The sequence below is a fragment of the Pseudomonas sp. URMO17WK12:I6 genome, assembly GCF_003253625.1.
Lineage (GTDB): Bacteria > Pseudomonadota > Gammaproteobacteria > Pseudomonadales > Pseudomonadaceae > Aquipseudomonas.
The window spans coordinates 1-57,671 of record NZ_QKYZ01000022.1 but is presented as its reverse complement, the minus strand read 5'-3'; the positions used below and the strand labels follow the sequence as shown (position 1 = coordinate 57,671).

Genomic DNA, 57,671 nt, shown 5'->3' with positions numbered 1-57,671 from the left:
CTCTTGTTTCCGGGTATCCACTTCAGTGAATACCCAAGCAGCCAGTTCATACGGATTACTTTCGTTGAAGCCGTAACCCCGAACGGTCACCCAGAAATGCGTGCCGTCCAGACGGCGCATTAAGCGGTCATCATGAAAGTCGGCATGTCGCGAAAGCAGGGGGCCGAAATGTTCCGCCGCGGTTTCGAAGTCTTTCTGTTTGGGGTACAGCATCGCGAACGAGGCCCCAATGATTTGCACATCACTGGCGCGAAACATTGTCCGCGCCAAGGCATTGCAGTTCAGGATCACCCGATTGCGGGCAATGATCACAGCGACCGGTAAATGATGAAGAAGATATTCGGGATTCAGACAATCTTCTTCACGCATAACGACAGTTTCTCTCGCAAATGGATGAATGCAATAACGCCGATTACCTAGGTGATCAGGAAGTCTGGTCGCCCCGGGACAGTCTGCATATGATGGCACCAAGTTTATCACCACAAGCGCTCGCCTTGCCGGTCGACAATGGCTGACTGCAGTAGCGCAACAAGTACCACCACAACAAGAATTCTGCACCTAGTTTGTTCCCAATTATTGGCTGCCCATCTTATTTAATTAGAATAATCCAGGAGAGCACCACAATGAGCGAAACAGGCCATGTTTCACCGGCCACACTGCGTAAGGTCATCGCGGCAGCCGCAGTGGGTAACTTTGTAGAGTGGTTCGATTTCGCGGTTTACGGATTTCTCGCCACCACCATCGCCAAACAATTCTTTTCCAGTGCGGACCCCAGCGCCGCCTTGCTCCAAACCTTCGCCATCTTCGCGGTTGCCTTCGCCTTGCGGCCACTGGGTGGCATCGTATTCGGCACGCTCGGTGATCGCTTGGGACGCAAACGCGTATTGTCGGTCACGGTGCTGATGATGGCTGGTGCCACCACGATGATCGGTCTGCTGCCGACCTACGCGAGCATAGGGCTGATGGCGCCCGTACTGCTGACGCTTACCCGCTGTGTCCAAGGATTTTCCGCTGGTGGCGAGTACGCCGGTGCCTGCGCCTATCTGATGGAACATGCGCCGAATCACAAGCGTGCCTGGTATGGCAGTTTCATTCCCGTCTCGACTTTCTCGGCCTTCGCGTGTGCAGCAATCATGGCTTACCTGCTGGAAGCCAGCCTGTCGGCCGAAGCAATGGGCGCATGGGGCTGGCGGGTGCCGTTTCTGGTGGCTGCACCGCTCGGGTTAGTGGGCCTCTACCTGCGTTGGAAGATGGAGGAAACCCCGGCTTTCCGGCACTCCATGGCCGAAGATAAAACCCATGCCCATGCCCATTCACCGCTTCGCGAAACTTTGCAGCAGCAGAGGGGCTCCATCCTGCGGCTTGGCGCCTTCATTTCGTTGACTGCACTGTCCTTCTATATGTTCACCACATACTTCGCCACCTACCTGCAGGTGGTTGGGCATCTTAGCCGTGAGCAGTCACTGATGGTCTCGACGGTGGCGTTGCTGTTCGCGGCCGGTGTCTGCCCGGCGGCAGGGGCTTTCTCGGATCGATTCGGCCGGCGCAGGACAGTCGCCACGACTTGTTCGTGGGTGATCCTGACGGTTTTTTCGGCCTACTGGCTGGCTAGCGCCGGTCAAGTACCAGCGGCGATATTCGGGGTCTTGTTGCTCGCGGTGGGCGCTGTGCTGTCGGGCGTGGTTACGGCCGCGCTGCTCTCCGAAGTTGCACCCGTTACACCGCATCGGCGATCACCTACAACATTGCCTACACGTTGTTTGGTGGTACCGCGCCGCTGGTTGCAACATGGCTGATTAACCAGACTGGCAGCAGCCTGGCGCCAGCCTTCTACCTGGTGGTGATCGCCTTGCTGGCACTGGCGGGAGGTCTGGGCTTGTCAGAGACCTCGCGAATTTCTCTGCACGATGGGCCAGGCGTGGAACCGGCGCGTGGTTTAAAAGATATTCGCCATCCGGGTTGATGCTTGAGCGACGATGCGCGGGACTGGCTCACGCATCTATTGAAAAGGGAGACGCGGCATGAATGCGCGCGAAGTACATGACGACAGTATCGTGATCGATGGTCTGGTCATCGCCAAATGGAACCGTGAGCTGTTTGAGGACATGCGCAAAGGCGGCTTGACTACCGCTAATTGTACGGTTTCGGTGTGGGAAGGCTTCCAAAAGACGATGGATACCATTGCCGCCAGCCAGAAACTGATCCGCGAGAACAGTGATCTGGTGATGCAGGTGCGTACCACCGCGGATATACGCAAGGCCAAGGAGCTCGGCAAGACCGGTATTCTTCTTGGCTTTCAGAACGCCCACGCGTTCGAGGACCAGATCGTCTATGTGGAGATCTTCAAGCAGTTGGGCGTGGGGATCGTACAGTTGTGCTACAACACTCAGAATCTGGTGGGGACGGGTAGCTACGAGCGTGATGGCGGGCTGTCGGGTTTCGGCCGGGAGATCGTTGCTGAGATGAACCGCGTTGGCATCATGTGCGATTTGTCCCACGTCGGTTCGCGTACCAGTGAGGAGGTCATCCTGGCTTCGAGCAAACCGGTGACCTATTCGCACTGCTTGCCCATGGGACTCAAGGAGCATCCGCGCAACAAGACCGACGCGGAATTGAAGTTCATCGCCGACCACGGCGGCTTCGTTGGCGTGACCATGTTTACCCCGTTCTTGGCCAAGGGCGTGGACGCGACCATTGATGATTTCGCTGAGGCCATCGAATACATCATGAACATCGTCGGTGAAGATGCCATTGGTATTGGCACTGATTTCACTCAAGGGCATGGCCAGGACTTCTTTGAGTATCTGACCCACGACAAGGGCTACGCACGGCGTCTGACACGCTTTGGCAAGATCATCAATCCGCTGGGCATCCGTACCGTCGGCGAGTTTCCTAACCTCACCGAAACCCTGCTCAGACGCGGTCATCCCGAGCGGGTGGTGCGCAAGATCATGGGGGCAAACTGGGTGCGGGTGTTCGAGGAGGTGTGGGGTGAATGATTCCGGCCGGGGAGTGCCATTCACAGTGGTCGAGTCAACAAGCGAAGCAGGACGGGCGAGGGGAACGCGTATCGGCATCATGCTTTGCCTGCTGTCGATGTTCATCTTCGCGGCCCAGGACGGGATCACCAAGATTCTGGTCAAGGACTTGCCGGTGGCGCAACTGGTGATGGTGCGCTATTGGGTGTTTCTCGTGTTCGCGGTGTGTTTTGTGAGGATGAAGGGTGGGATGGCCAATGCTCGGAAAACCGCCCATCCCTGGATGCAGATGGCTCGCTCGCTGTTGGGGGTGTTCGAAATTTTCGTGTTCGGCATGGCGCTGCGCTATTTGGGGTTGGCCGAAACCCATGCGATCTACGCCATCTTTCCTCTGCTGACCATGGCCATGGCTGCCCTGGCGCTGCGTGAGCAGCTCAGCCTACGCAAGTGCATGGCGGCGGTGATTGGTTTTGTCGGCACACTAATCATTATCAAACCCGGCATGGGCGTGTTCAGCCCCGCGTCGTTGATTCCCCTAGTGGCAGCCCTGATGTTCGCCTGCTTCAACGTACTCACGCGCAAGATCAGTAGCACCGACAGCTTCGGCACCAATATGTTGTACATGGGTTTTTGGGGTGCGGTCGCTGCGACTGCGATCGGCCTGCCGCAATGGGTGACGCCCACGCCGCTTGAGCTGGTGTTGATGCTGGTGTTGTCATTGACCGGCGTAATGGCGCAGTTGTTGTTGCTGCAGGCCTTGAAATACACGGCGGCGGTAACCCTGCAGCCGTTCAACTATTCCCTGTTGGTGTTCGCTTCGGTGCTGGGCGTGGTGTGGTTCGGCGAGGCGCTGGAGACCACCCTGGTGGTGGGTGCGCTGCTGGTGGTGTTGGGGGGGCTGTATTCGTTGAGACGCTAAATCAGCCGAGGCCGACGTGTTTTCACGCCGGCCTTGAGTCCAGGTGTCATGCCCAGATGTCGCCGATGGACCAAACGCCTGGACGCGCCATAAAGCGCCGCCAGGCTGATGATTTAGAAGGACGCCAGTGGTTCGCCAAAGATGCCCTCTTCAGGTACGACACCCAGGCCAACTCCTTGTGGGCGATTGATGTGACCACCTTCTACGCGTATTCCATTTTTCTGGTCGTAGTGACCGCCGATCATCGGGGCTGCGATCCAGACGCCCTCCAGCAGTTCAGGCGCGACGGTTGCGCCGATGTGGGTGCAGGCGGCCGCAATGAGATCTCCACCCCATGCGTCATCACAGGTATGGGGTAAATTCCGTGCTGCACAGATGTCACGGAACGCGCGCATCGGATGCAAGCCACCCAGCGCGGTGACCTTCATTCCGAAACCATCGACTAGACCGGTTCCCGCCACAGTGATTGCAGTATTGATGCTGGTGCAGCTCTCGTCCATGTACATCGCATGGCTAATCTGCGAACGAATTTTCTGGAAGTCTTCGACGGTGTTACAAGGTTGCTCAAGGATGAAAGGGATGTTTGCGCATTCGCGGCAGAGTCTTAAGGTGTCGCGTGTATTCAGGCCGCGATTGGCATCTACGGCAAGCTTGATACGCGAACTGCCTACTGCTTCCCACACCTTTTGAACGGCCGCGATATCTTCCTCGATTGGCCTGCCACCTACCTTTATCTGCAGGCGGGGATAACCTTGGTCGCGCTTATCGACTGCAAGGCGGGCTGACTCGTCGGGATCGCTGATCCCAACAACAGAATAGGAGGGGAGACGATCTGCCAGGGCACCGCCCAGAAGATCCGAAACGCTAAGTCCCAGATGCTTCCCCAGGAGGTCATGCATGGCGATATCGATCGCTGCTTTGGCGTAATTATGACCTTTGAGTAATCCATCCATGCGCCGGTGCAGAGGGACAGGTAGCACTTCAGTGCCGACGAGTCCCTTGGCCATTTCAATCAGGGCCGCCACAGCACCTCTCGAATGTGACTCGGAGAAGGTCGGACCAACGGGGCATGTCTCTCCCCACCCAAACAGTCCATTATCCCCTACGAGTTTGACCAACGTGGTCGTCAATGAATAGACGACCTGGTTGGCCATGGTATACGGCCCATCAAGGACAGGTAACTCATGGGTATAAATATGAACACTGGCAATTTTCATTGATTTACCTCCGGAATGATTAAGACCAACTTGCCCATGTGTGCCTTGCTCAAGAAATCTTCCTGTGCCTGATGAATTTCATTTAGCGGATACGTTTTAGCTACAACAGGACGTATTTCTCCCGACTCGATATAGGCAATGATATTGGTAAAAACCTCGTCGTCTTGAAAAGTGCAGCCATAAAGAGTGAGATCTTTTAGGTAAAGGGTTCGAAGATCAATCTCTGCCATTGGGCCGGCAATTGCGCCGGCAATGGCATATCGCCCTCCTAGGCGCAGAACGCGTAAGAGATCCGGCCAGTCCTCACCCCCGACCACGTCTACAACAGCATCCACAGAATTTTCGCCCAGCACCGAGAGCAGATCGGCATTGCGATCAATAATACGGTCGGCGCCTAAAGCCTTTACCTCTGATGCTTTGGCGGCAGAGCATTGCGCGATAACCACGGCGCCACGCCGCTTGGCGAGCTGAACGGCGGCAGATCCTACGCCTCCCGAAGCGCCCGTTATCAAGACTACTTCTTTACCCAGCTTCAGTCGGTGCAACATATTTTCTGCAGTTGAATATGCGCAAGGTATCGATGCGAGTTCCGCATCAGTCCAGTCGCACTCCACCTTGAGCGTCTCTTTAGAGGGGGCAACGGCAAACTGAGCAAACCCGCCGTCACATTCGCTGCCAAATGTCCAACACTCATATGGCCTATAGTCGACATAGGTACGCAGGAGATTGCTGACGATCACGCGCTCGCCAATGCGTAAAGCTGAAACGCCTTGCCCAACTGCAACAATGTACCCACAGCAGTCGGCACCTTGAATTCGTGGGAATTTCAGCGCTGTACCCGACCAGGAAGAATCATCGCCGTTTACACTGTCGAACCCTGTTGCGCCACCGGACGCTGTATCGCTGCTGATCGATTTAGAGTACCAACCAATCCTGGTGTTGATATCCGTATTGTTAACAGCGGAGGCGCGTACCTGAATCAATACTTCTCCGGCACTGGGTTGTGGGACGGATACATCCGTCCGGTATTCCAGTTGCTCCAACCCGCCGAGTCCGTTAAGTAATACTGCATGCATCTTTGTGGGTAATGGATATGACATATTTCCCCCTGATGTGGTGGTTGAATTAGAGTTATTTGAAAACACCTTTACTATCTGGAACGGCCTCCTTCGCGTTTTCTATTGATTAGCCGCTTTATGGAGCCACTGGATCATGACTTGGAATACGCCTGCGGGGGTAGGAGCTGTGAGTCCGTCTCGATCGACTACTATGGTGTCCAGTGTCTCTAAAAGACCTACCTTTACAAAATGCCTGGCGCCAGTCCAGAGACCGCCCAGTGCGATAGGTAAACTGGCAAGCGTGTGCAACAGACTGATTAGCCAATGTTGAACCGTTCTCGGTGTTCGTAAGCCACGGCATACCACCATTAAATCCAAGTCTGAGATTCGAATCTCCGTCAATGGAGTGTCCGGTCGGATGGGTATTCCCAAGTCGCTAATGACTTCCGAAAAGTTTTCCAGTAATAAAAACCCTATGCTTGACACTTTTTGAGTATTCAAGCGGGAATCTATGAGCTGGGAGCCGACGTTCTGGGAATGCACACTTAAATTCCTCTTGTTTTTTGTCGAGCGGCACTTCTGCTGACTAATGCGGATTGGACTTGCATTACAGTTGTCAGGATGTTCCTTTACACGGCGAAAAGCGGTGGTTGTTAGTTATCAAAACGCCTCTGAAGGGTAAACTGTTTCAGTCAAACGCTTGTCCATTAGCTCGCAGTACCAGTCTATGAATTGACAAACGCCATTCTCTACCAACGGTGAGTAGGGACCGGGTTGATAGGCTGGTGAGGTCACGCCAACTTGGGCGCCTTCTACCAGACGTCGATCCTGATCGTTGGTCGCCATCCACACTTTCGTGAGGCGTTCGACATCGTAATCGACCCCCTCTTGAGCGTCCTTGGGCACCAACCACTTGGTAGTTACTACCGTTTCTCCAGGGCCACATGGCAAAACCCGGAAGCTCAGAGCGTGATCGCCAAGAAAGTGGTTCCAAGTCGATGGATAGTTGAAGTACAGCAGCGCGCCGATATTCTCTACTCCGCTGCGATCCAAACGTCGATTGACGGCAGGTTTACCGTCCATGGTGTAACTACTGGCGCCATGGTCGAGCGGAATACGCGTCATACGAAACTGTCCCGCCGGATCCATAGCGAGCCGACTAGCCAAGCCGCCCGCTTCGCAAGTGTTCCAATAGGCCGTCAGCTCAGGGGGTTCCTCGCCGCCGATCCCTTGTACCGATGCAAGCTCGGTATAAGACTGGAGTAGTTCCGGGTGCGTACCGTCGCAGTGGTAACACTCTCGGTTATTCTCAAACACCAGCTTCCAATTGCCTTTCTCCACCAGGTTGGCTTCGAACGCAACTTTGCAATCCTCCAGGTAGTGAGGGCCAATAAACGGAGATACCGCGCTTCGGAATTTTTCGAAATCAGGTGCAAGCTTTGCCACACAGACGTAAATGTAGCTATGCACTACCTCGCAATGAGCGGGCAACAGGTCGTGGTCCGCTGTATTGAAGGCGGGGCCCATGTTGCCAGCGTACAGTAGCTTTCCGTCTAACTCGAATGTCCATTTATGGTATGGGCACACAAGCTTTGCCACCTTTCCCTTATCCTCGGTACAGACCTTTGATCCACGATGGCGGCACGCGTTATGGAACGCACGAATGTTGCCGTCTTTGCCTCGCACCACGACGACCGGGAAATCGCCGATTTGCAGTGTCAAATACTGCCCCGGCTTTTCTAGTTCGAAGGTGTGACCCGCGAAGATCCACTCCTTATGCCAAATCTGTTCTAAATCTTGGCGATAAACTTCCGGGTCGGCATAGATAGCGCCCGGTAACCCATGCTGGGGTTTACGTTGTTTGATAAGGTCTAATAGGGCAGTGTATTTCTGCATTTTTATGTGCACTCTCAAATCTAAAATCGGGCTTTTTTTGCATCGACCGTAGCCGTTCGGAGAGAACTGATTACAGATGTTCCATTGGCTCGCAAGGGCTATTACGCTCCAGCCAATTCAGATAATCTTTTGCTGGAGAGCCTCCCACTACAGATCGCTGGGGCTTGTAATCAGTCTAGAGCGAGGCCCGTAGCGGGAAGAATCGATTTTTTAAAGGGGCTATTGATGATCTACAGTAATGATTAAGCAGAATGAACCTGATCAAACGCTGATCAAGATGCCATCCCTCCGTGCCGTCAAAGCCTTCGTGGCGGCGGCCAGGTATCAAAACTTTACGCGCGCTGCTGAGGCTCTTTGCGTTACCCAAGGTGCTATCAGCCGCCAAATACGTGAGCTAGAGGATCATCTCGGAACGGAGCTTTTCGACCGGGCAGGCCGGGCGGTAAAGCTCACGGATGCGGGTTCTAATTTCTATGACGTGGTTCAGCTTTCATTTACCAGCATCGCTCAAGCTGCTGAGCGAATGCGCAGTAATACCACTTCTAAGCATGTGGTAACCCTGTGCTGCTCGCCTGCGTTCACCAATTTTTGGCTTGGTCCCCGATTACCTTCTTTCTTCGAATCCTACCCAGAGATCGATCTAAACCTAGTCGTTACCCAAAATTTTCTATCCATGGAGAGCGGTGTTCATCCAGATTTCATCATTTGCAAAATGATGAAAAGCCACGACGGTTATCACAGTCAGCCACTGGTATGCGACGTCATTTATCCTGTCTGCACGCCTCAGTATCTGGAGCAGCATCCAGAGCTGCAATCCATTCAAGATCTTCGAGATGGAGCATTGCTGAACCTCAGTCCCTTTGGCCGTTCGCAGGTAGCTGAACATGTGGATTGGAGCGTTTGGTTTGCTCATCACGATATCGATCTCAAAGCTCGACCCAGTCATGCTCCGCATTTCTTTAATGCTAATGACTACAACGTTCTCATTCAGCTCGCATTGGCCCACCAAGGTGTTGCTTTAGGGTGGCATTACCTTGTCGCTCCCCTGATCGAAAAAGGACTCCTGATCCGACCAGTCAGAGAAAAGCTGGTGCATAGAGAAACCCTTCATTATTTGAATTTCAATGAGGACAAAGCCCGTGATCCCAGCTGCTGCAAGCTGCGCGACTGGCTTGAAGAACAGTTCGGAAGCGGACTGCGGCAGGATCCCGACGACTCAAATGCATGAGGTCAGCTCATCAATTGACCGGCGTATAAGTCGCTATGTCCCAATCTCGCTTGTCATTATTCTTTCACCATGAAAAGTGAATACGAAATGAATGTTTCAAGGTGATTGCATGAAGTTTATTTTCTGATTGTTCAGTTGTTATTTCAGAGGCGGGTTCTCGTACCTATTGTTGTCGTGAACTCTCGTGGAATAGAAACGATAAATCTGCCATTTGTTGAGCGCTTAACTAGCGGAAGGTAGACGCTCGCATTTGATTTGGAAAATGTCGCCGACAACTCGGCTGTGTGAAAAAGTATCCGAATAAGTTTATACCCAGCTATTTGGTTGCAGGTGCGGCGATAATTTGCTTGGGTATGCGAATCATTAGTTCCAGCTGAGAGTGATCTGGCTGGACTTTCCAGAAAAGAACAAGTGAGGTTTGAATCAATGTCCGCATTCGCTTTTTCCGGTGTTAATCTGGCAATCACGACTCCATTTGATGCGCAGGGGGAAATTGATTACCTGCGTTTTGAGAGTTTGATTGAGCGTTACATTTCCGCTGGTGTACATGGGTTTGTCCTGAGCTCCGGCACGGGCATGCATGTTTACTTGAGCAAAGAGGAGTCCAAGCAACTCGTGGCCTTTGGCTCAAAAGTTATCAGTGGCCGCGCTCGAGTAATTGTGCAAACTTCTGCCTTGCTTGCAGATGAAGTAGTGGAGCGTACCCGTCATGCAGCCGAATGCGGGGCAAATGGCGTCATGGTGCTGCCTCCGTTTTTCGAAGGTCCAACTGATGACCAAGGGATCATCGACTTCTATTCCACTGTGTCTGAAGCCGGGCTGCCAATCATCGGCTACAACGTACCTCAGGCTGTCGGCGTAGAGGTCACGCCTTCTCTGTTCCGCCAATTGAGCGAAATTCCAAACTTTATATCGGTCAAAGACAGCAGTGGTGATCTTGCGGCGCAGGCATCGCTGATCCGTACGGGGTTGCCGACGATGAATGGCGCCGATCCGCTGGTGCCATACGCTCTCTTTGCTGGCGCTGCTGGCCTGATTTGGGGTGGGGCGAACATGGCTCCTCGCTCTTGCGTCGCAATGGTGAATGCCGCTCTGAAACAGGATTGGGTTGGTGCTCGGGAGATTTGGCGTTCGATTGAGCCGGTCATGTCGTTGATCTGGCAGGGCGACTATGTTCAGTCCGTTTATGCCGGTGCCGAAATCACTGGGTACGGCGCTGGAAATCCTCGTCGACCATTGGCGCGATTGTCCGCAGATAAAATTGGCGCGCTTAAAGCTGCCCTCGAACCACTGATCTCTCTCGAGTCCCAACTCGCCTGACGACGTGGAGTAGCAGTCATGTACGTAGCCACTAAGCTCCCTAAAAACAGCAGCCGTTCAGCTTGGGTTGAGATGCTTCCTCCACGGGCACCGATCACATCGCTTTATGGCGCCGTGACTGCTGATATTGCAATCATTGGCGCTGGCTTCGCTGGCCTGTCTGCAGCGCGACGGCTATCTCAGCTCGATCCGACATTGCGAGTTGCCGTCTTGGAGGCCGGTGTTGTCGGAGAGGGTGCCACGGGTCGTAACTCAGGATTCATTATTGATTTGCCTCATGAAGTCAGCTCGGAAGATTTCGGTGGGACATCAACAGAACGTGCTCGACGGGATATTAAGCTCTATCGCACTGCGATCAGCTTGGCTACGGATATGGCTGAAGAACACGGCTGGGGACGTGAAATCATCGATCCTTGTGGCCGCTATAGCGTAGCGATTAGCCAGAAGGGTGACGCTCACATCGTTACTTATGCACGCCAGCTTCAGGGTTTAGGTGAGGCCCACCAAATCCTTGATGCCAAGGGCATCTATGACGTGACCGGCAGCCGTATCTACACCTCCGGGCTTTACATGCCCGGGACGGTGATGGTGCAACCTGCAGCCTATATTCGTGCTGTTGCAGATAGCCTGAAAAGCCCAGTGACGTTGTACGAGAACTCCCCAGTTCAGTCTTTCGAAAAGCAGTCGGGTAATTGGTTGCTGAAGACTGATAAAGGCTCGGTCACGGCCAACCGCGTCATCCTTGCTAACAATGGCCATGCCCAGAGCTTTGGCTTGTTTCGCGGACAGATGCTGCATGTTTTCACCTATGCATCGATGACTGAACCTTTCGATTCGAATCGCCTAGGAGGAAAACGCGACTGGGCAGCGACACCGGCCTTACCTATGGGAACTACAGTCCGTCGTGTAAGTGGCGCTGAGGGTGACCGGATTTTGATTCGCTCACGTTATTCATATCACGCGGGATTGGAGATCAACGATGGTCATGTACAAAGCGCCGGTCGCGTTCATGACCGTAAGTTCGCAGATCGTTTTCCTGAACTTGTTGGACTGAAAATGCAGTATCGATGGGGTGGTCCTATGGCGTTGACCTGGAACAGCGTGCCGATATTCGGGGAAATTGAACAAGGTCTGTTTGCGGCTTGCGCTTGCAACGGCTTAGGTGCTTCGAAGTCGACAGCTGCCGGTATCGCTGCCGCAGAAGCGGCCTTGGGGATGAAATCTGAGTTGGTTGAGATTTTCTCAAGCTATGACTCACCCAAAAAGCTGCCACCTCAACCGTTTCTTAGCATTGGTGCGAAGGCTGACTTAAGGCTCCGTGAATGGCGTGCAGGGCGAGAATGAATCCCTTGAACGTTGGGTGAGCTAACGGCACTGCCATTAATTCGCGGCTCTGGGAAAAGGGGACATCGAAATGTTAGTTTCCCCAGTGAACTATCCTGCTCAAGACTATTGGGATCGTGGTAAAAATCGTTATGAAAAAATTTCATGCTGCGATTGACCACACTGCCCTGGCAGGATCATCAATAGTGCGCGCAGAGCGGCAGCCGAGTGCGCCGCCATCCACTATATGTGCGCCCATCGGCAGGTCAAATTTAATCCGGGTTATGCCCTGCGACGCCAATTTATCTGGTCGCAGATCTTTCCTGCCGGAAATCTGTCGCTCGCGCCGCCATCGATCACAGTAGTCAGCTCTTCACGCTGTTGTTGGCCGCTCATGCGTTTTGGGGGCAGAGGTGAGCCGCACCCATGACTATCACTCAAACGTCGACCGTCTCCGCCAAATGCGCCATCAGCCACTGGCGAAAGCGTTCGACGCTTTGTCTATGTGGGGGCCGACCTTGAGGTTCCAGCAAGCAGAACTGAGCGTCTGTACACAGGGTGGTTTGCGTCGGTCGAACGAGGTCGCCAGTTTGCAAGTGGTTGCTGAGTAGGCCCGACCAAGCCAAAGCGATACCCTGGCCAGCCAGCGCCGACTGAATCAACATTGAATAGCTGTTGATATTGATGCGCCGCCGAGGTTCAGGAGCTTGGTAGCCAAGACGTTGAAACCATTCCTTCCAGCCAATCCAGTCTCGTTGCGGGTCTTCAAACCATAACCAGGTACACGCCCCGAGCTGTTCCAACGTATGAATCTCTGGATGCTGCGCTAGAAAGGCAGGGCTGCAGACCGGGAAAATTTCTTCGTTGAACAACGGAGTGACTTTCATGTTTTTTGGTGGGGTGCTGCAGTAGTAAAGCGCCAGATCACAGTCCAGCCGGGAAAAATCACTGACTTGATCCGTCGCGATGATGCGCAGATCTATCTCCTCATTCTGGCGTTGGAACTCCGAGACGAGCGGCAGTAGCCACAACGATGCCATCGCCGTGCTGGTAACGACGGTTACCTGCCGGGCGCCTTGCCAATGGAGCATTCCCGCTGTGGCATGGGCGATTTGCTGCAGCGTATCGCGGACGCTCTCGTAATACTGGCTGCCCGAGGCGGTGAGGTTGATTTCACGGGTCGTCCGGGTGAAAAGTGCCGTGCTCAAATAGTCTTCGAGCAAACGAATCTGACGGCTGATCGCGCCTTGAGTGACGTTTAGTTCGCGGGCTGCCAAGGTGAAGCTCAAATGGCGGGCCGCAGCTTCAAACGCCACCAGGCTATTGAGTGGCGGCAAGGGTTGCAGTTTCATCAGGTAGAGTCGCTGTATTTATGATTTTGCACCGTGCACAGATATTGTGCAGAAACCAAGGTGTAGTGACTACCTGTTAATGATGTAAGACTAGAGATCAATGACCAAGTCAGAAGTGGGCTTGCTGCAGCAAAGCAAGCGCAGGCCCTTGTCGATCTCACGTTGCCTGATCCCGCCGTTGTGGTTCATTTCCACCGTACCCTTAAGCAGGGCTGTTTTGCAGGTGCCGCAAACACCCTGGCTGCAGGAGGACGGCACGATTGCGCCAGCTTTTTTGGCAGCACTCAGCACGGTCTGATTGCCCGGCATGCTGAACGTCCTCCCCGAGCGTGACAGGGTTACCGTAAACACTTGTTGCTGCTCGGACAGAGAGGGTTGCTCGATCAAGGGATCTTCATTCAGTACCGCAATGTCGAAGCTTTCCTGATGGTAGTGGTCGAAGTCGAACGCCGCTTCCCTGAGCAGTGATTTGACTGCCTCCATGTATCCCTGGGGCCCACAGGTAAAGATTTCCCGTTCCTGGAAGTCCGGCACTTGCTGGCTTAATAAAGGCAAGTCGAGTCGACCTATAGGCTGTCGCCATTCGGCGGTTTCTCCAAATCCTTCGCAAATATGTATGACCCGCAACCCTGTCATACCGGCCTGCATACGTTTCAACTCTTCGTGGAAGATGATGTCAGCGGGGGTGCGGGCGCTGTGCACAAAGACGATGTCGAGGTTACCGGCCATGTCAGCGGCGGTGCGGGTCATCGACATCAAGGGTGTCACGCCGGAGCCCGCCGACAGGTACAACAACTTGGCCGCAGGGTGACCAACTGGTGTAAAACTGCCTGCCGGGCCGGAAGCCCGCAGGTTATCGCCCGGCTTGAGATTGTCGTGCAACCAGTTCGATACCGCTCCGCCAGGCACACGCTTGACAGTTATGGAGAAAGCAAACGGGCGGGTAGGGGAGGACGAAAGGGTGTAACACCGAGCGATGGTTTGCCCCCCGATCATGGGAGAAATGGTGATGAATTGACCCGGTTCGAAACTCAGCGCGCTGAAGTCTGCACACCGAAAGATAAAGGTCCTTACATCATGGGTTTCCTGCCGTACGGCGCAACACTGCAGCGTCTTCTGTTCGCCGCTGTTCCATTGCGAGCCGCACGCACCCCAAGTCATTGGGTCGGTGAAACGCTGGACTGCATCGATGTTTTCGGCTAGCGGTAAGTTTTCGAAAGTTGTCATGTTCATTCCTCAGACGCCATGGGCGGCAAGACGCGCGGCGTACCAGCGAGAGAACTGGTCAACATAGGTTTCGGTGAAGGTAGAGAACGGCCCAGGCGTGTAGGCGGGATCCTGGGTCCCACTATGGGTAATGCCGACGAGGCTAGCGTCCTGTAGGTTTGTCGCTGCCCAAACTTCGATCAGCTTATCTACTTGGTAGTCGATGCCCTCGACGGCCTCCGCATGTACCAGCCACTTGGTCCGCACCAGGGTTTTATCTGGAGCCAGCGGGATGATGTAGGAAACGACGGCGTGGTCGCTCATGATGTGAGTCCACGAGTTGTGTGTCCACAAGTGCATGTCGCCCAAATCGCGGCGGGTAAGGTTGCCAAACAGGCGGGTGCATGCGATACGGGTATCGAGAGTCTGTGATTCGCCGTTGCCTGCAATGACCAATCGCTGGGAGCGGAATTGAGTTGCCGTTTCTTCGCCCAAGTATTCGATGGCGTCGCAGATATAGCCTTCGCTCTCCCAGTTCTGCTTGGTGTTTGCATTGCGCTGGTGATATTCCTCCAGTGCCTGAAGTGAATCCTCACCGAGCCCATCTGTGCAAAATCCGAAATCTTCGGGCAAGAAGGACGCCGTCAGTTCAGGATGGGTAGCGGCGCAGTGGTAGCACTCGCGATTATTCTCTATCACCAACTTCCAGTTTCCGTCCTCGATGATCTCCGATTCGTAAGCAATCTTCGAATGGGTGATGTTATATTGAGCGAAGCGCGGCGTCATGGTCTGATCAAGGTACAAAATGTCTTCTGGCGGCTCGTCGCCCAGACAAACGAAGACATGGGTACCGATGACTCGAGTATGAACAGGGATCAGGCTTTTGCATTTATGATCAAAACTCTGGCCCATGTGTGCCGCATGTTTCAGGCTTCCATCAAGATCGTAGCTCCATTGATGGTAAGGACAAACCAGCATGCCCACGGTCGATTTACCTGCCTGCCTCAAACGAGCCCCGCGGTGACGGCAGACATTTCGAAAAGCCTGTACCTGCTCGTCATCATCACGCACTAGCATGATGGACGATTTTCCGATATCGATGGTAGAGACATCCCCTGGTTCGGGTATGTCGCCCGAGACACCGACCAAAATCCAATGTTTGTTAAAAAAGATATCCACGTCGGTTTCAAAAATATCTTGGCGACCAAACAAGCCGCCAGGCATACCATGCCCAAGCGTGCGGTCGGCTAGCAGTTCTCGATGGGTTTTCACGGTATTTAGAGTCATTATCGATCTCGCTTAAACGTACTGTCGTAAGTGACGGCAGATACAGTATCGAAAGACAGTTTTACTCCGTCAACGCGCTTTATTCTCACGTTCGCATAACTCTGGGTTATGCGTAGCTGCGCGTTATAAATTGATAATTATCAATAGTTTGAGTGTCGGTCTTCGCGTAGCCAGTCAACCAGCGTTAGCGTTATTGAACCAGGCTCTCGACCGGTTGGAACGACTACGTAGTAAGCGTCTTTTGGTTTGACGGTGTACGGCGTTATTCTGACTAATTCACCGCTGTTGAGTAAGTGCGTAACCAGTCGGCCCCATCCGAGTGCAATGCCATATCCTTGACGAGCGGCCTGGACCGCATCGCTATAAGAGCTGCAACGAAGTGAGTAATTAAGTTTGGGGCGCGTATCTCCGAGTTCCCGACACCAACTGTTCCAGGTCATCCAACCTTCAAGGGTTGAATCTGAGTCAATCAGCGCCACGTCCAGAAAATCATCGATCGATGTAGGTGCCTGGTGTACCGCCAGCCAGGAGGGTGAACACACTGGGAATACCTCCTCATCGAACAAGAAGATAGAACTTCCGTCGTCCCATTTCCCATTGCCGAAACGGATCGCCAGGTCGACGTCATCACGATACAAACTCGGGGACAGCAGTTGCGTAACTAATCGCAACTTAAGCTTGGGTTGAAGGGTGCGAAGTGGGGTCAATCTGGGGAGCACTCTCAGATGAGAAAACGCCTCCGTGCATGCAATAGCTATTTCCCGTTCACCGATTCCCTCGGAAATTTTATCGAACACACTTGCCATTCTATGAATGGATTCCGTGACGACCGAATGAAGAATATAGCCCTCCTGAGTTAATTTAATTGCACGATGAAGTCGATGAAAAAGCCTGGTCTCCAAAGTGTCTTCCAACAACTTGATTTGTTTGCTGACGGCTGCCTGCGTTACGCCCAGCTCTTGAGCGGCCAAGGTAAAGCTGGCAAGCCGCGCCACCGCTTCGAATTCCAGTAAAGCAGTCATGGACGGTATCAGCCGCCGATAGCCTTTGACTTTTTTATCGATATTTCCGGGTTGCATAGGTGCATTCCAAAGCTAATGCATGGTGAGTCAAGCTACTGAGCAGTCCGCTATTGATTCGAATGGAACAGGACGCGATAGGTCATGCCCAAGGAGTGCCCGATACAGTTCGCCATTGCCCAATACGCCTAGAACCGTATCCGCCTCATCCTGCACGATCAGTGGATGGCCGGTTTCATAGCGAATCCTAAGCGCGTCGCGCATACTGGTATCCGGCGGCACCGAAGTGACCTGTCGACGCAGCGGCCCGACTCCCTTGGCTGGATTCCATCGTTGGACTTCCGCGACTGAGGTTCCGCGTCGGATGCTGGTTAAACGACGGGATCGATTCACCGTCATCCAGAGGTTTTGAATCGTATCCAGGCAATATTCTTCCCGGAAAAAAACGCACTCATCCAGCGTGCTCATTAGGCTTTTCGCACTTAGAAGATTCAACGGGTTCGTATGGGCGACGAAATTACGAACGTAGTCATCAGCCGGGTTCAGTACGATTTCTTCGGGCTTGCTGTACTGAATGATCTTCCCGTCTTTCATGATGGCAATGCGTGTGCCCAGCTTCAGCGCTTCGTCCAGGTCATGGCTGACGAACACAATGGTCTTGTGCAATTTGCGCTGCAGATCGAGTAATTCGTCCTGCAGGCCCTGGCGAATTAACGGATCGAGCGCGGAAAAGGGCTCGTCCATCAGCAGAATATCGGCATCCATCGCCAGTGCACGAGCCAGCCCTACGCGCTGCTGCATACCTCCTGACAACTCGTCCGGCTTCTTGTTGCGCCATTGGGTCAGGCCCACCAGCTCAAGTTTGTCATCGACCAGCTTGCGTCGTTCCTTCTCCGGCCGGGCCTGCATTTCCAAGCCGAAGCTTATGTTTTCGCGAACCGTCAGCCAGGGCATCAGGGCGAACTTCTGGAACACCATGGCAATGCGTTCGGTGCGCATCATCTTCAGTTCTGCGGGGGAGCAGGAGGCAATATCGATCTGCCGGCCTTCGTGCTCGACGAACAGCTTGCCGCGGCTGACGGTGTTCAGGCCGTTGATGCATCGCAACAGGCTTGATTTTCCGGAGCCAGACAGGCCCATAAGCACGCAGATCTCCCCTTTGTTGATCTCCAGGTTTGCCTTCTCCACGCCGACGATCAAGCCGGTTTTCTGAAGAATGTCCGGCCGCGAAAAACCTTGGTCGAGCAGGTCCAGCGCGGGCTTTGGGCGGTTGGAAAAAATAACGTCGACGTTTTCAAAACGAATGGTGCTCATGCGTCACCTCTCTTCATGGTTTCACGTTGCTTGCAGATACGGTCGAGGGTGATAGCCAAGAGTACGATTGCCAGGCCCGCTTCAAAGCCCATGGCGATATCAGCCGTGTTCAGTGCGTTGACCACCGGTTTGCCAAGGCCATCGGCGCCCACCAGTGCCGCGATGACCACCATTGACAGCGACAGCATGATGCACTGGGTGATGCCGGCGGCGATGCTGGGCATCGCATGCGGCAGTTCGATGCGCGCCAACAGCTGGCGGCGTGAGCAGCCGAAGGCCTTGCCGGCGTCCATTAACTCCTCCGGAACATCGCAGATACCCAGATAGGTGAGGCGGATCGGTGCGGCAATGGCGAAGACCACCGTGGATATCAATCCTGGAACGACGCCCAGGCCGAACAGCGTCAGGGTCGGGATCAGATAAACGAAGGTGGGCACGGTTTGCATCAGATCGAGTACTGGCCGTAGGGTGGCGTAAAACCAGGGCCGATGCGCGGCGACGATGCCCAGCGGTACGCCGACGATCACGCATACGAGCGTGGCGAATGTCACTTGGGCAAGGGTTTCCATGGTCTCCTGCCAATAGCCGAGATTGAATATCAGCAGAAACGAGAAGGCGACGAAGAGCGTCAGGCTCACCTTGCGCTGGATGTAATAAGCGAGAAGGGCGAATACGGCTATCAAAACCAAGGGGTTGAACCAAAGGAGAGCGCTGGTAAAAACAGTGATGATTCCAGACAGCGACAGCGATATGGAATCAAATACGCTTGCACCGTGCTGAGTTAACCAGTCGACATACCGGGCGATATGTTCACCCAGTGGAAGCTTCTCTTGTGTAATCCACATATTACTCATCCGGCTGATGGAAGAAATTACTCACGTACACAACCGCTCGGGCACGGCTCAGCACAGCTGATCCAAACGCACGGTGTGTTTGAACGCTTTGTTGTCGCTGTGTGAAGGCAAACTATCTAATGGGGTTTCGGTTTTTTTTCTAGCCGGAGCACCTATTACCTCGCTTCAAACGGTTGATATATGTGCGCCATAGGTCAGGCGGCACAAAGTGACTGCGCGATAAATTCGCGCTGGCAGTTATCAAAGTTTGGGCAGTGAATGAGTAACAGATGTGAGGTGAGACAAAGTCGGTCGCCCCGGCATTCTTTGGCCAGATGTCGAACTTCTTTCTGGGGCGTGCACTGCAAGATTCATATGGCGGCTCGTTGTTGTTTTGGTTTGGAGTCCTTGCCTGGAGGAGATATTTATCCAGCTGCGTGTCGCTGACAAACCATTTTATGTCAACGTTTCATGACTTTTTATCATTAATGAAATTGGACGCTAGGACTCCGCAATCTTGGAAAGTCAATTGAATGTACCAAGGTGTACATTGGGCGGTCATCCGAGTACATTCACGGTACGCATTATTGAATAAGGTAAGCAAGATGCCTCAGGTAGGAAAGGCACGTGGTAAGGCGCAGGATGCAGGCTGGCGTGGGTCGCCGGAGGGTTGGCTGGAAGCTGCCTATGATGCCCTGAAGGAGTCCGGCATCGATGCCGTTCGGGTCATGCCGCTGGCCAAGCGCCTTGGCTTGTCACGAACCAGCTTCTACTGGTTTTTTGAAGACCGTGAACAGCTGCTGGCCGCTTTGTTGACACGCTGGCGGGAGACCAATACGGGAGGATTGATCCGGCAAAGTGAAAGCTATGCTGAAAGCATCTCCGAGGCGATCCTGAATGTCTTCGAGTGCTGGCTGAACCCGCAACTGTTCGACTCGCAATTCGAGTTTGCCGTGCGCAGCTGGGCGCTTCAGGCAAATGAAGTTGCTCAAGAAGTCGCTGTCGTCGACGAGCAACGAATGAACGCTCTGGCAAGCATGTTCAAGCGCTTTGGCTATGACAGTCAGGCTGCTGATGCGCGGGCCCGCACGATCTATCTGACCCAGATCGGCTACATCACTATGAACACGACTGAGTTGATCACCGTGCGCTTCCAACGCATTCCTCATTACGTGAGTATTTTTACTGGCAAAGTCCCCAAGCAGCGCGAGCTGGATCGTTTCTATGGGAAATTCGGTTATGCCGAAAAAGAGCCCGGAGTTTTCGTGCCCTTGACAGACACCTTCGAGGAGATGCCTGCAGATGTTTAATGAGAAGCTGGGCATTATTGGAGGAACGGGCTGGTTGGGCGGGGCGATCGCCAAAGCAGTGCTGGTGAAAGCGCTGGTACCAGCTGGCAGTCTTGTCATCTCTAATCGTTCGGGCAGCCACCCATTGGCGCAACACGGCGTTGGCCTGGTCGCTGATAACCAGGATCTGGTGGATTGCAGCGATGTGGTCATCATCGCGGTTCGACCCGAGCATTTCGCCAGCCTGAACATCAATGCGACGGGCAAGACAGTCATCTCTCTGATGGCCGGGATTACAGCGCACGTGATTGCTGCACAGACCTCGGCTTCGGCGGTCGTGCGGGCGATGCCCAACGCAGCGGTAGAAATCGAGCAGTCCTTCACGCCTTGGTATTGTTTTGGTGACGTCGAGGGAGCGATAAAGATTTTCGTGCAACGCTTGTTTGAATGCGTCGGCAGTGCGGCTGAGGTTCAGCAAGAGGACTTCATTGATTACCTCTCGGCGCTCTCGGGCACAGGCCCGGCTTTTCCTGCTTTGCTGATGACGGCGCTGGCCAATCAGGCGATGGTCGCTGGCATACCGGCTGAAATAGCGCAGCTTGCCGCGAAGAACGTTGTTGTAAACAGCAGCCAGTTGTTGGCCAGCCACGATGCTCAACAGATGATCGATGCCTTGGTTGCCTACCGGGGAGTGACGGCTGCCACTTTGCAAACGATGACGCAGGGTCATTTCGAAGAACAAATTGGTAGGGCGTTGCTAGCCGGCGCTGCCGTTGCCCGCAGAGGGCTAAAAGCCTGATAAACCGAAGCCCCTTTACAGGGGCTCCGATAAGTGTCGTTTACTCTGCCTTGAAGCAGTAAACGGCAAGCTTGTTCCCATCCAGATCACGAGCGTAAGCGGCATAGGCATTTTCAGCCCAGCCACGAGAGCCTGGCAGACCTTCGCAAACGCCACCGTTCGCCAATGCGGCAGTATGGAAGGCATGGACTGCAGAGCGGTTCGGTGCTTCGAAACTGACGGTGACACCGTTGCCGATAGAAGCCGGATTTCCATTGGCCGGGTTGAGTACGAAGAACGAAGGTTTATCGACGCCCCAAATGGAGCCGGCTTCATCGAGATCGGCCACGCGCTTCAGGCCGATTTCTTTTAGGGTGGCGTCATAAAACGCACGTGCTTTGGTCAGGTTATTGGTGCCGACGGTTACGTGGGTAAAAACGGACATCTTGGTTTCCTTTCTGTGGGTGGTAATTGGACTGCCGAGCGGATCTGAGGCCCGCCGATTTCAGAAATGAATTACGGTACGAATGCTTTGCCCGGTGTGCATCAGCTCGAATGCTTCGTTGATGTTGTCCAGGGACATGTTGTGGGTGATGAAGGTTTCCAGCGGGATCTCTCCGCGACTGGCTTTCTCCACATAACTGGGAAGCTCCGTGCGGCCCTTCACGCCGCCGAAGGCACTGCCACGCCATACGCGACCGGTTACGAGCTGGAAGGGGCGGGTGCGGATTTCCTGGCCTGCGCCGGCAACGCCTATGATGATCGACTCGCCCCAACCTTTGTGGCAGCACTCCAGTGCCGCTCGCATCAGTTGCACATTGCCAACGCATTCGAACGAATAGTCCACGCCGCCATCGGTCAGTTCAACGATGACGTCCTGGATGGGCTTGTCATAGTCCTTGGGATTGATGAAATCCGTCGCGCCCAACGACAGTGCGACGTCGCGCTTGGCCGGGTTGATATCGATGGCAATGATGCGCTCGGCGCTGGCCATTTTTGCGCCGATGATTGCGGCCAGGCCAATACCGCCCAACCCAAAGATTGCGACGCTGGCGCCAGGTTCTACCTTGGCGGTGTTGAGTACGGCGCCGATCCCAGTGGTCACTCCACAGCCGAGTAGGCAAACCTGATCCAGCGGAGCCTCTTTTGGAATCTTCGCCAGGGAGATTTCAGGCAATACGGTGTACTCGGAAAACGTCGAGCAGCCCATGTAGTGGAACAGCGGCTTGCCTTCGTAGGAAAAACGCGAGGTGCCGTCGGGCATCAGGCCTTTGCCCTGGGTTGCGCGGACCGCCTGGCAGAGGTTGGTCTTACCGGAGAGGCAGAATTTGCACTGCCGGCATTCTGCGGTATAGAGCGGAATCACGTGGTCGCCGACTTGCAGCGAGGTGACGCCTTCGCCGATGGCTTCGACGATGCCACCGCCTTCATGCCCCAGCACGGTGGGGAAAATGCCTTCGGGATCGCTTCCCGAAAGGGTGAAGGCGTCGGTGTGACAAACGCCCGTGGCAACAATGCGAACCCGCACTTCGCCAGCCTTGGGGGGGGCGACGTCAATGGTGACCAACTGCAGCGGTTCATTGGGAGCGAACGCGACAGCAGCCCTGGACTTCAAGGTCTGTGCTGACATGGAAGAGTCTCGTGTTAAGTGTGAAAATTGCCCCTGATGTTTGAAGTCAGGGGCATGACTTCAGATGTCTTTCAGCAGCCGCAACGCATCGTAGATGGCCGCGTGGGTATTACGCGCCGAGACCGCATCGCCGATGCGGAACAGTTGGAAACGGCCTTCGGGGTTGGTCACGATGTTCTGAGTTTTTCCGGCGATCAGATTGTGCTGTTCGACCGCACCGTTATTGCTCGAATGGGGACGCAGATCAAAGTACAAATCGTCCAGGGGCAAGGTGCCGTGGTTGATCACGACCTGATCGACCACTCGCTGCTTGTGCACCTGTCCATAATCGCTGCCAAAGTTGGCAATCAACTGACCGTCGCGCTTCTCTACGGAGTCGACCCGATACGTCACAGTGAAGGTCACCGCCAGGTCTTGCAGGCTGCGCATATAAGGCACCAGGTTCATCGCCATCACCTCCGGCGAGAACGACCGGTCAGGTGTGACGATTTCCAGTTTTGCGCCGCTGTTGGCAATGACTTCGGCAGCCTGTAGCGCCGCGTGGTCGCCCGCGTCATCGAAGATCAACACATTCTTGCCGGGCTTGACGTCGCCAGAAATGATGTCCCAGGTCGATACCACCAACTCATTGCCCTGCTTGAGCACCTCGGTATGCGGCAAGCCGCCGGTGGCGACAATCACCACATCCGGATCTTCAGCCAGCACTGTCTCGGCCTCGGCCCAGGTGTTGAAGTGGAACTTCACACCGAGGCGCTCGCATTGCACCATGCGCCAATCGATGATGCTGATCATTTCGCGGCGACGCTCGCTAAGAGCGGTCAACCGGATCTGCCCGCCAGGTTGGTCAGCCGCTTCGAACACGGTGACGTCATGGCCGCGTTCACCGGCGACGCGCGCCGCCTCCAGGCCCGCCGGGCCGGTTCCGATTACTACAACCTTGCGCTTGGCTGGGGCTTTGGGGATTTCGTGGGGCATGGTGGTTTCACGCCCGGTTGCAGCATTGTGGATGCAATACGCGGCGCCGCCCTGATAAATGCGGTCCAGGCAGTAGTTGGCGCCTACACAGGGGCGGATTTCCTCTTCGCGCTTTTCGATGATCTTGCGCACGATGTGCGGATCGGTCATATGCGCACGAGTCATACCGACCATGTCGATTTTGCCTGACGCAATGGCATGGCGGGCGGTGGCAACGTCGGGGATCTTGGCCGCATGGAAGGTGGGGAAGCCGGTGGCCGCACGGATCTCGCCGGCAAAATCCAGGTGCGGGGAGTTACGCATGCCTTGGATAGGAATCACATCGGTCAGACCGGCATCGGTGTCGATGTGCCCGCGCACCACGTTAAGAAAATCAACCAGGCCGCTGTCTTTGAGCATGTGCGAAATAGCGATGCCTTCCTGCGCCCCGAATCCACCGGGCAGGTCCTCATCGCCCGTGTAGCGCACACCCAACAAAAAGTCTTCACCGCATTGCTTGCGGATGCCTCGCAGGATATCGAACGTAAACCGTAACCGGTTTTCCAGGGATCCGCCGTAAGGACCCTCGAGATCGTTGGTTAATGGTGACCAGAACTGATCCATCAAATGTCCGTAGGCTTGAAGCTCCAGACCGTCGAGGCCCGCAGCTTTCATGCGCTCGGCGGCATCCACGTAATCCTTGATGATCCGGTCGATATCCCACTCTTCCATCTTCTTGGGGAAGGCCCGGTGCGATGCTTCGCGGCGGTGAGACGGCGATACCACTGGCAGCCAGTCGGCTTTATCCCAGCGGGTGCGCCGACCTAGATGGGTCAGCTGAATCATCACTGCCGCGCCGTGTTCGTGGCACTCGTCAGTCAGATCTTTCATCCATCCGACGACTTCGTCCTTGTAAGCCAGGATGTTGTTGAACACCGGCGGGCTGTCGCGCGACACCGCGGCGGAGCCGGCGGTCATCGTCAGTGCCACGCCTGCCTTGGCGCGCTCGACGTGATACGCCCGATAAAGCTCCTTAGGCATGCCGTCGACCGGGTAAGCCGGTTCATGGGAGGTGGTCATGATCCGGTTTTTGAGGGTCAGGTTTTTGATCTTATAGGGTTGCAGCAGAGGATCGCTGGACATGGTGTTGCGCTCCGGGAACAGAACATCAGGCTTGGTTTGACATAACAGTATGTCGAATGTTCAGGCGTGTCAACGTGGCGAGACACAGGTGTACATTTTTCTTGCGTGGTGGAATAACCAGGATTAACATCCGCTCGAAACAGGAGCGATCGGCTTGTTCGAGCCGGTCATTCCATACATCGATCCATGAGTGCGAGGGGACTATGAAAGTGCTCGTTGCGGTAAAGCGCGCCATCGACCCGAACGTAAAAGTTCGGGTCAAAGCTGACGGTTCAGACGTTGAGCTTAATGGCGTAAAAATGGCCTTGAACCCTTTCTGCGAGATCGCAGTGGAGGAGGCGATTCGCCTTAAGGAAAAGGGGCTGGCGTCCGAGGTTGTGGTGGTTTCGGTAGGTTCCTCTGCCGCGCAGGAACAATTGCGCACGGCATTGGCGCTCGGCGCGGATCGAGCCCTTCTGGTAGAAACAAGCGCGATACTCGAGCCGCTGAACGTGGCCAAATACCTGAGTAAAGTGATCGATAACGAAAAGCCGCAACTGATTCTTTTTGGTAAACAGGCTATCGATCAGGAGAACAACCAGGTTGGGCAAATGGTGGCGCAGTTGATCGGAAGCGGTCAGGCCACCTATGCATCATCCATCAGTTACATCGATGATCAATGGGTGGTCGAGCGTGAGGTCGATGGTGGAAGTCAGACCCTGGCGCTCTCAGTGCCTGCGGTTGTCACTTGCGACCTGCGCCTGAATGAACCGCGCTATGCCTCGCTGCCGAATATCATGAAAGCCAAGAAAAAACCTCTTGAAGTCATCGCTGCCGACACCTTGGGTGCCCGCGTGAAGGAGCACGTTCGATTGTTAGGGGTTGCCCCCCCTCCAGTGCGCAAAGCGGGAATCAAGGTCGGTTCGGTGTCCGAGCTGGTGGATAAACTGAAAAACGTTGCTGGGGTGATTTGATGCGCACATTGGTTATCGCCGAGCACTTCGCGGGTCAACTGACGGCAGGTACATGGAGTGCAATTACCGCCGCCATCGAACTTGGTGCTGAAACGGATTTGCTTGTGACGGGAGGGCCAGATGCGCCAGCAGTGGCGGATCAGGCCGCGCTGACCCTCGGGCTTCATCGAATATTGCTCGCTCAGGGGACAATGTTCGAGAAGGCGTTGGCTGAGAATGTCCAGCCGTTGATCACTTCGCTGGTAGCCGACCGGTATACGCATGTAGTGGCTGATGCTAGCAGCATGGGCCGCAATGTGTTGCCACGCGTAGCGGCCAGCCTGGATGTCGGCATGCTGTCGGACGTGATCAGGGTTGTGTCGACGGACACCTTCCAGCGACCCATTTATGCAGGCAATGCAATCGCCACGGTTCAGTCGCTTGATCCGATTAAATTGCTCACTGTCCGTGCCTCGGCTTTTGCCCAGGCGGCATCGCAGCATGATCGCTGCGAAGTCATGGCTGTAGATGGTGGGCAAAGCGCAAGCAATATTCGCTTTGTGAGCGAACAGCTGACGGTTAGCGAAAGGCCAGATCTGTCGAGCGCTCGCGTCGTGGTTTCCGGTGGCCGCGGGATGCAGAGCAAAGAGAATTTTGCGTTGATCGAGCGTGTGGCAGACAAGCTCGGTGGAGCCGTGGGCGCATCGCGAGCAGCGGTGGACGCAGGTTTTGCCCCCAACGATCTGCAGGTCGGGCAAACGGGAAAAATCGTAGCGCCGGATCTTTATATCGCCGCAGGTATCAGCGGTGCCATTCAACACCTGGCGGGCATGAGCGGATCAAAGGTAATCGTCGCGATCAACCAGGACGCAGAGGCGCCGATCGCACAAGTTGCAGATTACATGCTGGTTGCAGACTTATTTGAGGCATTGCCGGAGCTCGAAAGGGTGTTATGAGTTAGCTCGTAATTCCATTAAAGCTCGACGCATATACCATTAAACGTTCTCTGCCATAGTGCAAGGGAGGGGGAGAGCTACTTAAATAAGTTAAATAATTTCGCATAACTAAAACTCATGTGGATATAACATTAAATATCTTGTGATGGCGATGTCATTTTGCTTTCATGAAAAAAATTGATTCTTCTGCTGCCCTGCCAATAACTATTAATACAGTACGCGGAGATACACCAGATGACGTTATCCAGTAAAATTTGTATCAACTGGCTTGCAGGCTTGGCGATGGCTTCCAGCAGCCTGTTTGCTCAAGCCGAGGAACCCGCGGCTATCCGTATCGGTTGGGTGAATTGGTCGGATACTGAAATCGCTGTAAAGTTGGCAGACACGGCGCTGCGAGACCATTTGAAGCAACCGGTTAAATTGATTCTGGCCGATATTGGTATCCAGTTCCAAGCGCTGGCTAACGGTAATATTGATCTGATCCCGATGGTCTGGCTGCCGAGCACTCACAAGTCATTCTATGACAAATACAAAGACAAGCTCGAAGACCTCGGCGTGCTGTATGAAGGTCGGATCGGTATGGCGGTGCCAACTTCCATTCCGACGAGTGAGATCGCCAGTGTCGAGGATCTTAACAAGCCAGAAGTTAGAGAAAAACTCGGCGGCAAGATTCTGACTTCCGAAGTGGGTAACGGGCAATACAAGCTTACAGAAAAAGCTATTCAAGAATACAAGCTTGATGGCTACAAGATGGTCGCTTCTTCGGAATCCGGAATGTTGAGCGAGTTGGATCGTAACCTTAAGCGTGGCAAATGGTCTTTGATCAACGCCTGGAGCCCACATTGGATGTTCGCCAAATGGCCGCTGCGCTATTTGGATGATCCAAAGCAGATTTTCGGTGGTGCTGAGCAAATCCACGCGGTTGCTCGCAAAGGTTTCAGTGCGGAGCATCCTGATGTTGCTCAATTCTTCGCCAACTTCAAAATTCCTAAAGCTGACCTTGAAAAATTGATGGCTACTGCGCGTGATAGCTCGGCTGACAAGGTCGTCGCAGAATACTACGCAGCCAACAAGCCTCGCTTTGAGGCGATGTTTGGCAGTCAAACGGCATCCGCGACAACAGGTCAGGAATGACCGCCGCATTCCGATAGACATTAGCAGTTTGGCGCCTTTGACGCAGAGTGAAGGGTGCCGGCTGCATCGTTAAACCTTAAGGCGGTACCTTTGAACACAGCAGCCTATCGCAGCTTTACGATCGATGAAGCTGTCGGCTGGGTGAAGCGACTCTGCGAATCAAAGGGATGTTCCCAAGCGGTTGCCGACTCATTGGCGCGAGCCACAGTTGCGGCGCAAGCCCGCAGCAATGAAGCCGTGGGTTTTCGACATCTTGCCGATTACTTGTCTGGCTTTTCATCGGGTCGAATAGATCCTCGTGCCGAACCACGAATTTCATCTTCTGGTTCGATTATCTTCAAATCTGATGCTAGAAGCGGGATCGCCCAGCTTGGGATAGATCGGTGCTTCGATTCGATGTGCCATGCCGCCTATGAAAATGGTATGTCCGCGCTGAGCCAGTGCAATAGTTTTACGAGCGGTGAACTCGGTGACTACACACTCCGATTTGCCAAGGCTGGGCTCATTGCGTTGGCGGTTGCCAATGGCCCCGCGCTCGTTGCAGTTCCTGGAGCCAAGGGCAAAACCTACTCCACGAATCCACTCTCATTTGCAGCGCCTTCGGCCGATGGTATTCCCCTCATGTTTGACCAGGCGTGCAGCGCCGCGGCATTCGTAAATATTGCCCATGCAGCATCCACGGGGGGCGATATTCCTGATGGGTGGGCGGTGGATCAGCATGGAAACGGAACTCGTAATGCTTTGGAGGCGTTAGGCGGCGCGCTACTTCCTTTTGGTGGTCATCGCGGGGCTAATGTGATGCTCATGGTGGAGGTCTTGGCCGCGGGTCTCACCGGTGCTAACTGGTCGCTGGATTCACCAGCTTTTCATCAAGGGACCCAGACACCAGGTTGTGGCCTGCTCATTCTGGTTCTTGCTCCGGATTTTTTTTCGCCAGGATTTGAACGCCGACTTACCAGTCAGTTGACCCGCTTGACACAGATGGGCGTCCACCGGGTAGGGTGGGAACGTCAGCACTCGATGATGGAGTCACAAAGCAATGGAATCAGTGTTTCCGTGGATCTGCTGAACGAGCTGAGCAGCCTGTAATCCAGTTCGAAATTTGGCTTAAGTGTGGGTTCGAAAACGATGATAAGCCGCATTGAAAATTTATCGTTGGATCAGGTTTTTATTAGAAACGGGCAGTTGCTTCAACGCTCACTTCATGGGGCTTTGTCAAACGTCGTTTCCGACGCGATACCAGATTCGATCCAGACGCGCTCCACATCTATAACCACCGCCCAATGGACCATTAAAAAGCCGTCGGAAACGCCACGGACGCTACCAGAATCCCTGGAGCCCTATTTGTCCCAGGCACTTAACGTTGCGCCAAGAACCAACGAATGCTTGGTGGCGGTCCTGGATGCGTTAACCACTCTGTTGCCTCATGTAGCCTGGATAAATCGTCAGGCCCAGCCTCGCCAGGACGATCGGTTCGTGGAAAGGCATCGTCATGGGCTGATTACTGGCCCGGGAGGGCTATTTGAATGTCCCAACTTGACGTTGGGCTTGGCACTCATGGCGCCCGATACCACCTATCCCTTTCACCATCACCCTCCGGCTGAGTTCTATCTAGTTCTTTCGCCAGGCCAATGGTATCGAGAGGACGCTGGGTGGTGGAGTCCTGGAGCAGGGGGCGCTGTATTCAACCCCCCATCCTGTATCCATGCAATGAAATCGACAGATGCTCCACTGTTTGCGCTGTGGGGCTTGATGCATTAGTGCCTCCGCATAAAAGGCTGTGGCAAACGAGATCGGATAGTTATTTAGAGGGTGAAACATGTCATCGGTTACAACGCTGGGTATCAAGTTAGATGGGGAAACTCGCGCCAGGCTGAAATCCGTTTCGGCAAAGCTGGATCGCACCTCCCACTGGTTCATGAAGAAAGCGATTTTACAGCTTATTGAAAAGGTTGAAGCTGGGGCACGAATTGAAGACATTATCGGGAAAGAATTTTTAGAAAAAGATTCTTTGCGCCATAGCATCGCCCTGCGGCGACATATGAACAGTGGCTCTTAAGAAAATTGGCGTAGTCGATTTTAACGGACGCTAAAGGCTGCTCATCGCCTACACCCTTTAGATTTTCACGCTGGCAAAGGTCACCTCACTCTGCGCACGGCAGAGGGCTAAACCGGCTATAGAGCCTGCGCTATTACCAGGCTGTCCCGAGCGGGCATCGGCGCCACTAAAACGGCATTTGATGAGGCACGTTCATCACTAGGCGGTACGCCGAAATGTCCGCGATAGCTTCTGGCGAAATGTGGAGTTGAAGCAAAGCCGCAGAGAGCGCCTATTTCCAGAACGGGCAATGAGGTTTGCTTTAACAACTGACGTGCCTGGACTAAACGCAGCTTGAGGTAATAGCGCGACGGAGAGCAATCCAGATACCTGTCAAACAGCCTCTCCAATTGGCGACGTGAAATGCCTGCCTGGAAAGCCAATTCGGTAAGTTCGAGGGGTTCTTCCAGGCTGGCTTCCATTAATAGAATAGCTGCTTGCAGCTTGGGTTGATTTGCGCCAAGTGTATGCCTGAGCGGTAACCGTTGATGGTCCTGAGCACTTCGCATGCGCTCGTGCATGAGCATATCCGAGATTGCCTCTGCCAGGTCACGGCCATGCTCGCACCTGATCAAGTGCAGCATCATGTCTATCGGAGCAGTGCCACCTGAAGAGGTTAAGTGGTTTCCATCGATGGAGTACAGGCGTGTAGTGACTTCTGATTTGGGGAATGCTTCCCTCATGGACGCCAGACATTCCCAATGAACACTGCACTTATGGCCATCCAGCAATCCGGCCTTGCCTAATGCCCAACTTCCAGTGCAGACAGCGCCTAGGTGACAACTCAAACGGGCCTGGAGCTGCAACCAACGCACATGTTCGTGGCATACGCAGTTCTGGATATCCAGTCCGCCGCACACAATCACGGTATGGAGGTCAGAAGCTTCTTCCATTTTAGCGTCTGGAGTTATTTTCAACCCGACACTGGCAGATACTGGGGTGCCGCCCTTGCTCAGGGTGAGCCATCGATATAACTCGCTACCGGAGAGTTGATTTGCCATGCGCAAAGGTGCTACTGCCGATGCCAGAGCGATCAAAGTGAAACCCTCCAACAGGAGGAATCCGACGGATCGTGGAGCTGAATCCTGCGGGATGGAATGAATTGTTTGGTTAATTGTGGTCAACTTTTCAGTCCTCAAGGCAAGCAGGGCGCGCGGCGCCACTTCGACGCTTACTTTCATAGGTCTAACCACGGGGGACTGTTCGGACTTCATCTACGAAGTTCAGAGGTTGGATCACCGCTTTCAATACCTATAACGGCTCCAATGCCAAACAGTTGCGTTTCCGGCCGGGCACTTCAGGATGGAGTTGACATCATGTCTCTGAAATGTACATCAGCGTCAGCAGCGGATGTGCTGATGTACATTTGGTTGGTCCATCGGTTTTTCGTCTTGTTAAGATCGGCCCGGAGCAGGGGCCAGCAGTGTTGCTTTCCCTTTATGGACTTCGATTGACTGACTCATACATTGGGCTTCGTATCCCGCAGGAAACTTTCGTCGAACGGATAATGGGTAAGCAATTCATAGCCGGTCTCGGTTACCAGCAACTGGTTCTCCAATTTGATTCCATCCTGGCCGCCAACCTCACCCACATACGCCTCGACACAAAGGGCCATTCCCGCTTGGAGTTCGCCTTCGTATCCGTAGGACTCCAAATCTTCTGGATAGCGGATGCAAGGGTACTCGTCACACAAACCTACGCCGTGGTAAAGCACGCCGTACCGTTGAGCGCGGCATGGTTCGGGTAGTCGATGAGCCTTGGCGGTGAGTTCCGTGAAGCGCACGCCTGGCTTTATCAACTCGGTGTTATGGATGATATGGTCATGGGCAATCCGATAGAGGCGCTTTTGTTCGGCTGTTGGCTCCAGCCCTCCACAGATCCAACTGCGGGACATGTCCACGCACATGCCGTAGGTACCGATCAGATCTGTGTCGAACGACAACAGGTCGCCATCACTTAATACCCGTGGGCCGGACTCCTGGAACCAGGGGTTGGTGCGTGGGCCGGAGCTGAGTATTCGCGTCTCGATCCATTCTCCGCCCCGGCGGATGTTGCCGGAGTGCAGGGCGGCCCAGACATCGTTCTCGGTGGCTCCGGCGCGTAGTGCTAGATGCATTTCGGCCACGGAAGCTTCGCACGACGCTACCGCGCACCGCATCGCCTTGATTTCATCGGGGCCTTTAATCACCCGGGCGAACTCCGTCACTTCTTGACCACTGCAAATGTCGATAGCGAGCGCATCCAGTGCGCGCACGCCTGCTACTTCAATCCGATCTACCGCAAGGCGGCGATTGGTGCCGGCGTGTTGGCGCAGCAATTCGTCGATTTGGGCTGCGAAATGCCTGGCATGTTGGTCGGTGTGCTCACCGGTCTCGAAATAGAAGAACGACGCGCCACTGCGTAACTCATTAATCAGCGGCAAGTGGGCAGAGAGATGATCGCAACCATGGAAATCCCACAACACGACATAACCATCGGCTGCGATGAAGCATGCACGCGCGGGGTTATGGGTCGTCCACAACTGCATGTTCGTGGTGTCGGTCGCGTAGCGGATATTCAGAGGATCAAATAGCAGGACGCCGCCTAAGTCACGGGATATGAGCTGATCGACTATTCTTTGCAGTCGAAATTTACGCATGGTGGGCAGATGAGGCGGCTCCAGGCCCAGCCGATCCCACTCCGCGAAAGCCAGCGGTGTAGGACCTATCTCGACGCGATTGTTGTCATCTATAGAACCATCCCTTTTTAGCGCAACAGCACGCTGCCTGGCTGGGTCGATGCGGCGCGCGCTGTTTGGAATCGAAAAAGGTGAAGTCATCAAAATTCCGTCCTCATTTCAATTTACAAAAGGCCTTGCTCAAGCGGGTGACAGTTCGAGAAAGTGACCTAATGAATAAAAGATTTTAAATATTGCGATAAACTTGTTGGATAACTTTGACGGCTGCGCCAGAAAGATCGTTGCGAAGTCTTCCTCCGAATATCAGGTTTTATGCGTCGGTTTACTTTTATTTGCTTGTAAACAGTCTAGGACGAGGCCGCTGGCCTGAAGAATCGATATTTTATATGGGGTAATGATGACCTATTGTAATGATTAAGCAGACTTGGCCCGATCAGGCGCTGATAAAGATGCCTTCGTTGCGCGCAGTCAAAGCCTTTTTAGCGGTGGCTAGGTGACAGAATTTCACACGAGCCGCTGAAGAGCGCTCTGCGTGGCGCAGGCGGAATCCATCCATGGCATTCGCGACAGCGCGCTATAGAACCTCAGCCACTTCGGCCGCTCGCAGGTCGCGGAGTATTTGGACTGGTACGGATGGATTGCTCATCATGATATCGACCTAAAAGCCCGATCCAGCAAAGCGCCACACTTTTTCAACGCCAACGCCAACGCCAACGCCAACGCCAACGCCACGCTTACAACCTCTTGATCCAGCTCGCGCTAGAACATCAGGGCGTCGCCTTGAGTAATCGAGCTGTTGCACTTACAAAAAACAGCAGAGCAATTACGCTGCTCAAAGCGAATGGCAGGGTGCTTAAATGGGCGACCGCCCCAATGAATACAGGACCTATCAGAATGCCCGCGTAGCCCATCGAGATGACAGCGGGGATGGCTACCGCTTGTGGCATACGTTGCTGTCGGCCTACAGCGGTAAAGATCACCGGGACAATGTTTGAGCAGCCAGCCCCGACCATGGCGTAGCCAATCAATGAAGCGGGCCAGCCATCGATCCCAAGCGACACGATCATTCCCGCGGCTGCGCAAAGTCCGCCCAGCGTAACTACGCGCACACCACCTAGTTTACTGACGATGGTGTCCCCTGTCAGGCGACCCACCGTCATCGCCGCCGCGAAGGATGCGTAACCCAAACCGGCGATGCTCGGCTCTAACCCTCGATTCGAGACAAGGAAGACTGCACTCCAGTCAAGCAATGCGCCTTCAGTGAGGAAAACGATAAAACAGAGCGTCCCTAAAAGCAGCACGATACCTCTGGGCACCGCGAACAATGGCCCACCCCGTTCGGTGCCATAAGTCAGCAAAGCAGGCGCAGCCTTGTAAAGCGATCCCAAAACTGTGGCAACGATACAGACCGCCGCAATCAGTGGATCCAGCCCTAAGGTCAATAAAGCGGTCATAGCGCCGGCGCCCAATATGCCTCCGACGCTGTAAAGTCCATGGAAGCCGGACTGAAGTGCTTGCCCGCTGGTTTTCTCGACGATGACGGACTGTATGTTCATGGCGCAATCAAGCATGCCCATGCTGGCACCGAAGATGATGACAGCTAATACCAGACCAGGCAGCCACACTACGGTGCTCAACAGCGGAAAAACGGCACACAAGACAATCGTCGCCCAAATTACTACCGGGCGGCATCCATAGTGTGCGGTGAGATATCCAGCGAAGGGCATGGCCACAATAGATCCACCTCCGAGGCATAGAAGCAACAGCCCCAAGCCACCATCGTCCAAGCCAGCGCGTGCTTTAACCAATGGAACCAATGGCGCCCATGCGGACATGAGTAAGCCTGCGATGAGGAAGGAGATGCGGGTAGACACCCGTTCGCGGTGGTTTGCCGTGGGGATTAACACCGGCGATGGAGCATTCATGATTCTCGGTTGTCCTTATCGATGATGCTAGCCATGACTACTCGAATGAGACATCGCGGGTTTCATATGTGTGCTGCTGACGCGGACTTCTGAAGACTTGGCGCCTGCACTCATACGTCGCTCTCTAACTACTCGGTGCTACGCCAAAGAAGTCGCGATAACGCATTGTGAAGTGACCCTCATGGGCATCCAGGCTATCAACGAAAAACCGCGTGCATATGCGGCGCACAATGGATGTAAGGCTCTGCCGTCGAACTAAAGGCGGCTGGACAGCTTATTGGCAAAGTAGTGGTCGTCAGCGAAAGCTTTGAACATGACGCTGGTTTGATTGTTGCGGGCTCCGGCTGCTGAATGCTGAAACGGATAAAAAGTTGCCCCGTGAAGGGCAACCTTTTAAGCAGTTTTAGAAGAGCTGATTATTTCTTTGCGGTGGTGGCATTAGCCGCTGCGCGCGCGTCCGCCAGCCAGCTGTCGTATTTCGCGCGATGGGCCGCGATCCATTCTTTGGCGTGCCGGGTGATGTCAGCTGCACTTTTTTCACCATTGTGCATTTTGAGATTTTGCGCGCTTTCATCGTCGGTAGTGATCTGCATTTCAGATAGATACTTCACAGCCGCCGGGTTTTTCTCTGCGAACTCTTTGTTGATGACCGCTTTGACACTGTCTACCGCGAAACCAAGGTTTTTACCATTGAAGGTAGTGTTGACATCGTTTTTGCCACCAGGGAGATCCGTACGCGGCACGGTTAACCAAACCACATCTTTACCTTCGACCAGAACACCGGAGATCCACTGAGGTACCCAGGTGTAATAGAGAATCGGCTTGCCTTCTTTGTAACGAGCAATGGTGTCAGCCATCAGGGCAAAATAGGAGCCCTGGTTATTGGAAACGGTCTTTTCCAAGCCATAGGCTTTCATATGGTGGGCAATGACCAGCTCACAGCCCCAGCCGGGGTTGCAACCAGTCAGGTCCGCTTTACCGTCGCCGTTGCTATCGAACAGCTTGGCAATCTCTGGCTTTTTCAAATCTTCAATAGAGGTGATGTGATACTGGTCAGCCGTTTTTTTATCGATCATGTAGCCCTGAAGTACGCCCGGCATGATATTGCCGATTTTTACCATCGTGTCATCGCCGCCGGCCTTAGCATAGAAAGATTTGTGTAGCTCCTCCCACAGATGAACCGAGAAATCAGCGTCACCATTGGCAATTGCAATCATCATGGTGGAAAATTCGGTTTCCTTCGGAGTCTGAACGTCGTAGCCCAATTCCTTGAGCCCCGCCATTGCAATCTCTCCGCGGAATCGCTCTTCGGCAATTGTCGGGAAAATTGGGGTGATCGATACCCCTTTTCCAGGCTCCTGCGCTGTGGCGGCTGATGCGAAAACAGGGGAAACCGCTAGTACTAAAAGCGCCACAGAGTGAATGAATTTCTGTTTTATTCCGAAGGTTGTGAAGTTCATTATCGTTTGCCTTGGCTGGATTAGAGAAGTTGGCATTTCTTTTGGTTCACGACGTTCCGCTTAGCGGAGTTGGCTCTCTTTGGGACTGACTTCTATTTTCGTAACAGCGTTTTTTCTCTTCAGGCGATAAATGACACCGGCTGGGCCTGTCTGGTACCAGTGCTCACCTTTGGTTGCCCTGTTACTGCGTTCGCCCATTGCCTGGGTCAATCGGTCGAGGAAAATCGCCAGCAATACCAGCCCCAATCCACCGACGGTTGCCAAGCCCATATCAAGACGGCCAATTCCTCGAAGCACCATCATTCCCAGTCCGCCAACGGAAATCATTGAGGCGATCACCACCATGGAAAGTGACAACATTAATGCCTGATTCAGACCCGCCATGATCGTCGGTGCAGCTAAAGGAAGCTGAACCCGTCTTAGCATTTGGCGTGGGGTGCATCCGAAAGCGCGGGCTGCTTCGACCTTGTCCTCCGGTACCTGGCGAATTCCCAGATTGGTGAGCCTGACCAGTGGTGCTACCGAAAAAATGATCGTGACCAGTACTCCCGGTACGTTGCCGATACCAAACAGCATCACCACGGGTACCAGGTAAACAAATGCAGGCAGTGTTTGCATTGCATCGAGTACCGGCCGCAGAAGCATTTCCAGTCGGTCACTCCGGGCACACAAGACGCCCAGCGGAATGCCAATGACTGCACAAAAAAACAGTGAAGTGAGTACCAAGGCGAGAGTGATCATGGCGTCATTCCAAACGCCGATTACCCCTAAGAGGGTGAGGGTGACGAAACAAAGGATTCCTATCTTCTTCCCTCCTACCTGCCAGCCGAAGAGTGTTGCAATAATAATGAATATTGACGGAGGAATAGCCAACAATCCGAACTGAATACCATTAAGTACTTGGTCGATTGGCCATCTTATCGAACGGAAAACCTCGCGGAAATTATGAACCAGAAAATTCAGGGCAACTTCTACCCATTGGCCCAAAGGTACGTTGATGGATTGAAATGGGTCTAGAAAATTGAATTCGTTCATGTCATCACCTGAATGTCCTTGCCTGGCAAGCCAGCAAATAAAGCCTATTAGTGTCGGCTCATTGTCTGAAGCAGTAGGCTCTTGGAGATCGTGCCTTTGAACACACCCTGGCGATCCAGCACGGCAACTGGATTAACGGCATCAGCAACGATGTGAAAGACGTCCTGCAGGAGTACATCGTCGCGAAGCGTAGGAGTGGATTGATCCATGGCGTACGGATGCTCTGCGCAGATTTTGGCAACATCACCAGCTTTGAGGATCTTCGAGGCATCAAAGCCTTTGAAGAAAGCTCTGACGTAATCGTTCGCGGGGTTGCACAGCAGCTCTTGCGGGGTACCGATCTGTACCACCCGGCCACCCTCCATGATCGCAATGCGATGGCCGATGCGAATCGCCTCGTCAATGTCATGGGAGATGAAGATGATCGTGCGATGTTGTTCTGCCTGCAGTCGGATCAGTTCGCCCTGCATTTCGTGGCGAATCAACGGGTCGAGTGCCGAGAAGGCTTCATCCATCAGCAGGATAGAGGGGTCATTGGCCAGCGCACGGGCCAGGCCTACCCGCTGTTGCATACCGCCGGACAGTTGGTGCGGATAGCTGTAGGCGTGGCCATCGAGTCCCACCTGTTTCAGTGCCTCTAGTGCACGTTTATGCCGTTCACTTTCCTCGACACCCGAGATTTCCAGGCCGAAAGCAACGTTGTCGATCACACTCATGTGGGGCATCAGGGCAAACGACTGAAACACCATGCTCATATCTTTGCGACGAACGCTGAGAAGATCAGCATCCGACAGGCCGGTGATTTCCTTTCCGTTGAGATGGATTGTGCCCGAGGTCGGTTCGATCAGTCGGTTGAACAGCCGAACCATCGTCGACTTTCCAGAACCGGAAAGCCCCATGATGACGAAAATCTCTCCACGTTTTACGGAGAAACTGGCGTCAAAAACGCCAACGACTTGACCGGTTTTGCTGAAAATTTCATTTTTATCAGCACCGCGAGCCAGCATCTCCATCGCGAGCTTCGGCTGAGTGCCAAAGACTTTGTAAATGTTTTTTACCGAGAGTATCTCGTCACCAAGACTCATAACCCCTCCTGCTGCAATTACGACGTAAGATCAAGAATTTAGACATACGTATCTTGATCAGTTAAGACGGTGCTTGTGGGGGCAGTCAAGCTGGGAGAACGGTTGGGAATTAGTCATTGTGACCATCCTCTTTATTATGTGATGTTTATTATTTTTGTTTTATCGGCGCTGAATTGAGCAGTTCCTTGAGAACCAAGTTATTACCTTATAGAGTCAGCGTCTAACAACATTTCTTCTGACCAATCAATAACGTCATGTTATCAATCATTTGATTATGTCAATTTGCGACTGGGGCAGTACTGGTTGCGAAGGCGACTGCCGCCGGCCCTGTCTTAGAACCTCTGTTTCAGCTACGCTCCAGCGTAGGCTCTAGGTTGAACCCTCTCGCCGAACTCGTCCCTAACGGCCTTGAAAAAGGCCCCGAACCGGATATCCAATACTTTAGGTTATGGTTAAGCACATCGATCCAGACATGACGCTGCTGAAAATGCCGTCTCTGAAAGCCGTGAAGTCATTTGTAGCCGCCGCCAAATATCAGAGTTTTACGCGTGCGGCAGAAGCACTGTGCGTTACTCAAGCGGCAATCAGCCGTCAGATTCGGGAGCTTGAGGCGTACCTTGGCGTGGAGCTTTTCAAAAGGGTGGGTCGGGCGGTCGAGTTGACGGAAGCCGGCACCATTTTTTTTGATGCTGCACAGATATCGTTCGTCAACATTTCCCAGGCGGCCGAGCGTATTCGTACCAACAATGCAGGCAAGCGCACTCTGACGCTTTGCTGTTCTCCAGCGTTTTCAGCCCTCTGGCTCGCAGCGAAGCTACCGGGTTTTTTTACCAAGAACGCAGACATCGACCTCAATCTAGTAACCACTCAAAACTTCTTGTCGATGGAACCGGGTGTAACTCCGGACATCTTCATCACAAAAATGGCCAGGATTCAGGATGGCTACCGTAGTTATCCGTTGTTTCATGATGTCATTTACCCGGTGTGCACGCCTCGTTACAAAGAGGAGCACCCTGAGCTGTCTAGCCTGGAAGGATTGCGCGACGGGGTTTTGCTAAACCTCAGTCCCTATGGCAGATCCCAGGTAGCGGAGCACGTTGACTGGGGCGTTTGGCTGGCTTATCACGATGTTGATATTGAGAAACGACCCCACGACAGCCCTCACGTTTTCAACGCGAATGACTACAACCTGGTGATCAGCATGGTGTTGACACACCAAGGCGTAGCGCTGGGCTGGAATCACCTGGTCGAAAACCTGATCGAAAACGGCACGCTGATTCGTCCGATCGAAGAAGAAGTGGTTCTCCATGAAAGCCAGCACTATCTGACATTCCGTGAAGATCGGGTCAATGACGACGCCTGTTGCCGACTACGCGACTGGATTCTCGCCCAGTTTTCCAGAGCTGTTTAGAGGATAGGAGTACTGGCGGAGCAATAACTCGGGTTACGGGGAGGGAGAGGTTTGGTGTGCCGGTGGTGATCATTCGTGGTTCTCACCACCGGCAGTGTTGCACTTAGCCGACAGATCTTAACGGGATCGTGTCATTAAGCTGTTCAAGCATCGTTTTGCAGTACCAATCATCAAACTGACACACACCAATTTCGCTGGCCACCGACAACGGGCCTGGCTCGTAAGCAGGGGAGCTGACCCCGACCTGTGCGCCTTCCACCAAGGTGCGGTCCTGGTCATTGGTTGCCAGCCAGACTTTGGTCAGTCGATCGATGTCGTAGTCGACACCTTCCTGCGCGTCCTTCTTGACGATCCATTTTGTAGTGACCAACGTCTCGCCGGGACCGATGGGCAGAACGCGGAAGCTCAGCGCGTGATCGCCCAGAAAGTGGTTCCAGGTTGATGGGTAGTTGAAATAAAGCAGCGCACCGATGTTGGCTTCACCGGTTGTGTCCAACCGCCCAGCGACCGCAGGCTTGCCATCCATTGTGTAACTGACGGCCCCGGAAAACAGGGGTATGCGCGTCATTCGGAAGCGACCGTCATCGTCCATGACCAATCGGCTAGGCAGGCCTGCCGCTTCGCAGCGATCCCAGTGCTCTTTGAGTTCGAGATCCTCATCACCGCCAGCGCCGCCCACTGATGGGTTGTCCACGAATGAGTGCATCAACTCCGGGTGAGTACAATCGCAGTGGTAGCACTCACGGTTGTTCTCGAAAACCAGTTTCCAGTTGCCTTTCTCGATGATGTTCGACTCAAACGCGACTTTGCAGTCGTCCAGGTTATGAGGCGCAACGAAAGGGGTGACGGATTTTCTGAAAGAAGAAAAGTCTGGGGCGACGTCAGCGACACACACATAGATGTACGTTTCGACGACCTCACAATGTACGGATTTCAAACCGTGTTGAGACTTGTCGAAATCGTCCCCCATGTTTCCGGCGAAAAGCAGTCTGCCATCCAGCTCGAATGTCCATTTGTGGTAAGGGCACACCAGCTTGGCGACCTTGCCGCTCGCTTCCGGGCACACCTTGGAGCCGCGATGACGGCAGGAGTTGTGGAACGCGCGAATCTGTTTATCTGCGCCGCGCACGATAGCGACAGGGTAATCGCCGATTTGCAGCGACAGGTACTGACCCGACTTCTCCAGCTCAAATGTGTGCCCTGCGAAGATCCAGCTTTTGTGCCAGATCTGTTCCAGATCCTGCCTGTAAACGTCTGGATCGCTATAAAGGGCACCTGGCAGCGCGTGGTCAGGCTTGCGCTGCGCGATTAGATTTGAAACTGCCGATTTAGTGCTCACGGTCAACACACTCCAAAATACCAAGGGGGCGACACGTTCGGCCGGCTCTGTGAGGTGGGGCCAAACGGTCTTGAGTTCGCAGTACCGTCTGTGGATGCAAGCCCATCAAACCGTGCTGCTTCTATCCGCGAACCGGAACGTTTTGCCACGTCCAGGAAGCGTCTTACGAAAAATGTGCCTTCTTGGATGGTGGTGCCATCTGTGCACTCATTTCGTTCGAGTCCTTACTAATGCAGACATTTTTGTAATGCCGACGTTTGCATCAATAGCAATTTTTCTAAAGCTCCTCATTCGAGCCCGGGCAAACAGATTCTAACTAATGGAACGAATGTACGAGAAATTCTCTTATCCAATTCGTCGGTAGAATATCGCTGTTGTAAGGCTACGACGGCAATCATTCATCAACAAGAAACATTTACTCTTATCAATGCATAAACAAATGTTATCGATTGACGTCGCAGCTTCGACGAGAAAATCTTATATCATTGAAAATAAAGGATATTTTATATTTTTCAACGAGTGAGGTGGCCATTTAGAAATGTATACGGCAGAAATACACTCTATTGACCGCCTTCTTAGCCCATGCCAGTCTGGATTCAACAGTTCACCGTACTAGTCGGTAAAACAACCTCTGGAGGTCATTTGTGAAAGGCAGCAAGAGTGCTCTTTACGAAGACTTGAAACGTCAGATTCTGACAATGGAACTTGATCCAGACGAAGCGCTGGACGAGGTTGTTATCAGTGAGCGTTATGGCCTATCGCGAACGCCTGTTCGTGAGGTTTTCAGACGTTTGGCTGGCGAAGGTTATATAGACATTCGAGAGAATCGAGGCGCCCGGGTCATTCCCATGAATTACGCGACTCTTCGAAACTTCTTTCTGGTAGCGCCAATGATTTACGCAGCCATTGGCCGCTTGGCGGTACAAAATTTCAAGCCACGTCATTTGATTGATTTAAAAGAGACCCAAAAACGCTTTCGCAAGGCCACTGTTTCAAAAGATGCACTTGCGATGGTTGTTGAGAACAATCGGTTTCACGCCATCATGGGCGAAATGGCTTGCAATCATTACCTGGAGCCTAGTCTAGGAAGACTGCTTATTGATCATGCTCGTATCGGCAATACGTTTTTTCGCCCGCAAAACAGCGACATGGAGAGACGTCTCGAACAATCTGCCGCACATCATGACGCTTTTATTGAAGCCATTGAACGGCATGATGAAAGCGCCGTAGTTGATCTCGTGTTTGAGCATTGGGAACTGTCCCGTGAAAACATGGAGATTTTTATCGCGCCTCAAGGCATCAAAGCTGACGCGCTCGTTGATCTTCCACTTAACTCGCATTCGGAGCATTTATCTTGAAATTTGAAGGTATTTATACGCCAGCAGTAACTCCTTATAACTCTGATGGGGAGATTGACTGGAATGTGTACTCGGAAGTTTTGGAGTCGCTGATTGAGGCGAAGGTGCACGGCATTATTATCGGCGGGTCGACCGGCGAGTATTATGCGCAGACCGCCGAAGAGCGCACCGAGTTGGCTGCCTACGCCAAAGATGTGATCGGCACACGGGTGCAACTGATCGTCAGTACCGGGGCCATTCGCACCGAAGATGCCGTTCAGTACGCCAAAGATGCCAAAGCGATCAAAGCGGACGCCATTCTCGTCACGTCCCCGCCTTACGCGCTGCCCACCTCACAGGAAAACGCGATTCACGCGCTGACTATCGATCGCGCAGCGGACTTGCCGATCATGCTTTACAACTATCCGGGGCGCATGTGCGTTTCGATGGACGAAGAATATTTCACGCGTGTCAGCCAATCGAAAAACGTCGTCGCCATCAAGGAAAGTTCCGGCGACATGGGCCAGGTGCATATGCTGGCCCGGCAGTTCCCCAATATCGCTTTGTCCTGCGGATGGGACGACCAGGCCCTCGAATTTTTTGCCTGGGGCGCCCGCAGTTGGGTGTGCGCAGGTTCCAACTTCCTGCCCAAGGAACACGTTGCGCTTTATGAGGCCTGCGTGATCGAAAAGAACTTCGACAAAGGCCGTCAAATCATGTCGGCAATGATGCCGCTGATGAATGCCCTGGACGGTGGCAAGTTCGTGCAGTCGATCAAGTACGGCTGCGAAGTTGCCGGATTGAAAGTCGGTAACGTGCGCCTGCCATTGCAGCCACTTGAAGCGGACGAAAAGCAGAGTTTCGCGTCGGTCATTACTGAACTCAAACGTAACGTAGCCAACATTTCTTCGGGAGCCAGCCATGGGTGATCTTCTGAGCAAGGCCGAATATGCCGCTCTGGCCAAAGACATTTCGTTGCCATCCAAGGCGTTCATCAATGGCGCGTTCAAGCCTGCGATCTCTGGCAAAACCTTCGCCACGAACAATCCGGCGACCGGTGACTTTTTGACCGACGTCGCAGCTTGTTCATCCGATGATGTCAATTTCGCGGTGAGCAATGCCAAGGAGGCCTTTGAGGATGGACGCTGGAGATCTATTTCTCCTCGGGAGCGCAAAGCGGTTCTGTTGAAGTTTGCAAACCTGCTTGAAGGCCATCAATACGAACTGGCCGTCCTCGAAAGCCTCGATAGCGGCAAACCGGTCAGTGAATGTCAGTTGGTCGACATCCCGGACACCATCCACACGATCCGCTGGCACGCAGAACTGATTGACAAGATTTATGACAACACCGCCCCGGTGGGCAGTGACGCGCTGACTATGGTGGTCCGGGAGCCGATCGGCGTGGTGGGCTGCGTATTGCCCTGGAACTTCCCGCTGCTGATGCTGGCCTGGAAAATCGGCCCGGCGCTCGCTGCGGGCTGTTCGGTCATCGTCAAACCTGCCGAACAAACGTCGTTGACCACGTTGCGCGTCGCTCAGCTGGCGTTTGAAGCCGGTATACCCGCCGGTGTCCTCAACATTGTTACCGGCACGGGTAAAGACGTTGGTGAGCCCATTGGTTTGCATAACGATGTCGACATGGTGAGCTTCACCGGCTCCACCGCTACCGGCCGCCGTTTCCTACATTACGCCGCCGATTCGAACCTGAAACGCATCGTCCTTGAGTGCGGCGGAAAAAATCCGGCCGTGGTGATGGACGATGCGCAAGACCTGGATCTCGTTGCTCAGCATGTCGTCAACGGCGCGTTCTGGAACATGGGCGAAAACTGCTCCGCGACTTCACGTCTGATCGTCCATGCGTCTGTTAAAGACGAACTGCTGGAGCGCATGGGCGCCTATATCCGCGAATGGAAGATGGGCGACCCACTCGATCCGCAGAACCGCGTCGGGTCGCTGGTCAGCTCAGAACATTTCGCAAAAGTCAAGTCGTACCTTGAGCACGCCGCCGCCGGAAAGCTTGAAGTTGTTTACGGTGGCGCGACCAAAGACGGTGCCTTCGTAGAGCCGACGGTGATTGACGGCGTGGATCGGAACAACCGGTTGTTCCAGGAAGAGATCTTCGGCCCGATTCTTTCGGTCACCACCTTCAACACGATCTCCGAAGCGATTGCGCTGGCCAATGACACGGTGTACGGCCTGGCGGCCTCGGTTTATACCGGCAGCCTGCGCCGTGCGATCAAGTTGTCGCGGGAAATTCGTGCGGGCATCGTCACCGTGAACTGCTTTGGTGAGGGCGACGCATCGACACCATTCGGTGGCTACAAGGAGTCGGGCTTCGGCGGTCGGGACAAATCCATTTTCGCCCATGACCAGTACACCGAAATCAAAACAATCTGGATCGATGTGTCTGATCGGTCGGATGAAGAGACCGAAAAATGAGCACCCATACCATCAAGCGCCTGCCGGTAGACACCGGGGTTTCAGGTTGGGAGGCGATTTCCGCACGCACTGCGCCTGTCCGCATGCTTGATGGAAACGTGACGGCGGATTGGCTGATTATCGGTGCCGGTTTTGCCGGCCTGTCCGCCGCTCGCAGACTTTCACAGTTACACCCGGGTGACAGCATTGTTGTGGTCGACGCTCATGAAGTCGCCAAGGGGCCGGCGGGCAGAAACTCTGGTTTCATGATCGATGTGCCGCACAGTCTGTCGTCCGGGGAATACTCCGTGGCGAGTGAGTCTGCTACTGCGATGGAAATCACGCAAAATCGCTTTGCGATCCATTTCGCTGCGCAGGCGGCACGCGAGTATGGCATGTCACCAGACACCTTCGACCCTTCAGGGAAGATCAACGCGGCCGCCACTGAGCGGGGATTGAAGCTGAACGTCAATTACGCCAAATCACTTGAGCGCATTGGCGAGAAGTTCGAGATGTTTGATGCAGCGCAAATGCGTGAAATCACCGGGTCCACCTATTACCAAGGTGGGATCTATACCCCCGGCGCAGTGTTGATTCAACCCGCACAATACATCAGAGACTTGGCAGCAGGGCTAGAAGGGAAAATCACGCTGTTCGAGCGCTCTCCGATTATTGAATTGACCAAGCAGGGAAGCGGTTGGACCGCTCGATCGCATAACGGGACGGTGCACGCACCCAAGGTCATTCTGGGGGTAAACGGCCACATTGAAGACTTTGGTCATTATCAAGGGCGCCTGCTGCACGTCTTCACTTACGCTTCCATGACGGCGGCGTACAGTGATGATGAATTCAGGAAAGAGGTGCCTGGCAAAGCCAAGTGGGCGTTGTTGCCGGCTGATCCAATGGGTGCGACCGTTCGCAAGATTTCTTCAGATGGTCTCTCGCGTATTGTGATTCGGACAAAGTTCACCTATGACCCGAGTATCCAGGTGACTCCAGAGCGTGTAGCTGCGGTGGCCAAAGAGCAGCGCCATTCCTTGGATGCCCGTTTTCCCGAATTGAAATCCACGACGTTGGAGTTCAGTTGGGCCGGCCGTCTGTGTTTGAGTCGTAACAGCGCCGCTGCATTTGGCGAAATTGAAGAAAACCTGTATTCGGCTTGCTGCGAAAATGGACTGGGTACAGTCAAAAGTACCTTCGCAGGCGTGATGGCTGCGGAGTTGGCATCAGGTACTCGCTCTGAGTTTCTCGATAGTTTCAGTCATGCACCAGGTCCCAGCAAGCTACCACCCAAAATAATAACGAAACTGGGCGTCAGTTCGGTCATTCGTTGGCATGAGTTTTGGGCCGGACGAGAAGGTTAACAAGTTTAAGTCGTCGGCTTTTCCAATAAAGGCCGTTTAACAAGTCACTAATAAGAACGGAATAATCCATGCGAAATATCTGGAAGGCATTCTGCGCGCTCGCGCTTGTGGGCATGATGAGTTTGCAGGCACACGCTGAAGAAAAAAACATAGTAATGGGAACCATGTCTTGGGAGGACTTGGTTCCTATCAGCGGCATTACCAAGAAGGTACTCGAGAACGCTGGATATACCGTAAAAGTAGTGGAGTTTTCCGAGTGGGGTATCGCCTACGCTGCACTCAGCAAAGGCGATATTCAAGTGTTGGCATCCCAGACTGATTACGCTGCAGCCGATTACTGGAAAAAGAATAAAAACAAAATCGAGAAGCTGTCGCCGGTCTCCTTTGGTCTTTATCAGGGCATGGCAGTACCCAGTTATGTGGACATCGACTCTATAGAACAGCTGAACGCAAACGCGGACAAACTGGGGAACAGAATCATAGGCATCGAGCCTGGGTCGGGTTTGATGAGTGACGCGAACAACGTTGTCAAAGCCTATGACATCAAGCTCAAGCTGGTCGAAGGCAGTACTTCCGCCATGACCGCGGCTTTAAAGTCGGCAGTCGACCGCAAAGAATGGGTGGCGGTAACCGTCTGGGATCCTTCGTGGATGACCAAGAAATTTGATCTCAAATTCTTGAAAGATCCAAAAGGTGTCTTCCCGCCATTGCAAGGTTACTACTGGATCGGACACAAAGGCTTCGCTGAAGCCAATCCGCGTGCGCGTGAACTAATGGCCAGCGTTTATGTGCCTATCTCGGACATCACCGCGATGAATGCGGAAGTCAAGGATGGTAAGACCATGGACGAGGCCATCAAGGGCTGGATTGATAGTCATACAGACCTTGTAAATCGTTGGGGAAATATCAAGAACTATTAAGTTTTGTTTGTTTGCCACTGCCGCCCTTTGATTAATTAAAGAAACCAGCAAACAACTGGTTCGATGGATTGCGAAATGACAATGGCCACAATGAATACTGACGAAGTGCTGGTAGATTGCCAGTCGGTTTGGAAAATCTTCGGTAAAAGTGCACCGGCAGCCATGGATGCGGTTGTCCAGCAAGGTCTTTCTAAGACCCAGATCCTGCAAAACTACGGCTGCGTGGTCGGGGTTTCCGATGTCAGTCTCCAGGTTCGCCGGGGGGAAATCTTTTGCATCATGGGTTTGTCCGGCAGTGGCAAATCTACTCTTATAAGGTTGCTCAATAAGCTGATCACCCCTAGCTCGGGGAAGGTGCTGGTCAAAGGCAAAGACGTTTCATCCTTGTCGCCGGCACAGCTGCGAGAGGTGAGGGCGCGTCACATCGGCATGGTCTTTCAAAGCGTTGCCTTGCTGCCTAACCGTACGGTTCTTGAGAACACCGCGTTTGGCCTGGAAGTGCAGGGTGTGGGCAAGGCTGAGCGTTACAAAGTGGCCGAGCAGGCGCTGGCGAAGGTCGGATTGAGCGAATGGACTTCGCGCTATCCCAGCGAGCTGTCCGGGGGCATGCAACAACGGGTCGGGCTGGCGCGTGCACTGACTGCCGATCCAGAAGTGATTTTGATGGATGAGCCGTTCAGCGCGCTTGATCCGCTGATTCGCCGACAGTTGCAGGACGAGTTCCGCCAGCTGACCAAGGAGCTGGGCAAGTCCGCGGTCTTTATTACACACGATCTGGACGAGGCCATACGAATCGGTGATCGCATTGCGATCATGAAGGATGGCGCCATCATTCAGGTCGGCACCGCCGAGGAGATCGTGCTCAACCCGGCTGACGACTACGTGGCTGAATTTGTCGCCGGCATTTCCCGGCTTCATCTGGTGAAGGCTCACTCGGTCATGACATCTGTCCAGGCCTACAAGGCAACACACCCGACTTGCGATACCTCCAGGCTCACCAAAACCTCGCTTGACGCTGATATTAATGAGCTTATCGGATTGACGATGAAGTCCGAGCGCGACGCTCTAGCCGTCGTCGATAACGGAACAGTGGTAGGGGTCATTACGCCCCGTGATTTGCTGCGTGGCGTTCAAGGTACTCCAAACGAATTCGCGCCAGTGCCAACCACCAGCGCGATGGAGGCGTCCGCATGAGCACGCCAGATTTTTCCAGTCAGTTTGATACATCGGTTGATTCAGGACTGGAATGGCTTTCGGATAATGGAGAGTTCGTGTTCGATGCCGTCAATGCGGTGCTGAAGGGCGTGTACGAAGGCGTCCTGTGGTGTATCGCCTATCCACCACATTATCTCGTAGCGGTTGTCATGGCGTTGATTGGCTGGCGTGTTGCTGGCGTTCGCTTTGCGATTTTCGCAGGTTTGGCCTTGGTGTTTTGCGACATCATTGGTTTGTGGCCAGAGACAGTCAGCACGCTTGCCCTGGTGCTCACCGCTACCGTGCTGGCACTGGCTGTCGCAATTCCACTAGGCGTCATCGCTGGTCTTGCGCCTGCCTTTGATCGTGTGGTTGATCCTTGTCTGGATTTGATTCAAACGATGCCGCCCTACATCTACCTGCTACCGGCCATTGCACTGCTCGGCTACGGCCCAGCCACGGCGCTGTTGGCGACTTTTATCGTCGCGCTTCCCCCGGCTCTACGACTGACCTCCCTGGGTATTCGTATGACGTCCAAGGGGTTCATCGAATTGGGAGACGCCAGCGGCGTGACTGGGATGCAGATGTTTTTCAAGATCCGCTTACCATTCGCCATGCCCAGCATCATGGCCGGCGTTAACCAGAGCCTGATGATGGCGTTCGGTATGGTGGTCATCGCCGGCATCGTGGGGTCGGGCGGTTTGGGCGAGGCGATTTACGGTTCCATCCGTACATTGGATATCGCCAAGTCGATCAACGCGGCCATCGCTATCGTCATTCTGACTATGATTCTGGATCGTCTGGCACAGAGCGCTGCACGGACGAAGGTGGGGGCTTCCCAATGACAACGCACATTCAGTTTTCTCCAGGCGATTACCTGGCTCCTGCCGTTGATTGGCTGAACACGAATTTACATGGCTTGTTCAAAGGGATCAGTCAGGTCGTTGAGGCGGTACTCGGTGCAGTGGAGGCAGCGCTGCTTGCTCCCCATCCGTATTTATTCATCGGTATTGTCGTCGTCGCGGCCTTCTTTTTTGCCAATAAGCGGGTCGCTGTTTTCGCTGCGGTGATGTTGGCTTTTTGTTTATTCGCCGGCCTTTGGGTCGCGTCCATCCAGACGATCGCGCTCGTCAGCGTGGCGGTTCTGATCTCGGTGGCCATCGCTTTCCCGTTGGGGGTTTTGGCTGCCCGAGTGAAGCGTGTAGATGAAGCATTGCTGCCTATTCTGAACATCATGCAAACGGTACCGCCTTGGGTTTACTTGATCCCAGCAGTGATGCTGTTCAGCTTGGGACGGGTACCCGCGATCATTGCAACGATTGTTTACGGCATCCCGCCGATGCTCAGATTGACGACCCTGGCCTTCAAGCAGCTACCCAAGGATCTCCTTGAGTTGGGCCAGGCATCCGGTGCTTCACCTAAAGACATTCTGTTCAAAATTGAACTGCCGACTGCTGCACCCACGCTGTTGGTAGGCCTGAACCAATGCATCCTCATGTCGCTGGCGATGGTGGTGCTGGCCGGTCTCGTGGGGGCAGGGGGGTTGGGGGCTGAGGTTACCCGTGGCCTCTCCAGGATGGAGATGGGCTTGGGGCTGCGAGCAGGTTTGGCCATTGTCGCTATTGCGCTGCTGTTGGATCGACTGTCACGGGGCGCGTTGCAGCGTCACTCTCCCAGCAAACTCCTTTGAAAGGGTCTAAGTATGAGACGCAGCTTTTTTTGCATTGATTCGCACGCCTGCGGCAACCCGGTACGGGTGGTAGCGGGCGGAGCACCGCTGATGCCCTCTGTGTCGATGGCGGAGCGGCGCGATATTTTCGTGCGTGATCACGACTGGGTCCGCACCGCTTTGATGTTCGAGCCTCGGGGGCACGACATCATGTCTGGCGTCATCATCTATCCATCGGTACGTGATGACTGCGACTTCGGTGCGTTGTTTATCGAAGTCAGCGGCTGCCTGCCGATGTGTGGAGCGGGCACTATCGGATTATCGACCGTGGTCATTGAAGAGGGCTTGGTGACACCTCGTGAGCCGGGAAAACTGGCTATTGAAACACCGGCGGGACGGGTCGATGTCGAATACACCATGGGCGGCGAATTTGTTGAGTCGATTCGCTTGTTCAACGTATCCAGCTACCTGCACAGCGCCGATGTGGTGGTGGAAGTACCTGGTATTGGTACGTTTACGGTGGACATCGCCTACGGCGGGAATTTTTACGCGGTGGTCGAACCACAGGAATGCTGGACTGGATTCGAAGGGCAGACGATGGCTGACATTGTGGGATTGAGTCAGAAGCTGCGCGCAGCGCTCTCGGCCATTTGTGACCCTGTGCATCCAGAGAACAGCAGAATCAGTGGTGTTCACCACATCATCTGGTGTGACAAACCACACAGTAGAACCGTGCATGGCCGCTGTGCAGTGTTCTACGGCGATAAAGCTATTGATCGTTCTCCCGGCGGTACCGGCACTTCGGCCCGGATGGCTCAGCTCTTCGGAAAGGGGCGGCTGAACGTCGGCGGCATTTACCGACTTGAAAGTCTGATCGGCACGATCTACGAAGGAAAGGTTGAGGCGTCGGTAAAAGTCGGAACCTTCGACGGCATGAAGCCAAGTGTCAGCGGCTGGGCTGAGGTGATAGGTCATAACACCATTTTCGTTGATGACAAAGACCCCCTAGCACACGGATTCCAGCTCGCATAAACAGTTTGGTCACGGCGCCAGCGGTTGATTCTTCGAAAGCGTAGATTCAACCGTGGTTTTCACAAAGGCAGCGTTTTTCAGTGTAAAGAAGCGAGGCGTAAAGTGATCGAACGACGAGATTTCAGCGGGTGTATGAAAGGTAAAAACTTGCGTTATCTGGAACAGACCCGGGGTGAGCCGGCAGCTCATGCCCGGGCAGGGTTTTTACTGCTTGAGCACTTCTCGTTGCCTGCATTTACGCAAGCGCTCGATACGATTGTCACTGCCAACCTGTTGCGTCCCACGTTGTTCTCGTCACGCACCTTTGGATTGCAGGATGGTGAGGTAACCAGCGACCTCGGCCTCGTAATTCGACCAGATGCGCGTTTGGAGGTCGCAGCACTCAAAGACCTTAATTTGTTGGTCATATGCGGCGGCTACCGCACCGAACTCAAAGTCAATCACGAGCTGATCAGCATCATCAAAACAGCATCGGAGCTGAGCATCACACTCGCAGGACTGTGGAATGGAGCGTGGTTCTTGGGCGTTTCAGGTTTGCTTGAAGGGTATCGTTGCGCGATTCATCCCGAACACCGGCCCGCGCTTGCAGAGATTTCAAAAGTCACGCATGTCACCAGTGAAGCATTTGTCATGGATCGAGACAGGCTCACGGCTTCGAGTCCGGCGGGTGCTTTTCACATGGCCCTGGAGTGGATCAAGGGGCTGCATGGCAAGGCGCTTGTTGAGGGCATCGAAGACATTCTTTCTTTCGAAGAGTCGCGGTATCGGCGTATCAAACCGACGCAGAACATCTCGTTGAGCGCCCCCCTTAAAGAGGTGGTCAAGCTGATGGACGCCAACCTTGAAGAGCCACTACAAATGGACCAACTGGCGGTCTATGTCGGACGTTCCCGTCGACAAATAGAGCGCTTGTTCAAAGAACAGCTGGGTACCACACCGCAACGGTATTACCTGGAACTACGTATTACCGAAGCACGGCGATTGCTTCAGCACACAGAGCTGTCCCAGGTTGATGTGCTGGTCGCATGTGGCTTTGTTTCCCCGAGTCATTTCAGCAAATGCTACAGCTCGTATTTTGGTTACCGGCCTTCGAGAGAAACTCGGCTGGTGAAATAGAGAGCGCCTGTTCAACTGGCGGTGTTTACGGCGACGATGGGCTATCGAACACGCTAAGGAGGAGGGCAGGACCGAGGTGCGATTGAATAGCGGAGCACTTAACTTTGCCCACCGTTACCGCCAGCCCTGGGGTGGCGAGGCCTCAACTCGGAATTTTGCTATGCCTGCTTTCAATGCTTATTTTTGCGAGCCAGGACGGAATAACCAAGGTGCTTGTCAAAAACTTCCCGGTCGCGCAACTGGTGATGGTGCGTTATTGGGTGTTTGTCGTTTTTGCCCTCGGATATGCCGACTACCAAGGCAGGGTCAAGGCGTCGTTTCGCAGTAATCACCCTTGCCTCCAAATAATTCGAGCGCTGTTAGCCGCGGGTGAAACCATACTCTTTGCAGTAGGGTTACGTTATTTGGGGCTGGCTGAAATGCACGCGCTCTATGCGGTATTTCCGCTGATGACGCTGGTATTAGCGGGGGGCGTGCTTGGGGAGTTCATAGGCCTTCGGCGTTGGGTTGCTGCGGCCATAGGGTTCACCGGGACACTGATCATCCTTCGACCAGGCGCTGGCGTTTTTGAACTGACGGCGCTGATTCCCCTGTTGGCGGCTCTTGGGTTCGCCGTGTTCAACGTACTGACACGCCGGATTAGCCAGCACGACTCCTTTGCTACAAACATGGTCTTTATGGCAAGTGTGGGTGCCCTGACGATCACTTTTATGGGGCTGCCCGCATGGGGTACTCCTACTCCCGTCCAAGCCCTGTTGCTGGGATTCTTTTCATTGGCGGGAGTAGTGGCTCAGATTCTCCTCATCAGGCACTGAAGTACGCGACTGCCTCAGCTCTGGCCTTTCAACTATGCGCTTCTCGTGTTCGCCACGTTGATTGGTGTAATGGTTTTTGCCGAGCGCCCTGATATTTGGGTGATTGTCGGAGCCGCGTTGGTGATTATCGGGGGGACTGTATGCGATTAAGGCGAAAACGTGAACACTCCGCAGGGTTTTGAAGTGGAAGGATGCGCATCAGACGCTACGGCCGTATCGTCAATCTCCGTTCCACGACTGGCACTCGAGCCGGTAATCCGGGAGAGGCGGCTTATGCGGTGGCCAAAGCCGGAATGGTGGGTATGAACATGAGCCTGGCCCTTGAGGTCACGCGATATCGAATCACTGTGAACTCGGTCGCACCTGGCTGGATTACCACTGGGTCAAGCACTCCAGAGGATGTGAAGGCAGCGAAGTATATTCCGGTTGGCATGGCAGGTCGCCGGGAGGAAGTGGCTGATGCCGTTACGCTCCTTGCCTCAACTGAGTCCAGTCACATCACTGGTGAGTTGGTGGTGGCAATTACCTGATAGAGAACAAAACGCCCAAGTGATAAAGCATTGCCCGCCGCAAAAATTTTGCAACGGGCGAAAGTGTGGCTCCGTGCAACCTGCAACGGAGATGGGTGCGTGGCGCCCTCCGTTGCAAGTCGGGCTGATTCGATCAAAATGGTAATGGCAGTTTTGTCGTGCGACCTCCGTCCACCACAAGCACTTGCCCGGTGATAAAGGCCGAAGATTCTGAGGCCAGAAAAACGACTGTCCCTCCAATATCCGCCGGCAATCCGGTACGTCCAACCGGATGAAGGCGCAGGAGCGCCTGACGCGCCGCACGAGGATCAGTTTGGTTGGCGAGATACGCATCACTTAACTCAGAATTGATCCATCCAGGAGCGATGGCGTTGCAGCGAATGCTGTCCCTTCCCAGATCGACCGCCAAGGCCCTGGTTAATCCATGGATGCCCGCTTTGGAGGCACAATACGCGGCATGTTCAGGGTTAGAACCTATTCCTTCGATCGATCCAATGTTGATGATGCTGCCACCGCCCCGCTGTCGCATCTGTGGCACCAATGCCCTGCACAAGAATGCCGGCGCACGCAGATTGACAGCCATCATGCGATCCCAATCTTCCTCGGTCATGTCATCAAGGGATTTTTCGAACATGAACCCGGCATTGTTGACCAGGACATCGACTCCGCCGAGCTGCTCCTGCGCTACTTGCGCGATCAAACCAGGTGACTCCACCGAGGCAAGATCTGCCTCGACGAAATAGACTCGGGGGTGATTTTGCAACTCGGCATCCAGTGCCTGGCGCTGAGCAATCAACACTGAAGCCCCCACCTCAAGCAGTTGTTCGGTAATACCCCGGCCAATACCTCTGCCGCCCCCGGTAACCACTACATTTTTACCGTTAAGCATTGCTTTCTCTCTTTAGCCTGATACCGGCTTGACGCCTGTGACTTCTACTGTTTCACCGGCGATGTACTTCGCCTCGTCGGACGCCAGAAACGCGATCACATCCGCGATATCTTCGGACTCGGCGATACGGCCTAGTGGCACGTTCTTGTTCAGCTCTTGCACTGCCTTGTCCGGATCCGGACCTCGACGTTCAAATCCGCTGCGTATCCTGGGGGTAATGATTTCGTGCGGGCAGATGGCATTCACACGGATTACCAGAGGGCACAATCGCGGCCCAAATTCTTGGTCAAAACCGCAACGGCCCCATTGTTGGTGCAATACACCACGTAGGCGGAGCCAGGATAAATCCCCAAACGGATGATGTATTGACGATCGCAGTGCCTGGGCGGTTTTTCATGTGTGGTATGGGGTTGCAGCGAGGGATCGCCGGACATGTGTTGTGCTCCTGGAGCAGAACATTGGGATTGGTGTTGACATAACGGTACGTCTAATGTTCATGTTCGTCAATTATAATGACATAGGTGTACATTTTGCTTGCATCACCAAAAAACCAGGATTAACATCCGTTAAAACAGGGGCTGATCTGGCTCATTTGCGCCGGTCGTCCAATGCATCGATCCATGATTCCTTGAGGGATTTATGAAAGTGCTCGTAGCGGTAAAGCGCGCCATCGACCCGAACGTAAAAATTGGCTTGAAAGGAGACGTCCAGGTATCGACGCGAATGGCCTGCAAATTGCGTTTAACCCTTTGTGTCGTCGCATGCGGACGCGCTGTTGAGTAGAGTGGTTCAGTAAGATTAAAGAGGCGCCGTGGTGCTTTCTGAATCTGCTGTCTTATTGATATTTGGAAGAGGAGAGCATCCGTGAGAGAGTTATCTGATATTCGTCTGGCTAGCAAGCAAACAGCTTTTACTGAAATCCCAATCATAGATGTTTCCCAACTTCTAAGCGGCGATAATCCGATGCAGGTGGCTAGCCAAATAGGTGATGCATGCGAAAAGGTGGGTTTTTTTTATATTAAAGACCATGGTGTCGATCAACAATTGATAGATGAGATGTACGCGCTGAGCAAGGCTTTTTTTAAACTCCCGTACGAAGAGAAAAATAAACTTAATGTTGTCAAATCCGGGCGTACGCTACGCGGCTATATACCCATGTATGCGGAAAACGTAGATCCCGCCAACACCCGCGATTTTAAAGAGTGTTTTGATTACGGAGCCCATTACGATGAGGTTTCTCCATTTTTTGGTCCTAATCAAATGCCGTCAGCGCTGCCGCAATTCGAGAAGGTTGCCGAAGCTTATCATTCCGCTATATTGGCGCTCGCGAGAATGCTCATCGGCGGGATTGCGCTGAGTTTGGGGTTGCCACAAGATTACTTTGAGCATCTTCAGCGTAAGCCCATCACAATTCAGCGAATTTTGCGTTACCCGCCCCAGATCGGAAGGGTTTCCCAAGAAGAAATTGGTATTGGGGCTCACACAGACTACGGTTTCTTGACTGTCCTGTCCCAGGATGCAGTTGGCGGTTTGCAAGTCAGGAATCGTGCAGGGGAGTGGGTTACTGCCCCACCAGTTGAAGGCACGTTTATCGTCAACATTGGTGATTTAGTTCAAACGCTCACCAATGATCGTTATACCTCGACAATGCATCGTGTCATAAATACCAGTGGACTAGAGCGTTATTCAATACCTTTCTTTATTGATTTGGATTTCGATGCGGTTGTTGAGTCTGTGCCAACCTGCGTGAGCGAAGCTTCACCCGCAAAATATGAAGCATACACATGTGGTAACCACAAATTTAAGCGATTCGTTGATAGCTATGAGCATCTGAAAGAAACCGAGAAGGTGTGATCGCTCTTCTGACTGCCCAAATGCCTGCTTCAGATATCGTTGAGTCATCATTTAGGCTTTAAACTCAGCGAAGTATTCAAGATTGCGGGGTTCACCATCAGAGTAAGGGCGTGTTGGAAGACAGTTAGCTGATTTTGTCTATACCGTTGCAGATACATATGCGGGAAAGGACGAGGCGCTACATGGAGCGCCTCATGCTCGAAACTTCCATAAGGAGTTTTCCATGTGCATCCTATACATGGCAGACCCCGCCGACGCGGAGAAATGGCGGGATAGCCTATCAACACTCACCGCTGAACTTGAGTTCCGCCAATGGCCTGATATCGGCAACCCGGCAGAGGTGCACTACATCTTGGCTTGGGAGCCTCTCACCAACCTTGCGGAACAGTTTAGCAATCTTCGAATCATCTACGCTGCAGGGGCTGGGGTTGATCAGTTCGATTTGGCCAGCTTGCCTGGACACGTGTCGCTAATTCGACTGGTAGATAGCTCGATGGCTGACATCATGGCCGAGTATGTTCTGTTTGGTGTGATTGCCTTGCATCGAGACATCCTCGCTTATCAAGAGGATCAGCGCAGCGGCCGCTGGCATCCTAAACCCATCGTCCGCGCTTCACAGCGGCGTGTCGGTGTCATGGGGGTTGGCAATCTCGGACGAGCTGCGCTTGATCGCCTTCAACCATTGGGATTTCAGCTCAGTGGCTGGAATCGTTCTTTGAAGGATGTACCTGGCGGAAGCTGTTACGTCGGCCGAGATCAGCTTGATGAGTTTTTAGGGCAATGCGATATCTTGGTAAACATGCTTCCACTAACACCCGATACAGACGGGATACTCAATGCTGCAAGGCTTGCTTGTCTTCCTCGCGGCGCTGGACTCATTAACGTAGGACGTGGTGCCCACGTGATAGAGCGGGATCTGCTTGAAGCGTTGGATGAAGGCCGTTTGGGAGGTGCTGTATTGGATGTATTGGTACAAGAGCCTCCCTCGCAAGATAGCCCTGTCTGGAAACATCCGCGCATATTATTGACACCTCATGTCGCGAGCGATGTACAGATATCGGGCGCTGTGGCAGTGATAGTCGAGAATCTCGCCAGAGAAAAAGAGCGAAAGCCTTTAGTGAATGTAGTCGATCGCTTGAAGGGCTATTGAATCCAGGGAAGCATCGGCGCCACGCGAATCACAAGACACGCCTTGGCGTGTCTTGTGATTTTTCAGACGATGCTCATCGATGCAACAGGCTCCCGCGAGGTAGCGCGTGCAGCCAGAAAGGCAAGCACAGCTAGTGCTCAACTCGAATGTCGCTTGATACCCGATTGAGTCAAAGACGAACCCGGCAACCGTTGCGCCCGATGCAGCAGGCAAGCTCACCTATGACGGGGCGCCCGTGAGGTTACGATGAGCGTTTTCGGTAAGTGGCCGATCTACCGACCACTTGTGGATTTGAAGACACCACTCAAGACAAAGGCATAACGTTCCGGGCGGATGTAGAAGGTCGTACGGTCGCAGCAGCGGCCGTCGGCAAACCAGGAGGTGCGCTCCATGACCAGCAGTGCCGCGCCACGTTTGATGTGCAAGGCACTGGCCAGGTGTTTATCGGCTTCTTGCGCGCGGATCGCCAGATCGGCTCGGGTGACCGCCATGCCAGTGATCGACTCGAGAATGGAGTAAATCGGTTGATGCTCGACTTCAGTCCAGACCACGCTGGCCAATTCGGCCGGTAAATGGCTGCGGCCCAG

49 protein-coding genes and 3 pseudogenes (1 of these 52 running past the window's edge) are annotated in these 57,671 nt (G+C 53.8%); 29 read left to right on the top strand and 23 right to left on the bottom strand.

Translation table 11 applies throughout. The features are described from left to right. Positions 1 to 369, bottom strand: the 5' portion of a protein-coding gene (locus tag F475_RS27525; RefSeq protein WP_111455224.1) for a LuxR C-terminal-related transcriptional regulator. It extends 195 nt beyond the left edge of the window; the window shows 369 of its 564 coding nt (coding positions 1-369); the start codon lies at positions 367 to 369; the stop codon falls past the left edge of the window. A gap of 254 nt (positions 370 to 623) precedes the next feature. Here F475_RS27525 and F475_RS27520 point away from each other — a divergent pair. From F475_RS27520 to F475_RS27510, 3 genes and pseudogenes are all read left to right on the top strand, one after another. Beyond that, positions 624 to 1,963 (top strand): annotated as a pseudogene (locus F475_RS27520) (MFS transporter). A 58-nt stretch (positions 1,964 to 2,021) separates the two neighbouring features. Continuing rightward, on the top strand, positions 2,022 to 2,999 hold the full coding sequence (locus F475_RS27515; protein ID WP_111455223.1) for a dipeptidase: 978 nt from the start codon (positions 2,022 to 2,024) through the stop codon (positions 2,997 to 2,999). A gap of 25 nt (positions 3,000 to 3,024) precedes the next feature. Further along, a complete protein-coding gene (locus F475_RS27510; RefSeq protein WP_256597255.1) occupies positions 3,025 to 3,897 on the top strand; it encodes a DMT family transporter in 873 nt (290 codons plus the stop codon). Positions 3,898 to 4,010: 113 nt separating this feature from the next. On the opposite strand, the gene F475_RS27505 is transcribed toward F475_RS27510, so the two are convergent. The 3 genes from F475_RS27505 to F475_RS27495 form a co-directional block, all read right to left on the bottom strand. Continuing rightward, complete coding sequence (locus F475_RS27505) at positions 4,011 to 5,114, bottom strand: mandelate racemase/muconate lactonizing enzyme family protein (RefSeq protein WP_111455221.1); 1,104 nt, start codon at positions 5,112 to 5,114, stop codon at positions 4,011 to 4,013. Then, entirely contained in the window at positions 5,111 to 6,214 is a 1,104-nt protein-coding gene (locus F475_RS27500) for an alcohol dehydrogenase family protein (RefSeq protein ID WP_256597254.1), read from the bottom strand. The genes F475_RS27505 and F475_RS27500 overlap by 4 nt, the downstream gene beginning before the upstream one ends. Positions 6,215 to 6,832: 618 nt before the next feature. Beyond that, the gene (locus F475_RS27495) at positions 6,833 to 8,068 is read right to left on the bottom strand and encodes an aromatic ring-hydroxylating dioxygenase subunit alpha (protein ID WP_111455220.1); all 1,236 of its coding nucleotides are present in this window, start codon (positions 8,066 to 8,068) and stop codon (positions 6,833 to 6,835) included. 238 nt (positions 8,069 to 8,306) lie between these two features. Here F475_RS27495 and F475_RS27490 point away from each other — a divergent pair, with 238 nt between their 5' ends. From F475_RS27490 to F475_RS27480, 3 genes are all read left to right on the top strand, one after another. Continuing rightward, complete coding sequence (locus tag F475_RS27490) at positions 8,307 to 9,296, top strand: LysR family transcriptional regulator (RefSeq protein ID WP_111455219.1); 990 nt, start codon at positions 8,307 to 8,309, stop codon at positions 9,294 to 9,296. 426 nt (positions 9,297 to 9,722) lie between these two features. After that, positions 9,723 to 10,616 (top strand): dihydrodipicolinate synthase family protein, encoded by an 894-nt coding sequence (locus F475_RS27485; RefSeq protein ID WP_111455218.1) that lies wholly within the window; start codon positions 9,723 to 9,725, stop codon positions 10,614 to 10,616. Between the two features lie 18 nt (positions 10,617 to 10,634). Beyond that, the gene (locus F475_RS27480) at positions 10,635 to 11,960 is read left to right on the top strand and encodes an FAD-binding oxidoreductase (protein ID WP_111455217.1); all 1,326 of its coding nucleotides are present in this window, start codon (positions 10,635 to 10,637) and stop codon (positions 11,958 to 11,960) included. Positions 11,961 to 12,376: 416 nt separating this feature from the next. Here the strand turns inward: F475_RS27480 and F475_RS27475 are convergent, their stop codons facing one another. The 6 genes from F475_RS27475 to choW form a co-directional block, all read right to left on the bottom strand. Continuing rightward, positions 12,377 to 13,291, bottom strand: a complete 915-nt coding sequence (locus F475_RS27475; RefSeq protein WP_111455216.1) for a LysR substrate-binding domain-containing protein — start codon at positions 13,289 to 13,291, stop codon at positions 12,377 to 12,379. A 90-nt stretch (positions 13,292 to 13,381) separates the two neighbouring features. Then, positions 13,382 to 14,518, bottom strand: a complete 1,137-nt coding sequence (locus F475_RS27470) for a hybrid-cluster NAD(P)-dependent oxidoreductase (RefSeq protein ID WP_111455254.1) — start codon at positions 14,516 to 14,518, stop codon at positions 13,382 to 13,384. Between the two features lie 9 nt (positions 14,519 to 14,527). Continuing rightward, positions 14,528 to 15,784, bottom strand: coding sequence for an SRPBCC family protein (locus tag F475_RS27465; RefSeq protein ID WP_111455215.1), 1,257 nt, complete (start codon positions 15,782 to 15,784; stop codon positions 14,528 to 14,530). 140 nt (positions 15,785 to 15,924) lie between these two features. Further along, entirely contained in the window at positions 15,925 to 16,863 is a 939-nt protein-coding gene (locus tag F475_RS27460) for a LysR substrate-binding domain-containing protein (RefSeq protein WP_111455214.1), read from the bottom strand. Positions 16,864 to 16,893: 30 nt separating this feature from the next. After that, positions 16,894 to 18,117 carry a choline ABC transporter ATP-binding protein gene (gene choV, locus F475_RS27455; RefSeq protein ID WP_111455213.1) on the bottom strand — a complete coding sequence of 408 codons (1,224 nt, stop codon included), beginning with the start codon at positions 18,115 to 18,117 and terminating at the stop codon, positions 16,894 to 16,896. Further along, complete coding sequence (choW, locus tag F475_RS27450) at positions 18,114 to 18,962, bottom strand: choline ABC transporter permease subunit (protein WP_111455212.1); 849 nt, start codon at positions 18,960 to 18,962, stop codon at positions 18,114 to 18,116. The genes choV and choW overlap by 4 nt, the downstream gene beginning before the upstream one ends. Positions 18,963 to 19,555: 593 nt before the next feature. On the opposite strand from choW, the gene F475_RS27445 reads away from it, so the two are divergent. Together F475_RS27445 and F475_RS27440 are read left to right on the top strand one after the other, a co-directional pair. Beyond that, positions 19,556 to 20,260: a TetR/AcrR family transcriptional regulator gene (locus F475_RS27445; protein WP_111455211.1), complete on the top strand. Its 705-nt coding sequence runs from the start codon at positions 19,556 to 19,558 to the stop codon at positions 20,258 to 20,260. Next, positions 20,253 to 21,038 carry a pyrroline-5-carboxylate reductase gene (locus F475_RS27440; protein WP_111455210.1) on the top strand — a complete coding sequence of 262 codons (786 nt, stop codon included), beginning with the start codon at positions 20,253 to 20,255 and terminating at the stop codon, positions 21,036 to 21,038. The genes F475_RS27445 and F475_RS27440 overlap by 8 nt, the downstream gene beginning before the upstream one ends. Positions 21,039 to 21,078: 40 nt before the next feature. Here the strand turns inward: F475_RS27440 and F475_RS27435 are convergent, their stop codons facing one another. The 3 genes from F475_RS27435 to F475_RS27425 are packed head-to-tail and all read right to left on the bottom strand — an operon-like array spanning position 21,079 to position 24,744. After that, positions 21,079 to 21,462, bottom strand: a complete 384-nt coding sequence (locus F475_RS27435; RefSeq protein WP_090404415.1) for a VOC family protein — start codon at positions 21,460 to 21,462, stop codon at positions 21,079 to 21,081. A 60-nt stretch (positions 21,463 to 21,522) separates the two neighbouring features. Then, a complete protein-coding gene (locus F475_RS27430) occupies positions 21,523 to 22,647 on the bottom strand; it encodes an S-(hydroxymethyl)glutathione dehydrogenase/class III alcohol dehydrogenase (protein WP_111455209.1) in 1,125 nt (374 codons plus the stop codon). A gap of 60 nt (positions 22,648 to 22,707) precedes the next feature. Continuing rightward, on the bottom strand, positions 22,708 to 24,744 hold the full coding sequence (locus F475_RS27425) for an NADH:flavin oxidoreductase (RefSeq protein WP_111455208.1): 2,037 nt from the start codon (positions 24,742 to 24,744) through the stop codon (positions 22,708 to 22,710). A 203-nt stretch (positions 24,745 to 24,947) separates the two neighbouring features. Between F475_RS27425 and F475_RS27420 the strand changes: the two genes are divergently transcribed. The 6 genes from F475_RS27420 (at position 24,948) to F475_RS27395 (ending at position 29,825) form a co-directional block, all read left to right on the top strand. After that, complete coding sequence (locus tag F475_RS27420; protein WP_111455207.1) at positions 24,948 to 25,697, top strand: electron transfer flavoprotein subunit beta/FixA family protein; 750 nt, start codon at positions 24,948 to 24,950, stop codon at positions 25,695 to 25,697. Continuing rightward, on the top strand, positions 25,697 to 26,632 hold the full coding sequence (locus F475_RS27415; RefSeq protein WP_111455206.1) for an electron transfer flavoprotein subunit alpha/FixB family protein: 936 nt from the start codon (positions 25,697 to 25,699) through the stop codon (positions 26,630 to 26,632). The genes F475_RS27420 and F475_RS27415 overlap by 1 nt, the downstream gene beginning before the upstream one ends. Before the next feature lie 234 nt (positions 26,633 to 26,866). Then, a complete protein-coding gene (locus F475_RS27410; protein ID WP_111455205.1) occupies positions 26,867 to 27,766 on the top strand; it encodes a glycine betaine ABC transporter substrate-binding protein in 900 nt (299 codons plus the stop codon). A 90-nt stretch (positions 27,767 to 27,856) separates the two neighbouring features. After that, positions 27,857 to 28,855 carry an Ldh family oxidoreductase gene (locus F475_RS27405; protein WP_256597253.1) on the top strand — a complete coding sequence of 333 codons (999 nt, stop codon included), beginning with the start codon at positions 27,857 to 27,859 and terminating at the stop codon, positions 28,853 to 28,855. 39 nt (positions 28,856 to 28,894) lie between these two features. Next, positions 28,895 to 29,527, top strand: a complete 633-nt coding sequence (locus F475_RS27400; protein ID WP_256597252.1) for a dimethylsulfonioproprionate lyase family protein — start codon at positions 28,895 to 28,897, stop codon at positions 29,525 to 29,527. Positions 29,528 to 29,585: 58 nt separating this feature from the next. Next, positions 29,586 to 29,825: a hypothetical protein gene (locus F475_RS27395; protein WP_111455202.1), complete on the top strand. Its 240-nt coding sequence runs from the start codon at positions 29,586 to 29,588 to the stop codon at positions 29,823 to 29,825. Positions 29,826 to 29,882: 57 nt separating this feature from the next. On the opposite strand, the pseudogene F475_RS27390 reads toward F475_RS27395, so the two are convergent. The 6 genes and pseudogenes from F475_RS27390 to F475_RS27360 form a co-directional block, all read right to left on the bottom strand. Next, positions 29,883 to 30,988, bottom strand: a pseudogene (locus F475_RS27390) (GlxA family transcriptional regulator). A 335-nt stretch (positions 30,989 to 31,323) separates the two neighbouring features. Next, positions 31,324 to 32,682 (bottom strand): dimethylsulfonioproprionate lyase DddP, encoded by a 1,359-nt coding sequence (dddP, locus tag F475_RS27385; protein WP_177431138.1) that lies wholly within the window; start codon positions 32,680 to 32,682, stop codon positions 31,324 to 31,326. 626 nt (positions 32,683 to 33,308) lie between these two features. Beyond that, positions 33,309 to 34,466, bottom strand: a complete 1,158-nt coding sequence (locus F475_RS27380; protein ID WP_111455200.1) for an MFS transporter — start codon at positions 34,464 to 34,466, stop codon at positions 33,309 to 33,311. 416 nt (positions 34,467 to 34,882) lie between these two features. After that, on the bottom strand, positions 34,883 to 35,926 hold the full coding sequence (proX, locus tag F475_RS27370) for a glycine betaine/L-proline ABC transporter substrate-binding protein ProX (protein WP_177431137.1): 1,044 nt from the start codon (positions 35,924 to 35,926) through the stop codon (positions 34,883 to 34,885). 60 nt (positions 35,927 to 35,986) lie between these two features. After that, positions 35,987 to 37,000 (bottom strand): glycine betaine/L-proline ABC transporter permease ProW, encoded by a 1,014-nt coding sequence (proW, locus tag F475_RS27365; protein WP_256597258.1) that lies wholly within the window; start codon positions 36,998 to 37,000, stop codon positions 35,987 to 35,989. A gap of 8 nt (positions 37,001 to 37,008) precedes the next feature. Further along, on the bottom strand, positions 37,009 to 38,046 hold the full coding sequence (locus F475_RS27360; RefSeq protein WP_111455198.1) for a glycine betaine/L-proline ABC transporter ATP-binding protein: 1,038 nt from the start codon (positions 38,044 to 38,046) through the stop codon (positions 37,009 to 37,011). Positions 38,047 to 38,494: 448 nt separating this feature from the next. On the opposite strand from F475_RS27360, the gene F475_RS27355 reads away from it, so the two are divergent. Further along, the gene (locus F475_RS27355; RefSeq protein WP_177431136.1) at positions 38,495 to 39,457 is read left to right on the top strand and encodes a LysR family transcriptional regulator; all 963 of its coding nucleotides are present in this window, start codon (positions 38,495 to 38,497) and stop codon (positions 39,455 to 39,457) included. A gap of 103 nt (positions 39,458 to 39,560) precedes the next feature. Here the strand turns inward: F475_RS27355 and F475_RS27350 are convergent, their stop codons facing one another. Then, positions 39,561 to 40,796 (bottom strand): aromatic ring-hydroxylating dioxygenase subunit alpha, encoded by a 1,236-nt coding sequence (locus tag F475_RS27350; RefSeq protein WP_111455250.1) that lies wholly within the window; start codon positions 40,794 to 40,796, stop codon positions 39,561 to 39,563. Positions 40,797 to 41,440: 644 nt separating this feature from the next. Between F475_RS27350 and F475_RS27345 the strand changes: the two genes are divergently transcribed. The 12 genes and pseudogenes from F475_RS27345 to F475_RS27290 form a co-directional block, all read left to right on the top strand. Continuing rightward, positions 41,441 to 42,154 carry a GntR family transcriptional regulator gene (locus tag F475_RS27345; RefSeq protein ID WP_111455197.1) on the top strand — a complete coding sequence of 238 codons (714 nt, stop codon included), beginning with the start codon at positions 41,441 to 41,443 and terminating at the stop codon, positions 42,152 to 42,154. Beyond that, on the top strand, positions 42,151 to 43,062 hold the full coding sequence (locus F475_RS27340) for a dihydrodipicolinate synthase family protein (RefSeq protein ID WP_111455196.1): 912 nt from the start codon (positions 42,151 to 42,153) through the stop codon (positions 43,060 to 43,062). The genes F475_RS27345 and F475_RS27340 overlap by 4 nt, the downstream gene beginning before the upstream one ends. Then, positions 43,055 to 44,572 carry an aldehyde dehydrogenase gene (locus F475_RS27335; protein ID WP_111455195.1) on the top strand — a complete coding sequence of 506 codons (1,518 nt, stop codon included), beginning with the start codon at positions 43,055 to 43,057 and terminating at the stop codon, positions 44,570 to 44,572. The genes F475_RS27340 and F475_RS27335 overlap by 8 nt, the downstream gene beginning before the upstream one ends. After that, positions 44,569 to 45,915 carry an FAD-binding oxidoreductase gene (locus tag F475_RS27330; RefSeq protein WP_111455194.1) on the top strand — a complete coding sequence of 449 codons (1,347 nt, stop codon included), beginning with the start codon at positions 44,569 to 44,571 and terminating at the stop codon, positions 45,913 to 45,915. Before F475_RS27335 ends, F475_RS27330 begins: the two co-directional genes overlap by 4 nt. A 68-nt stretch (positions 45,916 to 45,983) precedes the next feature. Beyond that, entirely contained in the window at positions 45,984 to 46,835 is an 852-nt protein-coding gene (locus F475_RS27325) for a glycine betaine ABC transporter substrate-binding protein (RefSeq protein WP_111455193.1), read from the top strand. 75 nt (positions 46,836 to 46,910) lie between these two features. Further along, complete coding sequence (locus F475_RS27320) at positions 46,911 to 48,029, top strand: glycine betaine/L-proline ABC transporter ATP-binding protein (protein ID WP_111455192.1); 1,119 nt, start codon at positions 46,911 to 46,913, stop codon at positions 48,027 to 48,029. Next, entirely contained in the window at positions 48,026 to 48,874 is an 849-nt protein-coding gene (locus tag F475_RS27315) for a proline/glycine betaine ABC transporter permease (RefSeq protein ID WP_111455191.1), read from the top strand. Before F475_RS27320 ends, F475_RS27315 begins: the two co-directional genes overlap by 4 nt. After that, on the top strand, positions 48,871 to 49,719 hold the full coding sequence (locus F475_RS27310) for a proline/glycine betaine ABC transporter permease (protein ID WP_111455190.1): 849 nt from the start codon (positions 48,871 to 48,873) through the stop codon (positions 49,717 to 49,719). The genes F475_RS27315 and F475_RS27310 overlap by 4 nt, the downstream gene beginning before the upstream one ends. A 12-nt stretch (positions 49,720 to 49,731) precedes the next feature. Further along, positions 49,732 to 50,730 carry a 4-hydroxyproline epimerase gene (locus F475_RS27305; RefSeq protein WP_111455189.1) on the top strand — a complete coding sequence of 333 codons (999 nt, stop codon included), beginning with the start codon at positions 49,732 to 49,734 and terminating at the stop codon, positions 50,728 to 50,730. Positions 50,731 to 50,862: 132 nt separating this feature from the next. Beyond that, entirely contained in the window at positions 50,863 to 51,846 is a 984-nt protein-coding gene (locus F475_RS27300) for a GlxA family transcriptional regulator (protein WP_111455188.1), read from the top strand. Positions 51,847 to 51,950: 104 nt separating this feature from the next. Continuing rightward, a complete protein-coding gene (locus F475_RS27295; protein ID WP_256597251.1) occupies positions 51,951 to 52,661 on the top strand; it encodes a DMT family transporter in 711 nt (236 codons plus the stop codon). Between the two features lie 191 nt (positions 52,662 to 52,852). Beyond that, positions 52,853 to 53,214 (top strand): annotated as a pseudogene (locus tag F475_RS27290) (SDR family oxidoreductase); the annotation flags it as partial. 110 nt (positions 53,215 to 53,324) lie between these two features. On the opposite strand, the gene F475_RS27285 reads toward F475_RS27290, so the two are convergent. Continuing rightward, the gene (locus F475_RS27285; protein ID WP_111455186.1) at positions 53,325 to 54,080 is read right to left on the bottom strand and encodes an SDR family NAD(P)-dependent oxidoreductase; all 756 of its coding nucleotides are present in this window, start codon (positions 54,078 to 54,080) and stop codon (positions 53,325 to 53,327) included. Positions 54,081 to 54,092: 12 nt separating this feature from the next. Next, positions 54,093 to 54,326 carry an SDR family oxidoreductase gene (locus tag F475_RS27280; protein ID WP_256597250.1) on the bottom strand — a complete coding sequence of 78 codons (234 nt, stop codon included), beginning with the start codon at positions 54,324 to 54,326 and terminating at the stop codon, positions 54,093 to 54,095. Positions 54,327 to 54,944: 618 nt separating this feature from the next. Here F475_RS27280 and F475_RS27270 point away from each other — a divergent pair. Beyond that, positions 54,945 to 55,934: an isopenicillin N synthase family oxygenase gene (locus tag F475_RS27270; protein ID WP_111455183.1), complete on the top strand. Its 990-nt coding sequence runs from the start codon at positions 54,945 to 54,947 to the stop codon at positions 55,932 to 55,934. Between the two features lie 223 nt (positions 55,935 to 56,157). Further along, entirely contained in the window at positions 56,158 to 57,084 is a 927-nt protein-coding gene (locus tag F475_RS27265; RefSeq protein ID WP_111455182.1) for a glyoxylate/hydroxypyruvate reductase A, read from the top strand. 272 nt (positions 57,085 to 57,356) lie between these two features. On the opposite strand, the gene F475_RS27255 is transcribed toward F475_RS27265, so the two are convergent. Further along, on the bottom strand, positions 57,357 to 57,671 hold a 315-nt coding region (locus F475_RS27255), incomplete at its 5' end, for a UTRA domain-containing protein (protein ID WP_146602959.1).

Bases quoted from the DNA above. Each gene is read 5' to 3' on its own strand.
- F475_RS27515 (WP_111455223.1), top strand. From the start codon at position 2,022: ATGAATGCGCGCGAAGTACATGACGACAGTATCGTGATCGATGGTCTG.
- F475_RS27505 (WP_111455221.1), bottom strand. From the start codon at position 5,114: ATGAAAATTGCCAGTGTTCATATTTATACCCATGAGTTACCTGTCCTT.
- F475_RS27500 (WP_256597254.1), bottom strand. From the start codon at position 6,214: ATGTCATATCCATTACCCACAAAGATGCATGCAGTATTACTTAACGGA.
- F475_RS27495 (WP_111455220.1), bottom strand. From the start codon at position 8,068: ATGCAGAAATACACTGCCCTATTAGACCTTATCAAACAACGTAAACCC.
- F475_RS27490 (WP_111455219.1), top strand. From the start codon at position 8,307: ATGATTAAGCAGAATGAACCTGATCAAACGCTGATCAAGATGCCATCC.
- F475_RS27485 (WP_111455218.1), top strand. From the start codon at position 9,723: ATGTCCGCATTCGCTTTTTCCGGTGTTAATCTGGCAATCACGACTCCA.
- F475_RS27480 (WP_111455217.1), top strand. From the start codon at position 10,635: ATGTACGTAGCCACTAAGCTCCCTAAAAACAGCAGCCGTTCAGCTTGG.
- F475_RS27475 (WP_111455216.1), bottom strand. From the start codon at position 13,291: ATGAAACTGCAACCCTTGCCGCCACTCAATAGCCTGGTGGCGTTTGAA.
- F475_RS27470 (WP_111455254.1), bottom strand. From the start codon at position 14,518: ATGACAACTTTCGAAAACTTACCGCTAGCCGAAAACATCGATGCAGTC.
- F475_RS27465 (WP_111455215.1), bottom strand. From the start codon at position 15,784: ATGACTCTAAATACCGTGAAAACCCATCGAGAACTGCTAGCCGACCGC.
- F475_RS27460 (WP_111455214.1), bottom strand. From the start codon at position 16,863: ATGCAACCCGGAAATATCGATAAAAAAGTCAAAGGCTATCGGCGGCTG.
- choV (WP_111455213.1), bottom strand. From the start codon at position 18,117: ATGAGCACCATTCGTTTTGAAAACGTCGACGTTATTTTTTCCAACCGC.
- choW (WP_111455212.1), bottom strand. From the start codon at position 18,962: ATGTGGATTACACAAGAGAAGCTTCCACTGGGTGAACATATCGCCCGG.
- F475_RS27445 (WP_111455211.1), top strand. From the start codon at position 19,556: ATGCCTCAGGTAGGAAAGGCACGTGGTAAGGCGCAGGATGCAGGCTGG.
- F475_RS27440 (WP_111455210.1), top strand. From the start codon at position 20,253: ATGTTTAATGAGAAGCTGGGCATTATTGGAGGAACGGGCTGGTTGGGC.
- F475_RS27435 (WP_090404415.1), bottom strand. From the start codon at position 21,462: ATGTCCGTTTTTACCCACGTAACCGTCGGCACCAATAACCTGACCAAA.
- F475_RS27430 (WP_111455209.1), bottom strand. From the start codon at position 22,647: ATGTCAGCACAGACCTTGAAGTCCAGGGCTGCTGTCGCGTTCGCTCCC.
- F475_RS27425 (WP_111455208.1), bottom strand. From the start codon at position 24,744: ATGTCCAGCGATCCTCTGCTGCAACCCTATAAGATCAAAAACCTGACC.
- F475_RS27420 (WP_111455207.1), top strand. From the start codon at position 24,948: ATGAAAGTGCTCGTTGCGGTAAAGCGCGCCATCGACCCGAACGTAAAA.
- F475_RS27415 (WP_111455206.1), top strand. From the start codon at position 25,697: ATGCGCACATTGGTTATCGCCGAGCACTTCGCGGGTCAACTGACGGCA.
- F475_RS27410 (WP_111455205.1), top strand. From the start codon at position 26,867: ATGACGTTATCCAGTAAAATTTGTATCAACTGGCTTGCAGGCTTGGCG.
- F475_RS27400 (WP_256597252.1), top strand. From the start codon at position 28,895: ATGATAAGCCGCATTGAAAATTTATCGTTGGATCAGGTTTTTATTAGA.
- F475_RS27395 (WP_111455202.1), top strand. From the start codon at position 29,586: ATGTCATCGGTTACAACGCTGGGTATCAAGTTAGATGGGGAAACTCGC.
- dddP (WP_177431138.1), bottom strand. From the start codon at position 32,682: ATGACTTCACCTTTTTCGATTCCAAACAGCGCGCGCCGCATCGACCCA.
- F475_RS27380 (WP_111455200.1), bottom strand. From the start codon at position 34,466: ATGAATGCTCCATCGCCGGTGTTAATCCCCACGGCAAACCACCGCGAA.
- proX (WP_177431137.1), bottom strand. From the start codon at position 35,926: ATGAACTTCACAACCTTCGGAATAAAACAGAAATTCATTCACTCTGTG.
- F475_RS27360 (WP_111455198.1), bottom strand. From the start codon at position 38,046: ATGAGTCTTGGTGACGAGATACTCTCGGTAAAAAACATTTACAAAGTC.
- F475_RS27355 (WP_177431136.1), top strand. From the start codon at position 38,495: ATGGTTAAGCACATCGATCCAGACATGACGCTGCTGAAAATGCCGTCT.
- F475_RS27335 (WP_111455195.1), top strand. From the start codon at position 43,055: ATGGGTGATCTTCTGAGCAAGGCCGAATATGCCGCTCTGGCCAAAGAC.
- F475_RS27330 (WP_111455194.1), top strand. From the start codon at position 44,569: ATGAGCACCCATACCATCAAGCGCCTGCCGGTAGACACCGGGGTTTCA.
- F475_RS27325 (WP_111455193.1), top strand. From the start codon at position 45,984: ATGCGAAATATCTGGAAGGCATTCTGCGCGCTCGCGCTTGTGGGCATG.
- F475_RS27320 (WP_111455192.1), top strand. From the start codon at position 46,911: ATGACAATGGCCACAATGAATACTGACGAAGTGCTGGTAGATTGCCAG.
- F475_RS27315 (WP_111455191.1), top strand. From the start codon at position 48,026: ATGAGCACGCCAGATTTTTCCAGTCAGTTTGATACATCGGTTGATTCA.
- F475_RS27310 (WP_111455190.1), top strand. From the start codon at position 48,871: ATGACAACGCACATTCAGTTTTCTCCAGGCGATTACCTGGCTCCTGCC.
- F475_RS27305 (WP_111455189.1), top strand. From the start codon at position 49,732: ATGAGACGCAGCTTTTTTTGCATTGATTCGCACGCCTGCGGCAACCCG.
- F475_RS27300 (WP_111455188.1), top strand. From the start codon at position 50,863: ATGAAAGGTAAAAACTTGCGTTATCTGGAACAGACCCGGGGTGAGCCG.
- F475_RS27285 (WP_111455186.1), bottom strand. From the start codon at position 54,080: ATGCTTAACGGTAAAAATGTAGTGGTTACCGGGGGCGGCAGAGGTATT.
- F475_RS27265 (WP_111455182.1), top strand. From the start codon at position 56,158: ATGTGCATCCTATACATGGCAGACCCCGCCGACGCGGAGAAATGGCGG.